Below are 56,973 nucleotides of genomic sequence, written 5' to 3'. Positions count from 1 at the left end.
CTTCAGCGCCGCGTTGATCTTGGTCTGGAGGTCGGTGTCGCCCTTCTTCAGGCCGATGCCGTACCGCTCGTCGCTCATCGACAGCCCCGCGAGCTTGAACTTGCCCTGGTGCTCCGGCTGGGCGGCGTACCCGGCGAGGATGGAATCGTCGGTGGTGAGGGCATCGACGACCTTGTTCTCGAGGCCGGTGAGACACTCGGAGTAGGTGCCGAACTCCTGGAGGTCGGCCTTGGGGGCCAGCTTGTCCTTCACGTTCTGCGCCGAGGTGGATCCGGTGACCGAACAGAGCTTCTTGCTGTTGAGGTCCTCGGGTTTGGTGATCGAGGTGTCGCCGGCGCGGACGAGCAGGTCCTGGTGGGCCAGGAAGTAGGGGCCGGCGAAGTCGACCTCCTGCTTGCGCTTGTCGTTGATGGAGTAGCTGGCGACGATGAACTTCACGTCACCGTTCTTGATCAGCTGTTCGCGCTGCGCGCTCGGCGCCTTCTTGAACTCGATCTGGTCCGGCCCGTATCCGAGCTCCTTCGCCACGTACCGGGCGACGTCGACGTCGAATCCCGCGTACGTCCCGTCGGGCTTCTTCAGGGCGAGGCCGGGCTGGTCGAACTTGATGCCGACGGCGATCTTCTTGCCGCCGTTCCCCGCGGGAGACGCGGAAGGGGACTTCTCGTCTTCGCCACCGCCACAGGCGGTTGCGGTCAGAGTGAGGACGGCGATGACTGCGGCGGCCGATCCGGCCTTCGAAAACTTCACGGCAGGGCTCTCTTCGTAAAGAAAAATGAGGATGAGAGGAAACCCCGAAGCGGGGGTGAGGGGAAAACCCGGCGGGCGCCGGAAATATATGGGCAGGCTTCAGCAGATCCGCAGAAACGGGTGTTCAGTGCTTGAGGATCTTGGAGAGGAAGTCCCTGGCGCGGTCGTTGCGCGGGGCACTGAAGAACTGCTGGGGCGTGGCCTCTTCGAGGATCCGCCCGTCGGCCATGAACACGACACGGTCGGCCGCCGAGCGGGCGAAGCCCATCTCGTGGGTGACGACCACCATCGTCATTCCTTCGCGGGCGAGCTGCTGCATGGTCTCCAGCACCTCGTTGATCATTTCCGGGTCGAGCGCCGAGGTCGGCTCGTCGAAGAGCATGACCTTGGGATCCATGGCCAGCGCGCGGGCGATCGCCACTCGCTGCTGCTGGCCACCCGACAACTGAGCTGGGTACTTGGCCGATTGCGATCCGACGCCGACCCTGTCGAGCAGGGCTCGCGCCTTGCGCTCCGCCTTCGCCTTCTTCGTGCCGCGGACCTTGATCTGGCCTAGCATCACGTTTTCCAGCACGGTCTTGTGCGCGAAGAGGTTGAAGGACTGGAAGACCATGCCCACGTCCGAGCGGAGCCGGGCGAGTTCCCTGCCTTCTGCCGGCAGGGCGTTTCCGTCGATCGCGATCGTCCCGGAATCCACCGTCTCCAGCCGGTTGATGGTCCGGCAGAGCGTCGACTTTCCCGAACCGGACGGCCCGATCACGACGACGACTTCACCCCGGGCGATGCTGAGATCGATGTCCTTGAGGACGTGCAGGGCACCGTAATGCTTGTTCACGTTCCTCAGAACAACCAGGCCTTCGGTGTCGGGAACCGCGCCCTGATCACCTCTGGTCATTGCCACTACGTTCATGGCTTGTTCGCTCCGTCCTACTTGGGAAACAGGACACTAAGAGCGGATTGCCGGTAAGTCATCAGGGCTGAGGTTAAATTGAGCTTAACGTGCCAGGTCCGTCCTTTCGGGGATCCCTGGGCGCCGAAAGGGACTAGTGCCTTCGGTGGCCGGCACGCCGAGAGCCCTGGCACTCGGCCAGGGCTCTCGTTCCATCAGGAAGGTCTCCCGCCTCTACAGCGGAAACTCCGGATCACCGTCAATGATTCTGGACGGCGGCCACCTTGGCGTGGGTCGTGTCAACCAGGCCCGCACCGTCCAAGGCGAGCCCGGTCACCCAGATGGCCCCGTTCGGGTTGCCCTCAGGCACCATGAGCAGCGTCAGGATCTGGTTGTCGAACCGTATGCAGGAGACGGCCTGATCCGCGTTGCTCTCAGGCGTCCACGCCTCCGGGGGCCAGGTGTAGTTCGTCTGCCCATCAATCCAGGAAGCCCGTACCTCAGAACCCTCCACCGGCGCCTTTATCATGGCGGCGACCTCCTGAAGCTTGTAGGCTTCTACCAATTCCTTATTCAGTTTCGTCTTGACTTCGACAACTTCCACGAACTTGCCTTCTCCAGAACATCTCCAAGTGACCTCCTCTACATGCCTCTTCCCGTACTTCCATACTCCTCCATCAGACACGGCAGCTGTAGTTCCGTGATCGTTGGGTCATCGTCGCTGGTCACGTCGTTTCGGCGGCTGTGATGTTGTTCCAGCGACGGTGGGCCTCGGCTGCCTGGAACTGATGGTGACGGCGCCAGGTGGACCAGTGCAGCAGGTGGTCGCGATCGCGGCGGGGCTGGGGCAGCGCGGTGATCCGTAGTAGGCGCAGGAGTTCGCGGGCGCTGGCCGGGACGAGTTTGGTGTCTGTGGTTCCGGCTGCGTTCACAGTGGTGCGGGCGCGGGTGATCGCGAGGACGGCGGTGGCGAGCATGCTGATCAGGGTCCAGCGCATCCAGGAGTTCCAGCAGGTGGTCTGGCCCTGGTCGAGGCCGCAGATGCCCTTGGCGAGCTGGAAGTCTTCTTCCACTCGCCATCGGCAGCACACCACGTCCACAAGATCGGCCAGGGTGACGGGGCGGGCCGAGTGGCAGCGGTAGAAGGAGAGCTCGCGGGTATAGCGGTGGCGGCGCACGAGCACAAAGGAGCGCCCCGGCTCTTGGTCGTCGGGGGTGTCGTCGGGGTGGATGTCGAGCATGGCCCAGTCGTAGTGGCGGTCGCCTTTCAGGCCTTGGCCGGTGCGTAGGCGCATCCAGTTCTTCCTCGGGACGCGGGTGGCCAGGTCGGTGACGCTCATGCGGCCGATGGCTGTGTCCACTCGGTGGTCGCAGCGGACGGCGAGGGCATAGTCGAAACCGAGGGCGCGGGCAGTAAGTCGCAGTTCGCGACTGCCGTAGACCTCGTCGCCGGCCAGCCACCGGGCCGGTATGCCCAGGCCCCGGGCGCGGGTGAGCATGTCGGCGGCGAGCTGGGGCTTGGTGGCGAAGGCGAGGTCGTCGGGGACATGGGTGAGCAGCCGGCGTTCCTCGTCCGCGGTCCACTCCCTGCTGAAGTACAAGGTCCGGTCGATGGGGGCGTGTCCGTGCCGGCTTGCGTAGGTGAGGTGGACGGCGACCTGGCACAGACCGATGCCGCCGAGGGCCCCGGAGTACTGGTGGGCTGCCCCGACGCAGTCGGTGGAGGACTTCTCATCGCCGGTCTCGTCCACGATCAACACCGCGTCCGGGGCAGCGAGTTCACCTGCTGTCCAGGCTGCGATCCGGTCCCGGGCGGTGTCATGGTCGACCATCGCGCGGGACAGGAAGTGCTGCAGCCGATGGGGACCACGGTGCCCCAGCGCCTCGGCCAGGGTCCAGCAGTTGCGGGTGTCCAGCTCCATGAGCAGCGCCTCGCACATCTCCCCGGCCAGAGCACGCGGCCCCGGGCGCTCGAAGCAGTCCGCGATCTGCCCGCACGCCGCCCCAAGCACCGTCGCCCATGCCAGCTCGGCTACCGTGGCTTCCACGGCCACCTGATCCTGTCGAGTCTTCACAAACCGCCATGATCATGGTGGCCGCACCCATGCCTACAAGCACCCCCACCACCGCTGACCAGCACCGACGCAACAGCGATCAAGAACTACAGCTGCCGTGTCAGACTCCTCGCAGAACACGTTGTAGCTGGTGAATTTGAAGTACTTTTTACCCTTGGTTCCAGAGTCCGGATCGACCGCGTCCATCAGCGCACCGAACGTACAGCCGGCAACTTTCTCCCCGCCCATCTCAAGGGAGATCGAATCGAACGATCTTGCGGAAACCATTTGCGCATTACTCAGAACACGCGCAAGCACATCCACGCTTTCCTGCATCAGCCGGGAACGGTCGTACATGGAAAGTCGCCTCTCCTTGGCCGAGGCCTTGGAACTGCGCCGAACCTTTTCTTCAACGTGCTCCGGGAACTTCTGGGCAATCCGTGAACCTGTCGCCGCATTGCTCAGGTCATACGCCATTCCAACAGTTCCGACAAGCGTACTCGTACCGAGGCCGATCCCATCCATAACTGCATTGACAGCGCTTCCGGCGACACCTCCGGTCATAGCGTCCGCTGCGGTCACCTGCGTCGTAACTTGATCCGCGACTTCTTCGATCTTAGCCAAGGCATTGCTGGCTACTTTGCTCCTCTTCACCAGCTTGTTGTCCTTCACAACCTTACCCGCAAGACCGTTTTCCCTCAGGTTTACGCTCTTCGTCACCGCCCTCTTCGTCCTCTTTTTCGACAACGTATCCGCACTGCGTGAGATGCCTGCGGCGCCAGCACCGATCAACAGTGACAGGGGCCCGATGGCAGGAGCAGCGGTCGCTGCGGCAATGCCGGTCGCTGCGGCCAGGCCGCGGAGGGCAAGCACAGCAGCCGCATAATTGGGATCAACCTCAGCCAGCGCCTTCTCAACCTGGCCAGCCGCGATCTTGATCACCAGCTTTTCGTAGTCGAGATGGATTGCAGCGGCCTTGTCAAGGAACCCAGGCATGTAGCCCTCAAGTGAGGTATACCATTCCTGGAGCTGCTGCGGAAGCTGATTCCGCTCGTCCTTCGACATGACCTCGAATACAGACCAGACAAAAGGACCCTTAGCCGTGGGATCACCCGCTCGGTACAACGGAGACAGGTCCTCCTTGGCCCTCTCCGTGAGCGATTTCAGCTCCGCAGCCGCCTTACCCAGACTTCCAAATTTCTTCCGCTCCCCCTCTTTGATCGCATAACCAGACTCGCGAGTTCCGGTGTTGATCTCCTCGGGAATGTAGAGAAGATCCGCCAGCCTGCTGTAGTGCGAGATATAGGCCTGCGCGGTCTTGTACTCGTTCATGTGCATCCGCACCTGCTTCCGCACAGGTGCACGATTGTCGACCATGCGCCCGGCTGGAGACTTCTCAAGGAACGGGCGCGCCTGCTCCACAGCTCCCATAAATTCCGGCAGATGGCGAGTGACCTGCTCAACGAGACCGGGGTAGACCTCGAGCAGAATCCGATCAGACGAATCCAGATCGGAGGCAGATGTCTTGCGTATGGTTTCGAATCGATGGTACTCATCGCGAACCTTATCCGCGGCCTCCTTGACGGCTGGCGACAGCGCTCCCGTGGATTCCTGGTGAGAGATCCATGAACTGAAGAGAGCGCTCCAGGCGCTCTGCAGTACGACATCGGCGGTCTTGCCCGGTTCCCCCGCGGGAAGCGGAATATAGCCGATCCAGGCAGGGGCAGTGGCAGTGGTTTCCATGTGAAATCCTTGTATGGGTGAGACTTGTAGACCGATGATTACCGTCGACTTCCTGACGGGCCAGTACCGAACGGGCCTCGCCTCCGGCATCACCGTGTGCCTGATCCGCTGCCCCTCCACGCAGTGGTGCGCGGTTCCGCCCCCGGGCTGCCCGGTGCGGCCCTCCCGCAGAGGCGCGCGCGGGTGGGGCGGGCGATAATGGGCTGGCCGACCCGGGAGGCTCGTATGGGGAGCGACGGTCAGTCCATCCGGTTCGCCCGGCCGTCCTTCAGGCGGGCCGGCAGCCTGCCCGGGGCGTCGGTGTCCTCCGCCATGCGGGATCACGCCTGGCTGGCCCTGCGGATCAACAGCGTGGTCCGGATCTTCATCACCACCGTGCTGTTCATCATGAACATCACGGTCTTCCCGCCCCGTGAGCACCCTCTCCTCTGCTACACGATCATGTGGTGCTACGCGGCGCTGAACGTTCTGCCTCTGGTGCTGCAATGGGACCGGGTCACCCCGTTCGCCGCCGCACTCGTGCCGGTGATCCTCGACCTGGTCGTGATCACGACGGTGCTGACGCTCTCCGGCGGATTCCCCAAGGACACGTCGAACTACATCACCCTCTTCGACGACCTCTACTTCCTCGTGCCCATCCTCGCCGCGTTCCAGCTCTATCCGTACGTCACGGCCTTCTCCGGCGTCGCCTCGGTCGCGGTCTACATCTCCGCGGCGGTGGCGGCCGCGCCCGCGCCCGACTGGGTGTACCTGATCACCCACGCCGCCTTCATCGCGATGTCGTCCCTGTGCTGCGTGATCTTCTCCTTCTTCCAACGCTCCAGGGTCAGGACCATCGCCGCACTCGTGCAGCAACGATCGGTGCTGCTGGGACAGGTGATCTCGCTGGAGGAGGACGAGCGGCGCAAGATCTCGGAGGTGCTCCACGACGGAGCCCTGCAGAGCGTTCTGGCCGCCAAGCTCGACGCCGAGGAGATCAGCCAGGCCGAACCGGACGAGGACATCTCCGGCCACGTGACGCGACTGGAATCCGCGCTCGCGGACGCGGCCAGGCAGCTCCGCTACTCGGTCACCGAGCTCCATCCCGACCAGGTCGAGCTGGCAGGACTCGAGCGGGCTCTGCGGTCCATGTTCGAGGAGGGCTCGGCTCGCGGCGGGTTCGAGCTGGACCTGGCGTGCGACATCGCGGGGCCCACCCCGATCGACGAGTTGATCTTCCGTGCCGCCGGTGAGTTCCTCTCCAACATCGTCAAGCACGCGGGGGCGAAGCGGGTCGTGGTGCGGTTGGACGTGACCGCCGCGCGGGCGCGGCTCGCGGTCACCGACGACGGCTCGGGCATCGCGCCGGGGGTGCTGGCGGCCAGGGCGTCGGAGGGACACATCGGGGTGTCGTCCCAGCGGGTGCGCGTGGAGGGCATGGGCGGGCGCTTCTCCCTCGAGAACATCGAGCCTCACGGGACGGCGGCGGTCATCGAGCTGCCCGTCCCGGCATCGTAGGCACGGGGACGGTCGCCGTCGGCTCCTCCTAGTCCTTTCGGCGGCCGTGCGTCGTGCCTTGTCCGGTCCGGAGGCAGGAGGGCGGCGGGGGGACCGGGTGAAAGGCTCGGCGCCCACCTAGTAAGGAATGAAGGAATGACCAACCCCAAGATTGTCCTCGTCCACGGAGCGTTCGCCGACGCGTCCAGCTGGAGCGGTGTGATCCGCAACCTGCAGGACGCCGGCTACGAGGTGACCGCGCCCCCGAACCCGCTGCGTGGCCTGGCCCAGGACTCGTGCTACCTGGCGGGGTACCTCAACACGATCGAGGGCCCCGTGGTACTGGTCGGGCACTCCTACGGCGGTGAGGTGATCACCAATGCGGCCGAGGGCCTCGACCACGTGAAGGGGCTCGTCTACGTCGCCGCCATCGCTCCGGACGTGTTCGAGAGCGCGAACGACGTCCTGGGCCTGTTCCCGGGGAGCGACCTGCCCGAGGCCCTGGACCCGGTCCCCTACGGGCCGGAGAGCGGTGGCGCGGGCGTCGACCTGTTCATCAAGCCGGAGGCCTTCAGGCACGTCTTCGCCGCGGACGTCGATCCCGCGACTGCCGCCGTGCTGGCAGCCGTGCAGCGGCCGGTGGAAGCCGCGAGCCTGTCCGACAGGAGCGCGGGTGCCGCCTGGAAGGACATCCCCTCCTGGTATCTGGTCGCCACGCAGGACCGGGCCATACCGGCCGAGGCGCAGCGCTACCTGGCCCGGCGGGCGGGCGCCTTCACCGTCGAAGTGGACGCCTCGCACGCGGTGGCCGTCTCCCGCCCGGACGAGGTGGCCGACCTGATCCTCACGGCGGCCAAGGCCGTCGCATAGGGAGCGGGCGTACACGGTGAGCGGTGCCCGGCGCCGCTCGCCGACCGGCCGGGACCCGCACGGGCCCCGGCCGGTACCCGTTCACCCGGCGGTCAGGGGCGCTCGCGGAACGCACAGGACGGCCAGCAGTGCGGCGAGCAGATAGGCGGCGGCTCCGATGCCGAGGCTCAGCCGCACTCCCTCGGTGAAGTCCGTGGACGACGCCAGGAGGGAACCGCCGAGGGCCACGCCCGCCGCGCTGCCGATCTGGCGGGTGGTGTTGAACAGCGCGGAGGCGGTTCCGGCGTGGGTGTCGGGTGCCGCCGACATCACGGTCGCCGTCGCCCCGGTCAGGGCGAAGGACGTACCGAACCCCGCGGCCATCATCGGCGCGATGAGCAGCACGTACGCCGGGTCCTGTCCGGCGGCGGCCCACCCGGCGAGGCCGGCGGCGCCCGTCAGCATCCCGGTGATGACCAGGGGGCGGTGCCCGGTGCGACGGGCCAGGCGCCCCGACAGGGCCGAGGCGAACATCGACATCGCCACGGCGGGGAACAGCGCGAGGCCGGTGCGCAGCGCGCTCATGCCCCTCGCGTGCTGGAAGTACAGGCTCGCGGTGAAGACCATCCCGTAGAAGGCGAAGTTGAACAGCATGCCGATGGCGGCGCCGCCGGCCACGGGGCGCCTGGTCAGCAGGGAGAGCGGCAGCACGGGACTGCGCGCCAGATGCTCGCGAAGGACGAAGAGGGCGCATGCCAGCAGGCAAAGGCCCGCCGAGGCCAGGACCAGGGGGGCGGTCCAGCCGAGCCGGCCGGCCTCGTTCAGCGCGGTGGTCAGCAGGGTGACCACCGCGACCAGCGCGATCTGGGCGGGCCAGTCCAGCGAACGGCCGATCCGACGTGCCGAGGCCGGGACGTGGCGCAGCACGAGCACGATGCAGACGACTCCGACGGGCACGTTGACGAAGAAGACCCAGCGCCATCCCAGGGTGTTGACGAGCAGGCCACCGAGGAGCGGCCCGGCCGAGGCCGCGATGCCGGCCATGGAGCCCCAGAGGCCGAAGGCACGGGAGCGGTCGGCGGGCGAACGGTAGGCCTCCTGAAGCAGGGCCAGCGAGCCGGGCACGATGAGGGCGGCGCCCGCCCCCTCCAGGATCCGGGCGCCGGTCAGGAAGACGACGCCCGGAGCGAGGCCGCAGGCCGCCGAGGCCACGCTGAACACCACGATCCCGGTGCAGAAGACGCGGCGGTGGCCGAGCCGGTCCCCGAGGGCGCCCCCGGTCAGCAGGAGGGCTGCGAAGGCGAGGGTGTAACCGTTGGTCACCCATTGGACCGCGGTGAGGGAGGCGTCGAAGTCCCGCCCGATGACGGGGACGGCGACATTGATGGCCGTCACGTCCAGGATGACCATGAAATAGCCCACGCAGACCGCGAACAGCGGGGCGAGCCGCCGCTCGGCGGCGGGGGTGCCCACGGGACGTTGGGCAGGCGTTCCCGCTCCGGACTCCATGACCGCATGCTAGGCGTGCACGACGCCGGGACGCGGCCCGCCGGACGGAGGAGTTACCCGGATGGCGGCAGCGTCTTCCGCCGGCGCCGGACCGGTGTGGGGCCGGACCGCGGCGACGCCGGGGGACGGCGCCGGCGTCAGGACGCGCGGGCGGGACCTCGCCCCGTGCGCATACGGGCGGGGGGCTCCGCGAAGAAGAGTTCGCAGAGCCGGTCGAGGACCTCCATGGGCGCGCCCGCCCACGGCCCGTTGTCAGAAGGCACCTGGAATCCCGCCAGGCCGCGCAGGACCGCGAGTTCGCCCGCCGACAGCCGTTCGTCGGTACTGGCGGCCACCGACGTGACGAGCCGGTCCCGGTCGGTGCCCAGCGGGGCCCCGCAGAGCACCGTCGCCAGGCGGTGCAGGGCCGGGTAGGGGAAGCACACGCTGAGGAAGCGGATGCGGTGCGCCTCTTCGATGGCCCGCCGGGTGCGGGTGCCCAGATTCCAGTAGTCGATCCCCCTGCCCGTGCGGCAGGCGTCGACCGCCTCTGCGGCCGGCCCGTCCCGCAGGTGCGCGAGCAGGGCGGACAGCCCTCTCCAGCGCAGGGACGGATCGCACTCGGGTGCGAAGTAGGCGTCGGGATAGCGTTCTTGCGGGGTGGGTTCGAACTGCACGTGCTCCTGCTCCGGTACTGCGTCCCATGGGCGGCCGGGCGAGGGTCACGGCGACCGCGGCGCGCGCGGGGGGCCGGTCTCCGCGGCCCCCCGCGCACACGGTTCCGGCCCGGCGGAGGAGGCCGCGTCAGGTCGGAGGGGGTGCGCACGGCGGCCGGCCCCACCCGGCCGCCGTGCTCTGCTCCGCACGCTATCCGGAGCAGGCCCCTCCGGCGAGGGGGAGGCCGGAGGTGTGGACGATCGGGCTAGTCCGCCGACGGGCGTCCGGCGCTGTGCTTGCCGGTGGTCAGGACCAGAACAGGTCCTCGGCGGCCGGTTCGCCGGAGAAGAGCCATACCTCGGCGATCCGGCCGTCCTCGATCCGGAACAGGTCGACACCGCTCATGTCGATGGGTTCCCGGTCGGGGCGTCGCGCGCTGAAGCGGACCGTGGCCGCGACGAGCGGGCCGTTGGCCATGACGTCGTCCACGGCGAGGCGGAACGTTCCCCCGCTGCGCTCCATGAACTCTCCGAAGAGGGCGAGGACCTCGGAACGGCCGCGGTACTCACCGGACAGGGTTCCGGCGCCCGGCTGGTGCCACACGACTCCGTCGGCGAACAGACCTGCCAGCCGCTCCATGTCACCCCCGGTCAGACTCTCGTAGTAGGCGTGGAAGACGGTCACCGGGTCCATCGACAGTTCCTTGTTCTCCGGCCTGGTCCGGCCGGCTCCGCTGGGCGCAGCGCGCGCGGGCGCAGCTGCGGCCTCCGCCTTCCGAGCGGACGCGGCGCCATCCTGCTGTCGGAAACCCGCTGTGCAGGACCCCCCTTCGACGCGACGACGGGAGGAGGCCGTGAGGCGGAGAGCGGTTGTCGGAGGGCCCGCCCCGCCTCCCCCGGTCCCGCCCCCCGATCGGTGGAGGGACGGCCGCTCCTTGATCCCTAGCGTGGACCCGGACCGGCCAGCCGCCTCAGCACGAGAAGGAAGCACAGCATGTGGGGAACCCAGCACCTGACCGCCTTCGCGCTCGGGGCACTGGTCTTCGTCCTGCTCCCGGGCCCGAGTTCGCTCACCACCCTGGGCTCCGCGGCCCAGGGCGGTGTGCGGGCGGGTCTGCGCTGCGCACTGGGCGTCGTATGCGGCGAGGTCACCTTGATGGTGCTGACCGTCTTCGGGGCGGCCCGTCTTCTGCGGGCCGACCCCGAGATCGTCACCTGGGTGCGCTGGCTGGGGGCCGCGTACATCGCCTGGCTGGGGATCGGCATGCTCCGCGCCGCCTTCGCGACCCTGCGTACTGCCGGGGGACGGGACGCGGCACCGGCACCTGCTCCCCACGGCACGGCGACGCCGGCCGGCACGCGGCGGGCGTTCGTCATCACGGTGCTGAACCCGAAGGCGATGCTGTTCTTCCTCTCCTTCTTCCTCCAGTTCGTCGACCCGGCGGCCCACCGGCCCCATCAGGCCTTCGCGACCCTCGGAGCGGTGTACGAGCTGTTCAGCGCCTGCTACTTGTTCTGCCTGGTGCTGGCCGCGGCACGGATCGGCCGCGCGGTCGAAGGCCGCCACCGGCTGACGGCCGTGCTGCGCGGATCGGCCGGGTTGCTGTTCCTCGGGTTCAGCACGGCCCTGGCCTTCGGCCTGTAGCGACGCGCCGTCCGGTCCCCCCTCCCTCTCCCCCGGTGGGGGGAGTTCCGGGCTCCGGCCGCGCACTACAAAGAGGGCGGGCCGCGCACGGCCCGGCTGAAACGGCTCGACACGCCGGTGAAGCGGGCCGTGCACCGTTTCGGACGGTCCGCAGGAAGCACAAGGCTTCGCCATTCCACGCCGCCACGCGTACCGCGCCCCGGCGTGGCTCCCGACCGAGGAGTACCCGTGTCACGCGTCCACACCCCACCCCGGGCCGCCGGATCCGCTCGTTCCGCCGTCCATGGTCCCCGCCGCGCCGCTGTCATAGCGGCCGCGGCGGCCATGGGCGGCTTCCTGTTCGGCTACGACAGCTCTGTCATCAACGGCGCCGTCGAGGCGATCCGCGACCGCTTCGACGTCGGCTCCGCCACCCTCGCCCAGGTGATCGCCGCCGCGCTGATCGGCTGCGCCCTCGGCGCCGCCACCGCCGGCCGCATCGCCGACCGGATCGGCCGCATCCGCTGCATGCAGATCGCCGCCGTCCTGTTCACCGCCAGCGCCATCGGCTCGGCCTTGCCCTTCGCCCTGTGGGACCTCGCGCTCTGGCGCGTGATCGGCGGCTTCGGCATCGGCATGGCCTCGGTCATCGGCCCGGCCTACATCGCCGAGGTCTCCCCGCCCGCCTACCGGGGCCGCCTCGCCTCCTTCCAGCAGGCCGCCATCGTCATCGGCATCGCCATCTCCCAGCTCGTCAACTGGGCCGTCCTTCACCTCGCCCACGGCGACCAGCGCGGAGAGATCGGCGGCCTGGAGGCCTGGCAGTGGATGCTCGGCGTGATGGTCGTCCCCGCCGTCCTCTACGGCCTGCTGTCCCTCGTCATCCCCGAGTCACCCCGCTTCCTGGTCTCCGTGGGCCGTACGGAGAAGGCCAAGGCCGTCCTGCGGGAGGTCGAGGGGTCGGGCATCGACGCCGACGCCCGGGTCCGCGAGATCGACCGCGCCATCTCCTCGCAGCAGAAGTCCACCTTCCGGGACCTGCTCGGCGGCCGCTCCGGCCTGCTGCCCATCGTCTGGATCGGCATCGGCCTCTCCGTCTTCCAGCAGCTCGTCGGCATCAACGTGATCTTCTACTACAGCTCCTCGCTGTGGCAGTCCGTCGGCATCGAGCCGACCAGCTCGTTCCTGTACTCCTTCACCACGTCGATCATCAACATCATCGGCACCGTGATCGCGATGATCTTCGTCGACCGCATCGGCCGCAAGCCGCTGGCCCTCATCGGCTCGGCGGGCATGGCCGTCTCCCTCGGCCTGTGCGCGTGGGCGTTCTCCCAGCGCACCGGGGACGCCTCGACGGTCCATCTGGCCGGCGGAGCGGCGCTGACGGCCCTGCTCGCGGCGCACGCGTTCGTGCTCTTCTTCGCCCTGTCCTGGGGCGTGGTGGTCTGGGTGCTCCTCGGTGAGATGTTCCCCGGCCGGATCAGGGTTGCCGCGCTCGGTCTCGCCGCCGCGGTCCAGTGGATCGCCAACTGGGCCATCACCGTCACGTTCCCCAGCCTGTCGCAGTGGAACCTGTCCGGCGCGTACGTGCTCTACACGGCCTTCGCCGTGCTCTCGATCCCGTTCGTCCTCAAGTTCGTACCGGAGACCAAGGGCAAGGCGCTGGAGGAGATGGGCTGATGCTCGCCCCGTCCCTCCCCTGACACGTGGCTGAGCCGAGCACGCTTCGGCATCCCACACGCCACCGCGGTGGCCCTCCACGACACGCCAGGCGGTCGTGGGGGGCCACCGCTGCCCGTCGGGTCGACGGGCTACCGTCCGATCCGTGGTGACATCCGGCCCTCACGCCGGGGCCGACGGCCCGTCACAGCACCGTCTTGCGCTGCGGCCTCGCCCGGACCGGGGCAGCCGGCCCGCCCCCGCAGGGTTGACGCGTTCCAGTAGCCCGATCTTGCGTTCTCCGCGTGCATGCGTGGCACGACGGGCCGACGCTCAGACCCCTCTCGTTTCCCCCTGTTGCGTGCGGGGGCGACCGCCTGCTCGGTAACGGTTCCGCGCAGCCGGTCCACCCCGCGCGAGCCACGGTCGGCGCCGCCTGCTCGACAGTCGTGCAAGGCCGGCCCGGCGCCTCGGCGGCGGCGACCCCGTGCGGCACGCTCCGCTTCGCACGCCGCAGCACCGCGGTCACGTGGAGCGCTCCCCGCCCCAGCGTTCCGCGGCCTCGCGCCAGGTACGCCGACCGGTGAGCACGGCCACGAACATCTCGCACTTCCCCGACGGGGCGAGCCGGTTGTCGACCATGGCGGAAGCCACTCCCCGGAAGCCGCGCAGGCGAACGGGGCTCGCTCGGTCGCCACTTCCTTCAGCTCGGGCCTGTTGCCGCGGCCCGTGGTGCCGCGAGGACCGCGTGCACGGCCATCTCCTGGACCGGACCCGCCGCAGCGGACGCGAAGGAGCCTCTCCGCCCGCCATCCTGGACGGATGCCGGGCGGAGAGGCTCCTTCGGGCAGGATCAGCCGCCGATGGTGAGCGTCAGGCTGTCGGGCGCGTCGAAGTTCGGCAGGATCATCACCGAGCTCATGTCGTGCACGTCGTCATAGGCGAAACCGTAGGCGGGGTGAATCGGGTCGCCGTCGGAGGTCTTCCGGTCCGGGTCCGGCAGGGCAATGGTGTGGAAGAAGGCCGCGTACTGGTTGTACCGGTGGTCCAGGTTGTACTGCGGGTCGTCAGGCTTGGGCTGCGGGAAGTACATGCTCGGGTTGCCCCAGTCCTTGACGGCCTCCGTGAGCATGCCGCGGTTGCCGGCGGCGCACACGTTGGCCTCGACGAGCTTGTCGTCGTCCGATCCCGTGGCGAGGCTGTCGGAGCATGCCACCATGGCCTGGGTGGTTGGCTTGGCCACCTCACCGGTGCCCACCGAGACTCCATTCTTCCACTTCGTGAAGGTCAGGGGTCCCGTGCCGTCCGCCCCGGTGTTGCCAGTGAAAACGACACCGTCGCCGACGTCCAGGGTGAAGGGCTGCGTCTGGTCCGAAGCGGGGTTACCGGACTTCCAATTGCTCCACGCGTCATTGATCTCCTGGTCGAAGTAGTCGGCACCGGCCCCTGCCGGCTCGGTGGCGGTCGCGGCCTTGAACACATCGGCCGAACGCGGGGCGATGATGTGGGGAGCGTGCGACTTGTCCGAGCCCGTCCCGACCACTTCCTTGGCGAAGATGGGGTCGACCGTCTGCAGGTACTTGGCAATGACCTGCCTGGTGGTCATGTCCTTGATGCCGACCGTCCGGTCGAAATGGGAAGAGCCCTGCTTCAGTTCGGCCGTCATGGGAATACCGAAACCGTCGACCTGGGTGGTGTTGCCACCCCAGGCGACCGGGCCGGTGGGATTGGGACTGGTGTCCTTGACCGTCGCGTTCTTGAAGGTCTGCTCGAAGAAATCGAACTTCGTCAGCTGGTTGGGGTCCTTCGAGTTGTTCAGGTCGGGCTGCTGGTAGCCGGTGTCACTGGGCTGGCCGTTGACCTCGGCGGGCGGCATGACCATCGGCTTGTTGGAGATGAAGATACGGCCGCCCTCAAGCCACGCGGGCATCTGGAACGGTCTATTGAGCTTGTTCACCTCGTAGCTCATGCCGCTCGCAACACTATCGGCGGTCGGCTGCTGCTGAGTCACCGGCGCGGACGAGCCGTCGGGCTTGATGTAGACGTAGTGCCCCTTGTCCTTTTGCTGGCCCACCACCGTCACCCAGTAGTCGCTGCCGGCGGGGGCCTTGATGTCCAGGGGGAATCCGCCTCCCGTGTTCGGCGGCGGGGTCGGGTCCACGGCGGTGCCCGTCTGGTCGAGCTCCGGAGTCGGAGCCGACTGGGGCTGACCCTGGGGCGTGTACACCCAGTGGTAGGTGAACTGGGACGCGGTGGCGCTGAAGGGCTCGGTGAAGGTGTATTCCGTGCCCGATACCTTCACCCGCGGGTCGTTGTTCTTGTGGAGGGCGACGAGGTCGAGGGACTGCGGCGGCAGGCCGCCGGCCTTCGGGGTGTACATCAGGCCGAGGTAGTCGAGATTCGCCTTGGCGTCGAAGGTCCACGTCGTGATCTGCTTCTTCGCGTCGGGCGTGACCGACTGGGTGAACGGTGCGTCCGCCGGGCTGCTCGTGGCCGCCGGCGGGGTGGCGGTGGCCGCGTGGGCGAGCGCGGCGCCGCCGAGTGAGACGACCGGCACCGTCAGCAGGAGCGCGGCGCAAGCGGCCGTGCGCATCGCGGCGCGGCTGCGGCGGGGGGAGTTGGGGGTCTGGGTCGAACGGTCGGGCATGATGTTCCTCTGCTAGGAGCTGGTGTGCTCCTCCACCCTTACCGAGCCACCCCGGTCGCGTCCTGCGCCAAAGGGCAGCCGAAGGTACCGGGGCCCCGGGCCCTACGCCCTCGTCCGCATACAGACAAAACCCCAGGTGGACGGCGGGTTCCCCCTCCTGACCCCCCGATCGGCCCCTGCTGCGGAGGGGCGTCGTGGCGTTGGCTTGTCGGCAGAGCTCCATCCTTCCCCCGGCCGGCCCGGACCGTCGTCCGCCCGGTCAAGGCAGCCGTTACCGACCCGGCGCACGGCGCCTCCCCATCACGGATGAAGGGCAACAGCTGATGGCTGACGTCCAGACCTTGACCACGGCAGTACCGGCTCCTCCGCCCGCGCACACCGACGCGGGTGACGAGGGATACAGCAAGAAGCTCAAATCCCGGCACTTGACCATGCTCGCCATCGGCGGGGCCATCGGCACCGGGCTCTTCCTCGGGGCGGGCGGACGGCTGGCCGAGGCCGGCCCGTCCCTCGCCCTCTCCTACGCCGTGTGCGGGATCTTCGCCTTCCTCGTCGTACGGGCACTGGGTGAACTCGTCGTGCACCGGCCTTCCTCCGGTGCGTTCGTGTCGTACGCGCGGGAGTTCATGGGAGAGAAGGGCGCCTACGCGGCCGGCTGGCTGTACTTCCTGAACTGGGGTACCGCGGGTATCGCGGACATCACCGCCGCGGCCACCTACGCGCACTTCTGGTCGGCGTTCAGCAGCGTCCCCCAGTGGGCGCTCGCCCTCCTCGCCCTCTCCGTGGTCCTCGCGGCGAACCTCATATCGGTCCGGTACTTCGGCGAGACGGAGTTCTGGTTCTCCGTCGTCAAGGTGGGCGCGCTCGTCGTGTTCATGGTGGTGTCCGTCGTCCTGATCGCCACCCACCACCAGCTGGACGGCCACACGCCGGGACTCTCCTCCATCACCGGCCACGGCGGGATCTTCCCGTCCGGGGCCCTGCCCATGATGCTGGTCATGCAGGGCGTCGTCTTCGCGTTCGCCGGTGTGGAGCTCTGCGGAGTCGCCGCGGGCGAAACCGAGAACGCCCGCCGGATCGTCCCCAAGGCCATCAACTCGATCATGTGGCGCATCGGGGTGTTCTACGTCGGATCCGTGCTGCTGCTGTCGCTCCTGCTGCCGCACACCGCCTACTCGGCCGGCGAGAGCCCGTTCGTGACCGTCTTCAGCAAGCTCGGCGTCCCCGGCGCCGCGGGCATCATGAACCTGGTCGTCCTCACCGCCGCCCTCTCCAGCCTGAACTCCGGCCTCTACTCAACGGGCCGCATCCTGCGCTCCATGGCGGTTGCGGGCTCTGCGCCCCGGTTCACCGCCCGGATGAACAAGGGCCAGGTTCCCTACGGCGGCATCCTGCTCACCGCGTCGTTCGGCGTCGTGGGTGTCGCCTTGAACTACGTCATGCCCAAGGAGTCCTTCGAGGTGGTGCTCAACTTCGCCTCGTTCTGCGTGCTGGCCACCTGGGGCATGATCATGATCTGCTCGCTGCTGTTCTGGCACCGCTCGCGTCGCGGGCTGGTCAGCCGGCCCGCGTACCGCCTGCCCGGCGCCCCGTACACCCAGGTCGTCACCCTTCTCTTCCTCCTCGCGGTGCTGGTGCTGGTGTGTACGGGTGACGGGCTAGGGGCGCGGACGGCCATGGCGCTCCCGGCGGTCGCGGCCGCTCTCGTCGGAGGCTGGTTCCTGGTGCGCCGACGGGTCGCGGCACTCGCCGCCGCACGCGTCGCCGGAGCCGGAGCCGGAGCCGGTGCCAATGCCGGAGCCGGTGCCGGAGCCGGTGCCGATGCCGGGCCGGTTCCTAGCGGCGATCGCGCTGGGCAGTGACCATCTGACGCATCGTCTCGTCCAGGCCCCCCATCCGCGCCTGGACCAGTTCGGCGAACCGCGGGAACTGACCGGCCACCGCACTCAGCAGCTTCAGCTCCAGCGGGGCGACGTTGACCTCGCAGAGGTCGCGCCGGACGGCCCGTACGACGCCGGCCGCGACCTCGGCCGGGGCCACGGTGCGGATCCCGGGCGGCGCGGCCGCGCCGGTTGCCGCGAACATCCCGGCGTCCCGCACGAACCCCGGCTGCACCAGGGAGACGCCGACGCCGCGGGGGGCGAGGTCCTGGCGCAGGGCGAAGGCGAAGCCGCGGAGGCCGAACTTGGTCGCGTTGTAGAGGGACGAGGAGCGGCTCGCCGCCTTGCCCGAGATGGAACCCACCAGCACGATGTGGCCCCGGCCGCGGGCCTCCATGTGCGGGGCCAGGCGGCGGACGAGCTCGATGGGGGCGCGCAGGTTCACGTCCAGGGCGCGGTCGAGCTGCTCCTCGGTGTAGTCGAAGAGGTCGCCGCTGGCCGGCAGGGCGGCGTTGGCGACGAGTACGTCGGTGTCGGCGCATTCATCGGCGAGCCGGGCCACGTCCTGCCGGTCGGCGAGGTCGGCGACCACGGTGCGGGCGCGCAGGCCGTCAGCGACGCCCTTCAGGGCCTCTTCGCGGCGACCGGTGACGGTCAGCCGGGCCTTCTCGGCGGCCAGGGCCGTGGCGAGGGCCTGACCCAACCCCCCCGTCGCACCGGTGAGCAGGACATTCATTCCGGTGATGCGCATGACGACCCCTTCGGCACCCAGACCCGCGATTAGTTCGTTCGAACGAACAATAGAGATGCGTCCCCTGCGCTGTCCACACCCCGGCCTGCCCGCCCGGATGGAGTCCCGGGCCTTTCGGCCGAGGCGGCGGTCGAACCTCTCGAGGCCGTCCCGCACGACAACGCGGCGGCGTCCTACCGCACATGGCTCCGCGGGTCCGTCGTCCCGCCCGGCCCGGACCGGGCCAGGAAGCCCTCGACGATCAGCCACTGCGCGGCGTTGTACGTGGCGAGCACGAACACCTGGGCCGCGGCCCGCGACCGTGCGCCGGTGAGCAGCGTGCGCCTCAGCAGGATCGCGGTGTCGGAAACGGCGAACAGCACCACGCCGGCCGGCAGCCACGTCCGACGGTCTCGGGTGGGACGGACCAGGCGCGCCACCGGCCCCGCCACTCCCGCCGTGCCGGGGTCCTGGGCGATGGTCAGCGTGCCGGCCAGGGTCGCCGCGTAGGAGGCGAGGACCGCCGGGACCGCGCCCCGGCCCGGCTGTCGCCGGGCGGCCAGCAGCGTGGCGGCCGCGGCCCAGGCGGCCGCCGGCAGCGCGGCCGTGCGCAGGTGGGGGCGGTTGCCGCGGCGCAGGAGCAGCGCCGAATAGAGGGTCTGCATCACCCCGAACGCCGCGGCGCCGCGCACGATCTGGCCGTCCTCGTCGGAGCGGGACATGTAGTAGTCGCCGACTCCCGCGGCCAGCAGGGCCGAGACGAGCAGCCGCCGCTCCGCCGGCTCCATCAGGCCGCGCCGCCGGGCGGTCTTGAGCCCGAGCAGGGGTACCGCCACGGGCTTGGTGAGCAGTTGCAGCGGCCGGTTGCCGCGGTGCGCGGCCCATACCTCTCCCAGGGCTGCCGCCTGGAAGAGAACCTCCACCGTGACGCGGCCGAATCGGTCCGTCCCCTTCACGTTCACGCCGTGCTCCCTCCGAGGTACCTCACACGCGTCCGCGTGTCCGCAGATTCGTACGCCGTACACCGGCCCGCGGTCCAGTCCCCGGACCCTCGTACGTGGCTGCTCCTGCGGTGAAACCCGGCGCCGTCGGACCGGCGCCGACCCCGTGCGCGGGCGTCCCCGGTCCCGGCCGGACCAGGTGGGACCTGGGGACTCCCCCAGACGGACGGGTTCCCTCTCCCCCGGTCAGAGGAGCACATCGCACCCACCGGACTGTGAGCCCGGTCACACGCCTCGTGCGATACCACCAGTGCCCCCTGAGGCAGGGCCCTGGACTCCCCAAGGGTTCTGACGCTCCGTCCGGATCCTGCCCTCCGGCGCTCGCCCGCCCGCCTGCCCGATGGTGCATCCGGAGCCGCCGGAGGGGGCTTGTTGCCGCTCTTGACCCTTGCCTACGGTCTGACCACCCCGCAAGGACCGGTACGCCGGGCTCCCCCCCGTGGAGAACGCGTACCCCATCGGCAAGCGGCGGGAGAGCCCCGCGTACGGGGCTGCGGTCGGACGTCGAATCCGCACCGCACGAACCGAGATTGCCGGCAACTGAGAGGAACAACCATGCCGTCCAACGGAAAGCACCGCCGCCCAGACAACAACCTACTCAAGCGACGCCTGGCCGCGGCCGGTACCGGCCTCGCCCTTCCCGTCATCGTGGCGGGCGCCGCCAACGCCGCCACGAAGGCACCCGCCACCGACGCCACCCTGGCCGCGACCCACCAGGCTCCCCGGCCGGACGCGTCCACCGGGACCGCTAAGTCGTCAGCCGACACCCAGGCCGCCCCCAAGCACCGCACACACGTCGTCAAGGCCGGGGAAACGCTCTCCGGCATCGCGTGCCAGGAGCACGTGAGCCTGTCGGCGCTCCACAACGCGAACAAGGCGGAGGTCCCGAACGAGAACCTGATCCACGTCGGCCTGACCCTGACCATCCCCGGCGGCGACGCCACGACGGCGCCCGCTGACGCCCCGGCACCGGCGCATCATGCCGCCCCGCACCACCACCAGGACCGGGCCAAGGCGCACCACGGTGAGCACAAGGCCGCGCCGCAGCACGCCAAGCCCCACGCCAAGCCCGAAGCCAAGCCCCACACCAAGCCGGCTACCAAGCCCCACCACCAAGTGCCGCAGACTCCACCGAGCCCTGACAACACTCCGCAGCCGCAGACGCCCTCGTACCCGAACAACCTCGACGGCTGGATCCGCCAGTCGCTTTCGATCATGAAGGCGCACGGAATCCCGGGCTCCTACGAAGGCATCATGCGCAATGTGATGCGCGAGTCGTCCGGCAATCCGAAGGCGATCAACCTCTGGGACAGCAACGCCAAGGCGGGCATACCGTCGAAGGGCCTGCTCCAGGTCATCGATCCGACGTTCCGCGCCTACCACGTGCCGGGCACGTCGTTCGACCCCTACGACCCGGTGGCCAACATCACCGCGGCGTGCAACTACGCGGCTGCCAAGTACGTTTCGATCAACAATGTGAACGGCGCGTACTGACGCGCGGAGCGGCTCGGCCCCGGTTCCCGCCCCGGGGACCGGCCGCCGCTTCCGCGCCGGGGCAGACCGCACCTCGCGGAGAACGACGCGCACGTCGCCGACGGCGGCAGCGATCCGCGCCGGCCGGGCCCGGCGGACCTGGGCCCGGGGCCGCGCGCGGGGTGGTGCGCAGTACGCCGGCACAGGTCGCACGGATGCTTCCGGGCCTTCTGCGACGCCTCACGGCCACACCACTCCCGTACATTCGCAGCAGCGAATCAGTTCCGCCAAGTGGACGGGACGCGCAGCCAGGAAGGGCACCTCATGGCTCGGCACAAGACATCCGGCGGCAAAGACGGCCGCAAGCTGCCCACGGGCGCACGGCTGGTGACCGCCGTCGCGGTGACGGCAGCGGGAGCGGGCGTTCTGGCCGCGGTCCTGATCCCGGCCGGCGGCCATCCCGGCCTGCACGAGGACTTCCGCGCCGCCCACACGGCCGCGACGCGCCCGGCCGCTGCGCAGTCCCTTCAGGCCGCCCCTGCGGCGGACCCCCGGACGGGGGCGGGGGCGGCCCGGCAGCCCGCGCCCGCCCCGGTGCCGAGTCCGGCGCAGGGCGGCGGGACCGCACCGGCTCCGGCCGCCGTGTCCCACCCGGCGGCAGCCGGAGGAACGTCCGCCGCCCAGTCCCCGGCAGCCCTGATCGCCCGGGCCGACGCACAGCAGAAGCAGTTCGACTCCACCGCCCCGAGCGAGGTGCTGAAGCTCGTCAACCAGGCCCGGGCCCAGGCACACCTCGCCCCGATGAAGCTGGACACCACCCTGGACGCCCTGGCCCGGCGTGCCACGACCGGGCTGTCGTCCGACGGCGCTGCGGGGCCGGCCGGTCCCGTACCGGGAACCCCGTGGCAGCAACCCGGGACCACGGACGCCACCGCGATCGTCAGCCGCAACGAGGTCGGCGCGCAGGCCGCGGTCGACTCCTGGCTGAACGACCCTGGCGAGCGGGCCCACGTGCTCGATCCGTCCCTGCGCACCATGGGCGTCTCCAGCGCCACCACCCCGGCCACCATCTGGTGGGCAGGCTACTTCGGCGCGTAGCCGCCGACGCGATCGCCCGTCGCTCGCCACTCACCACTCACCGATCACGCAGCGCTTCGCCCTCCGTGCCCGCGGCCCCGGCCCCGGACGGAGGGCGAAGTGCTGCGCGCGCCCGCTTCACCGGCTGTTCCTCCCCCGATCGGGGGAGGGACACCTCCCCCGGCACCCTCCCGTGACCGGCCGGTCCCGCGGCCCGGCCACCGGCCTACGGTCGCATCAGGTGGTCTCGCCGGGCGCCGCGGAATGCGGTTCCCGCGCCGACAGGCCCCCTCCGCCGCCAGTCGGCGGAAGTTGTCCGCTCCCCGCGGGCCGGCCACGGCCGCAGGGAGGTCCGAGCAAGCGGAAGTGACACAGATGCGCGAGCAGCGAAAGAGCCGGCTCCGGCTCCGCAAGGCTTCCCCGCCCCAGACCCCGAGCGGGTCCGGTCGGCAGGGACAGGACTCCTCCGAATCCCCCGGATCCGGGACATCCCGGCGGCCGCGGATACGCGGGCGGCGGCTGGGTGACCTGCGCGTTCGAACGCGTCTCCTCGCCGTCATCGCCATCCCCCTGATCGTGGCCACCGTCCTGGGCGCGCTCAGGGTGAACGGCTCGCTCGACGAGGCGTCCCGCTACGAGCAGTTCCACGAGGTGGCCCAGTTGGCCCGTACGGGCACGGCACTGGTGCAGCAGCTCCAGCACGAGCGGGACGTCACGATCGATCCCGCCGCCCGGTCCGCTGCCGGAGCCAACGCTCTGGCAAACGTGCGAGAGCAAACAGATGCTTTGCAGCAACAGCTCGAGGGCGAGAGTGGCCAGCTATCACAGGACGGCCAGATCAAAACCCGCCTGGCGGCCGTCAAGGAAGCTTTCGCCGCCTTCCCGCGCATCCGTGAGGCGGCCGACGGTGGTGCCACCGGGTCGGTCACGGACACCGGCTACCTCAGCCTGATCATGCCGCTGCTGGGCATCGACAACGCACTCGACGGTCAGCTGGCCCAGTCCCACTCCCAGGGCTGGGGGCTCTACACCCTTTCGCTCAGCACGTCGATGCTGTCCAGCGAACGGGCCCTGATGTCGCAGGCCGAGACCCAGGGCAGCCTCACGGCCGCCCAACGCGCCTCGCTGCTCGCCACCGTGAAGATCCGTGACATGGCCCAGCGCGAGTTCTCGATGGCCGCCCCGCCGGGAGACCGTGCCGCCTTCGCCCGCAGCGAGCAGTCCGCCGCGTCCCGTACCGCGGAGCAGGCGCTCCAGCAGATGCTCCAGGCCCCGCAGGACCTTTCGAAGGGCACCGCCCTGCCGCAGAACTGGTACGCGGACTTCGGTACGCGGGTGCAGCAGCTCGACAAGCTGGCCGTGCAGGTCTCGGACCAGCTCGTGTCCCGGAGCCAGGCCCAGTACGACGACGCCATGGGCCAGGCACGGCTCGACGCAGGGGTCACCGCGGCGCTGCTGGTCGCAGCCCTCGGCCTCGCCTTCGCGGTGTCGCGCAGCATCTCGCAGGGTCTGGCCGAACTGCACGCGGCAGCCATCGACGTGGCGGAGGTCCGCCTGCCCCAGCTGATGCGGGACCTCAAGGACAACCCGGCGACCTCCGTGGACCTGACGGTGACGCCGAGCGGCATTGCCACCCGGGACGACATCGGGGACGTGGCGCAAGCGTTCGACGCCGTGCACCGCGAGGCCGTACGGCTGGCGGGCGACCAGGCGCGGCTGCGCGAATCCGTCAGCACGCTGTTCCGCAACCTCTCGCACCGCAACCAAAGCCTGGTCCAGCGCCAGTTGTCGATCCTGACGGCCCTCGAACAGAACGAGGCCGACGGCGTCCAGCTCAAGCGCCTCTTCGAACTCGATCACCTGGCGGCCCGGATGCGCCGCAACAGCGAGAACCTGCTCGTCCTGGCGGGCGGACAGAACACGTCCCGCGCCTCCCGGCCGATGTCGCTTCTCGACGTGCTGCGCACCGCGATGTCCGAGGTCGAGCAGTTCGAGCGGGTGGGGCACCTCGCCCTGCCACCGGTGTACGTGGCCGGCTACGCGGTCGGCGACATCGCGCACCTGCTGTCCGAGCTGTTGGAGAACGCGCTGATGTTCTCCAGCCCTCAGACGGAGGTTCAGGTCGGCGCCCAGCAACTCCCCGACGGCCGGGTCCTGGTGGAGATCCGTGACCAGGGCATCGGCATGGATGCCGCTCGACTGGCCCTGGCCAACGAACACTTCGTCTCCGGTGAGGCCCTCGCCCCGGACGCCTCGGAGCACATGGGCCTGTACGTCGTCGGCCTGCTGGCCCGGCGGCACGGCGTCGACGTGGAGCTGCGTGCCGCCTCACCGGGAACTTCGGCGGTCGTCGTCCTTCCGCAGGAGCTCGCCGTCGCGCTCCCCGCGCGGACGCCCGCCGACGAGCAAGCCACGCAGGAAGTGCCCAGGGCATGGGGCGAGCCCGCCGCCGGGGAGGACCACCTGTTCGTCCCGGAAGCCGAGGAGGCCCGGTCGCGTACGCCGAGGAATCCCGATTTCGGCCGGGTCTCGGAGTGGTCGGCCACCGCGCTCCCCCCGCTGACCGCGTCGCCGGAGGCGCCGGCCTTCGGCGGGCACGCCGAGGAGGGGCACCAGCCCGTGCACGAGGGACCGGCCGCTCCTGCAGCCGAGCCCTCCGACGCCGGGGAGCGGGCGGACGGCCTGCCGCGCCGCGTCCCCGGCGCCCTGCTCAAGCCCGGCAGCGCCACTGCCCCGGCCCCGGCCATGGGCATGGGCATGGGCATGGGCATGGGCACGGGCACGGGCATGAGCACGTCACCGCCGCCCGCCGGGTCCGCCTCGCCGTACCCGCGGGAGGAAGTCACCACGGAAGTGCCCGAAGCGTCCGCCCGGCTGCGCAGCAGGCTCGGCGCCCTGCACCAGGGCATCGCCCGGGCCGACGACGAGGACGGAGGCCTGCCGCAGGCCCCGCAGGAGGAACAGGAATGAACCCCGTGACCCAGCCGGCGCCCGCCGGCCCCGCCCTGCCCCCGGCCGAGGGCCTCGACTGGATAGTCAACCGGTTCACCGAAAGGGTCGTCGGCATCCGGGCGGCCGCCGTGGTCTCGGCCGACGGACTGCTCCTGGCATCGTCCGCGGGCCTGGCCGGTGACGCCTCCCGGCTGGCGGCCGTCAGCAGTGGCCTGGTCGCTCTGAGCAGCGGAGGGGCCCAGCTCCTCGGCCGGGGCGGGGTTTCCCGGACGATCGTCGAAATGGCCCACGGCACCGTCGTCGTCACGGCGATCTCGGACGGGTCGCTGCTCGCCGTACTCGCCTCCCCCCAGTGCGATCTGGGGGTGGCCGGCTACCACATGGCCCGTCTGGCCCGGCAGTGCGGAGAGGTTCTGACGCCGGCCCGCCGGGGTCCGGGGCCGGACGGGCCGGACGGGCCCGCCGCGGCCACGACGCGGCCACGACCGTGGACCGCGACGTGAGCGCCGCGACGCACTTCGAACCGGGCCCCCGCGATGCCCCGGCCGACGCCTTCGGACCCCGGCCCTACACCCTGACGCGCGGCCGCACCCAGGCCAGCCGCCTGCTCCGGCTGGAGACGCTGGTGAGCGCCGTACCGCAACCGCACGCCCACCGCGGGCCGTTGCCCGAGCACGACCGGATCCGCGAGATGTGCGTCCGGCCGTGCTCGGTGGCGGAGATCTCCGCCGTCCTCGGCATCCCCGTCGGCGTGATGCGGATCCTCGTCGCGGACCTGGCGGACGGCGGCCTGGTCCGGGTGCACGAACAGGACGAACGCAGTGCCTCCACGACCATGCTCGAACGCGTGCTGCGCGGACTCGAACGCCTCTGACGCCCTCTCGTGAGGAGAGAACAGTGAATACGACGGGCAGCCGCCTGACCACCAGTGCCAAGATCGTCATCGCCGGCGGCTTCGGCGCGGGCAAGACCACCTTCGTCGGGTCGATCTCCGAGATCGAGCCGCTGCGCACGGAGGCGGTGATGACGTCCGCCTCGGAAGGCGTGGACGCGCTGGGCCACACCCCCGGGAAGCGGACGACGACGGTCGCGATGGACTTCGGACGGATCACGATCGACGAGGACCTCGTCCTGTTCCTGTTCGGGACACCCGGCCAGGACCGCTTCTGGTTCATGTGGGACGACCTGGTGCGCGGCGCGGTGGGCGGGGTGGTCATCGCCGACACGCGGCGGCTGCAAGAGAGCTTCGCCGCCGTGGACTACTTCGAGAACCACGGGCTGCCCTACGCCGTGGCCCTGAACCCCTTCGACGGACGACGGACCCACTCACCCGACGACGTTCGCGCCGCCCTCGGCGTGGGCGGGTCGGTACCGGTGCTCTACACCGACGCCAGGGAGCGGCAGGACGTCCAGCGGATGCTGATCGAGGTCGTCCGCCAGGCCCTGCGTACCCACGCCGGGGCACCCGCCTAGGATGCCCGGCCCCGTCGACCAGACGTCTCACACATACGGATTCGATCCGGAGGAACTCCAGTGAACAGCACAGTCATGCAGACGGACTCCCTTCAGACGGGGTTCGCCGCCTTCGTCTCCGGCACTCCCGGCGTCGAGGAGGGGGTGGTCGCCTCCGCCGACGGCCTCGTCGTCGCCGTGTCGCGCGGGCTGCCCCGGGACCGCGCCGACCAGCTCGCGGCGCTCGCCACCGGCTTGGCCAGCCTGGCGGCCGGCGGATCCGCCCTCCTCGGCGGCGGAGACGTCACACAGACCCTGGTCGAGATGGACGGGGGCGTGCTGTTCACGACCCCGGCCGCCGGCGGCGGGGCGGTCTCCGTGGTCGCCGCCCCCGGCTGCGACCTCGGCTCCGTCGGCTTCGCGCTGTCGCTCTTCACGCACGGGGCACCGGCGCCGTGACCGCGGGCCGGTGCCCGGTGGGCCGCCACCGTTCGGGCCGCTGGCGCCGCGTGTGCGCCGGCGTTCCCGGATGGTCCGGCCCTCCGCGTCCGGGCTGACGCGCCGCGTGCGCGTCCGGTGCGACGGTCGGCATGGGTGGCCGGGCCGCATTCGGTGCGCTGCGTCGTGACCCAGTCCTGCCTGCCTGCGAATACCGGCGGGGCGCACCGCGCACCGCCCGGCAACCACGGCTCGATCCCGGCGCCACACCCGGCAGGATCCGGAGCCGCAGCCCGGCTACCGGACTCCGTGCGCTTCCGACGCGGTTGACACCGCACGGACCGGCCGGCTCGCCCGAGCGCCGCCGAAGCCCCGTCGAACACTCGTCCGACCTGCGGCATCGCCGCACGGGCGAACCGGGTCCCGTCCAGGCGACCGTCACCGCAGACCGCCGCACGGCCCGGCACCGGCCGGAGGGGCAACCGCGGGGGCGGGTCGGACGGGGGGAGAATTTCCGGCCCATGAGTTGGCAGGCCCATGACAGCAACCACGTGCAACTGTCACGCTTCTCCCGAACGTTCACCGTTCCTTCACCCCCCTCAGGAGACGCCTTGTTACGGCGACACCCCCCTCAACTCCGCAGGCCGGCCACCTCCGTCCTCGCCCTGGCCAGCGCCGCGGCCCTGTTCGCCTTCGGGTCCCCCGCCTCGGCCGCACCCGCGGACCCCGCACCCCGCACGGAGGCCCCGCGGGCCGGCGCACTCCCGCTCGCCGTCACGCCGGCGCGCCGCGCCTCCCTCATCGGGCAGGCCCAGGACGCGCAGCAGGCCACGGCACGCCGGATCGGCCTCGGGCCGCGCGAACAGCTCCTCGTCAAGGACGTCATCCAGGATGCCGACGGCACGCTGCACACCCGCTACGAGCGCACCTTCGCCGGGCTGCCCGTCGTCGGCGGCGACCTGGTCGTCCACGATGCCAAGGGCCGCACCACGGTGTCGCGGGCGTCGGGAGCGCAGCTCACCGTGGCCTCCCTCACCCCGTCCGTCCGCGCCACCGGCGCGGCCAAGGCCGCCGTCACCCAGGCGGAGCGGGCCGAGGTGGAACGGCCCGAGGCGGACTCGCCCAGGCTCGTGATCCGCATGGTCGGCGCCGCCGAACCCGTGCTGGCCTGGGAGACCCTGGTCAAGGGCGTACAGGAGGACGGCACCCCCAGCGAGCTGCGGGTCCTCACGGACGCCGCGTCCGGCAAGGTGCTGAGCAGTGAGGAACGCGTGCACACAGGCCGTGGCACCGGCCAGTACAACGGCGAGGTGTCCATCGGCACGACCCCGTCGGAGTCCGCGTACCAGATGGTCGACGGCGAGCGCGCGGGCCACCGCACCTACGACCTCGAGCAGCGGACGTCCGGGACGGGCACCCTCTTCACGGACGCCGACGACGTCTGGGGCGACGGCACACCCGCCAACCGGCAGACCGCGGGCGTCGACGTGGCCTTCGGCGCCGGGGCCACCTGGGACTTCTACCAGCAGGTCTTCGGCCGCAACGGCATCCGCGACGACGGCGTCGCCGCGTACAGCCGGGCCCACTACGGCAACAACTACGTCAACGCCTTCTGGTCCGACAGCTGCTTCTGCATGACGTACGGGGACGGCGCCGGCAACACCCACCCGTTGACCGCCCTCGACGTCGCGGCCCACGAGATGACCCACGGCGTCACCAGCGCCACCGCGAACCTGACCTACGCGGGTGAGTCCGGCGGGCTGAACGAGGCCACGTCCGACATCTTCGCCGCCGCCGTCGAGTTCCACTCCGGCCTCGCGGCCGATCCGGGCGACTACCTCGTCGGAGAGAAGATCGACATCCGCGGCAACGGGACCCCGCTGCGCTACATGGACCGGCCGTCGCGCGACGGTCTCTCCCGCGACTACTGGGACCCTTCGCTCGGCGGCGTCGACGTCCACTACTCCTCCGGGCCCGCCAACCACTTCTTCTACCTCCTGGCAGAAGGCAGCGGCCCCAAGACCGTGAACGACGTCGCGTACGACAGCCCGACCTTCGACGGCCTGCCCGTCGCCGGGATAGGCATCGAGGACGCCTCGCGCATCTGGTACCGCGCCCTCACCACGTACATGACGTCCGGCACCGACTACGCGGGAGCCCGCACCGCCACCCTCCAGGCAACGGCCGACCTCTTCGGCGCCTACAGCCCCCGCTACCTCGCCGTGGCCGACGCCTGGGCCGGCGTGAACGTGGGCGACCGCATCGCACTCGGCGTCAACGCCGCGCCCATCCCCGACCAGACCAGCGGCATCGGGCAGGCGGTCGGTCTCCAGGTCGACGCCTTCACCACCAACACCGGCTCGGCCCTCACCTTCGAGGCCACCGGACTCCCCGACGGCCTGACCCTCTCCGCCGACGGCCTGGTCTCCGGTACGCCGACCACCATCGGGACCAGCGAGGTGAGCATCACCGTCCGGGACGACACCGGCTCCTCGGTCACCCTGTCCTTCACCTGGCAGGTGGCGTACATCTACGCCGCCACCACCCGTGTCGACATCCCCGACAACGGGGCCGCCGTCGAATCGCCGCTCACCATCACCGACCGTCCCGGCAACGCGGCGGCCACCACCCGGGTCCATGTCAAGATCACGCACACCTACCGGGGAGACCTCACGGTCGACCTGGTCGGCCCTGACGGCACCGCCTACCCCCTGCTCAACCGCAGCGGCGGACCGGCCGACAACGTCGACCAGACCTTCACCGTCGACGCGTCCGCACAGCCGATCGAGGGTACGTGGAAGCTCCGGGTCCAAGACCGCGCCGCGCTGGACGTCGGCTACGTCGAGCGCTGGGAACTCACCCCCTGACCGTCCCCGCCACCCCCTCGTGTCGCCCCGCCGACCTGCTCGGCGGGGCGACACCCCACCCCCTGGCACCCCTACCGTCCGGCCGCGCCTGTCGGCACCGGCCGGAACCGCACTCGAGAACCGGGAACCCTCATGCGCCGCGCCTTCACCCTCGTCACCGCATGTGCCGCACTGACCCTGCTACCACTGCGCCCGGCCGCGGCCGCCACCACGGGCACGGACGACCTGAACCCGCGGGAGCCCGGCAGGCACTCGGTGGTCCACCGCGAGCAGGCCGTCATCGCGGCTCCCGCGGAGCGGATCTGGAACGCACTGGTCGACCTGCCCTCCTACCAGGACTGGAACCCATGGGTGCTGCGCGCCGACGGGGAGGTCAGGCCGGGTGCCACCGTGCACGTCTCGGTCGCCCTCGGCAGTCATGTGATGCGCGCCGAGCACACCGTCCTCGTGGTCGAACCGAACCGTCGCTTCTGCTGGCGCGACGCCGGGTGGAACGCCTCCTTCGTCTACGGACAGCGCTGCCGCACCCTCGACCCCCGGGCCGACGGCACCGTGCTCGTCACCAACGAACTGCTCCTCGACGGCGTCTTCAGCTCAGCCACGGACCTGGTCATGGGCGCCGCGCTCCGGGAAGGCCTGGCCGCGGAGACCCGGGCCCTCGCACTGCGGACGGAGACCGTGCGATAGCGGTGTCGGAGTCGGTGCCGGTGCCCCACCGCGACGGCCGAGCGCCACTTCCGGCCCGGTGGGTCCGGCGGCATCCGCCCCGCGGCAGCAAGCGGCCACCGGGCCCGTTCTCCGGTCGGAGGCGGCCGACAGATATACGCCGGCGGTGGTGGACCGACCGCCGGAGACCTCGGTACGCAGGCGGATGACGGCCTGGCGCTCCGGCCGGGTGGCGGCCTGCGCACCACAGACCGGCAGGGGTGGAGTCCCGTACTCCAGCGTGACGGCGACCTGCCACCCCATCCCCTGCGGATGGCTCACCGTGGGTCCCAGCGCCACGCACCACCTGCCCGCCTCGATCGGCCCGGGCAGATACCCCGGGGTGGCGTCGGCCGCGGACAGGGTGCAGTCCCGCCCGTCGTCGCCCGACCAGCCGCGGAACCCGTCCGGCCCGAACACCCCGGTGTCCAGACCGCTGGGCCACGTGCCGGGCGGGGAAGCGGACTCGGACTGTTGGAACGAGGTGCTGACGGAGATCCGCCGCACCCCGTCCGGCACGTCGAAGTCGACGGCCGCCCACTGGTCGAAGCCGAACGGGGAACTCCCCCGGTAGGTGGTCGTGACCGTGCCGTGCGCCCGGTCACAGCGCCGCTCCCCGTCGATGCCGACGGGCACCAGCGCGGACATCCCCCATGCCGCCAGCAGGGTGCCGAGCCTGAGCGCGTCCCTCCGCCCGAGCCCCACCGCCAGGGGGCCCTGCTCGGAAGAACGCTGGTGCACCTCGGCCACTTGGACCAACCCGCTTCCCTCATGGGCGGCCCCGACCGGGTCCGCTCCGAGCCATGCCGACACGGATCGCGCGTCGGTGCGGACGGCAGCAGCACCCGTCACCCCTTGGGGACCGGCAGACCACCGCCCAATTCGTTCGAACGAACAGTAGGGGATCGCAGGGGCGGCGGGAAGGGAAACCGGGCGAGAGGCGGAGGCATCCCCTCGGGCGTTCAGCCGATGAGCACACCGTGGTTCGGAACCGGAGGCATGATGCGGCCGTTCGGTGCCGGAACCGGGTCGCTGCAGGTCTGGACGGTGTCGCCCACGCGCGCCGCCGGTTTCCCTCCGATGCGCACGGTCGCGCTGCCCTTGATGACGGTCCCGGTGTGCGTGGGCGGCACGGAGAAGGTCGCCGGCGCGGGAGCGATGTGCGGCGGGCTGATGGCGGCCGTGGTCGACAGCGTCGCCGCCGGCTTGCCGCCGATCCGTACGGTCGCGCAGCACCCTCCCGTCAAGGTCGCCTGGTACGGGAAGGGCATGGGCTGGGGTGTGGGCGGACCGGGCGGGGCGGGTACCAGCACGATGTGGATGTCGGTTCCGGTGACCTTGTCACCGAGTCGCGCGGCGGGAAGTCCGGGCATGTCGGGCTGCCTTTCGGGGATGTCGGAGGAGTGACGGCGGGAGCCGGATGCTCACGCGGTCGTGACCTTGGCGGGGAACAGGGCGACGGGTTTGCACGTGCCGCTCGATGAGGTGCACCGCACCGCGACCACGATCTCGTCGCCCGCCTTGAAGCTGATCTCCGTGCTGAAGCGGACGCGCTCGTGCGTCAGCTTGGAGAGATCGCGCTCGAGCAGTTTCGTGTCGTTCTTGCGTATCTCCAGCGTGCCGACGGAGCCCTGCGGATTGTCGAGGACGACCTCGCCGATCTTGATCGTCTGACCGGCCTGCACCGTACGCCTGCGCGTCGTGAACCCCCCACTGCCCGCGATGGACGTGCCCTCGATGCGGATGTTCTCGGCGGTCGGCTCCGCGGGGCCGGGCGCGGGAGGTTTGGGCGGGCTGGGCGCGGGAGGCTTCTCGGGGTCCGACGCCGGAGGCTTCGCAGGCGAGCCGGGCGCGGGAGGCTTCTCGGGGTCCGACGCGGGGGGCTTCGCAGGCGAGCCGGGCGCGGGAGGCTTCTCGGGGTCCGACGCGGGGGGCTTCACGGGCGAGCCGCCTCCGCCCCCCTGGGCGGCGGGCTGGTTCTGGCCGGCCGGCGCCGCGGGGTCCTGCTGCGGGGCCCCCGGCGGGGGTGTCTCGCCGGTGCCCGGCGGGGACTGGGCTCCACCCGAGGGATCGGCGACCCCGCCCGAGGTGGCCTTGGACTTGGGCGCATCGTTGAAGATCGTCGGAACCAGGACGGCCAGGAGGATCAGCCCGGCGATGGCGAAGGTAAGCGCCCTGGGCAGCCAGCGGGGCAGCATGGGCGGCTGGATCACCACACCGGCGGCGTCGAGCTTGCTGCCGTCCGAGGCGGTCAGACTGATCTCCACCGGCAGGGTCTTGGGCTGACCGGTGAGGAACCGCTTGCGCATGCGCATGCGGACCGGGATCAGCTGCGTCGTCCCGCCTTCGACGACGGTCTGGACCGGCTTGAAGACGAAATCGACGTCCCCGCTCTCGTCCTTGCCCGTGAACTGGACGGTGACCGGGCCGTTGCCGTAGTTGTCCACGGCCAGCTTGGTGCGCGCCCGGCGCGCACCACGGGCGGTACGGGGAACGATCTCGGCGGCCAGGTCGGCGTAGCCTCCGACCTCGACGCTGCCCTCTTCGATCACCGAGCCGTCGGTGTCCTCCTGCGCCATCACGCGCAGGGCGAAGGCCTTCTTTCCGCACGGCACTTCCGCCGAACGGGGAGGCGCGAAGGTCAGGACGGCGACCGCGTCGTCGCCGGGGAAGACGTTGACGCTGGACGGCTGCACGCTCGCCCAGTCGGCCGCCTCCCCCAGGACGTCCAGGGTGAAGGTGTCGACGGTGTGGCCCGTGTTGTGCAGCCGTACGGAGCAGGTGACGCTTTCACCTGCCTCGACGCTGACATCCCGTTCGTCCAGTGATGCGATGACTCCCATGCGTCCACTCTCGCGGCCAGGGCCCGGCCTGGACATCCACGTTCGGGCAGCGGGAAGGGAAGAACCGCGTCTCCTTCGCGCAGAATTCCGGCCGAACGCAGGACGGAACAGCAGGCGCCGGGACAATGGGGCCATGGACATAACGAACTCAGAGCCACCGACATGGAATCCGGCCCAATTGCTGGAATTCGACATCACGAGCAATGAGATCCGCGACGGACTCGTCTCCTTCCGCGCCGATACGCTCGCCTTCCGGTTCACGCCGAGACCACAGACCGGCCGTCTGGAGTGCACGGTGGAACTCCGGGAGTACCTGGGCGGGGGGTCCGAGGGCAGCGTCCTGATGAACGGCACCGCCAGCACCACCATCGAGCGGCACCAGAGCTCCGACGCCTGGTTGAGCTTCAGCGGGTTCGGATGGCGGGACGCGATGCGCACCAGGCCGGTGAACCGCTGCCACTACCGGGTGTCTCTGGACGGCGACTCCACGGTGCGCGTGGCGATCTGCGGCGAGGAACGCCTCTTCTAGGGTGCCCGAACGGCGGCCGGCCGACGTCCCCATCGGACAATCCTTCGCACCGGCTCCGCTATCCCCCCGTTAACCTTCGGGGGCACACCATGGATGCATCGACCCCGGACCGACCGTCCCACCGGACGTCAACCGGAGGCCTCACCCCAGTTCTACGCATCCAAGAGGAAATTCATGCCGAACAGGATCAGTGTTTTCGTCCACGCCCTGGACTCCATCTCGGAGCTGGGCGTCATCGCCGCCCTGCGCCTCCGCCCGGAAGTCCACATCGTGGAGCGCCAGGACGCCGAACCGGACACCGTCGCCGTCCTCGTGGTCGACGAGATCGACGACGCCGCCATCTCCCTGGTCAAGTCGACCCGGGGCCAGGGCACACAGCGCATCGTGCTCGTCGCCTCCTCCCTCGAGGACGACGGTGTGTTCGCCGCCGCGGAGGCCGGCATCAGCGGTCTCGCCCGCCGCAAGGACGTCACCGCCGACGGACTCGTCCACGTGATCACCTCGGTCAACCGGGGCGCCGGCGTCCTCCCGCCCGACCTCGTCGGCAGTCTCCTGAAGCAGGTTTCCAAGCTCCAGCAGCAGACGTCCGTCCCGCGGGGCGGCCAGCGCTACTCCGGCATCACCGACCGGGAGGCCGACGTGCTCCGCCTGGTGTCGCAGGGGCTGGACACGAACGAGATCGCCCAGCAGCTGTGCTATTCGGAGCGGACGGTGAAGAACACCCTCCACGCCATCAACAACCGGTTCAACCTGCGCAACCGACCCCACGCCGTCGCCTACGCCATCCGTGAGGGCCTGATCTGACCACCTCCCGGCGGACACGCCGGAGCGGGTGGGGAGACAGAACGGAAGTTCTGTCTCCCCACCCGCTCCGGCGTGTCCGGGCAGCACCTGCTCGGGACGCGCCTGCCCAGTGCTCGGGTGAGTGAGGACGCAAGGGCAGGCAGAGGTGATCACGCCGTGTGCGCTGGCGTGGGCGGCGCTCTCGCCGAGGCGGAATCCGGCCGCGATCTGGGCCGGGGTGTCGTGCTTGCGCACATACACCGGGGCAGCCATCGCCCGGCTCGGGGCGGCAGCTCGCACGGCCGGTCACGGTCACCCTCCTCCCGGTTGACGATCAGCATCGTCAGTCACTCCGCGAGGACATGCGGAAGGGCCAGCGCGACGGGATGGGTGGCCGACAAGACGCCCTGGCGAACGAGTTGACGTGTGAGACACCTCGCTCAGCCGTCCGGGAGCCTTGCCCCCTCTTTTGAGCCCCGGGACGTCAGCCGGTCAGGGACCGGCTCAATGAAGCTCAGCGGTTCCCCTTCAGCCGGTTCGGCAGGGCTCAGGACGCTCCGCCGGCCCCCTGGGGGCGGCGCGGAACCGGGGGCCCGCCGAAGGACGCGGTGACACGAGCGCCCCCGGTCGGCGAGGCACTCAGGACGAGCCGGCCACCGGAAATCGTCGCCGTGCGACGGGCGATGTCCAGGCCGAGTCCGCTCGATCCGCCGGTGCTCCGGCCGCGTTCCACCACGCGAAGGTCCGAGAACCCAGGCCCGTCGTCGTCGATGGTGAGCTCCGCGCCGCCGCCCGGGTGGGCACGTACGGTGATCAGCATGCCGGCCGAATCCGGGGTGTGGGTGAACACGTTCTCGAGCAGGACGTCAACGGCGGCCTCGAGTTCTGCCGGCGGGACGTACACCTGGCAATCGGTGTCGTGCACCGTCAGCTCGCAGGCACGCCCCTGTTCCTCGGCCAGCACCTCCCAGAACGCGACGCGGTCCGCGACGACCGCGTCGAGGCAGGCCGTCAGGCCGCCGTTCGAGGCGATCGGTTTGCGAGCATGCCGAATGACCCTCGTGACCTCACCGTTGAGGTCGTGGAGGGCTGAGAGGAGGCGTTCGCCGCCCCGGCGGTCCTTGAGGGCCTCGGCCTGGAGCATCAGCGAAGTGATCGGGGTACGCAGCCGGTGGGACAGGTCCGCCAGCGATTCGCGTTCGTTGGTGACGAGGGCGTCGAGCCTGGCAGCCAACGCGTTGAGGGTGAGGCCGAGCTGCCGGAGTTCCGGTGGGCCGGTGCCGGCGAAGCGGGAGTCGAGACGTCCTTGCCGCAAGTCGGCTGCGACGTCCGTCAGTTCTCCGGCAGTACGGACGACCGAACGGGCCAGGCGGTCGGCGAACACCACGGAGACGGCGGGCAGTACGACGGCAGCGGCGGCGAGCAGGGCGATGACGCGCAGTGTTTCCTCGCTCGCCCCCGCGGTGTCCACCGCCACGTCGACCTGGGCCTCGCCTCCGTCGGGCATGGGCACGGCAAGACTCGCGACCCTGTGCCCCCGGCACGTCCACTGCTCCAGGTCACCGACGTGGGGTTCCGGCTGTTGCAGACACGGTACGGGCGCTCCGAAGCGCGTGCCCGAGGGCATGACCACGGTGGCGCGGACGTTGCGCTGCTGGGAGTCGATCCAGGAGGTGAGCTGTCCGGTGCCCGAGTCCGCCGACTCACGGGTCAGGGTTGCCAGGGTCTGGGCCTGAAGGACGGCGTCGTGATCCGCCTGGGCCAGGTGGGCGTATGCCGCGTAGAAGGTCAGCGGGATGCCCAGGAGGAAGACGGTCAGGAGCGTGCTCAGCGCACTGACCAGTGCGAATTTCCTTCGCATGCTAGTCGGCGGGTGCGGCGATCTTGACACCGACGCCGCGCACGCTGTGCAGGTACCGCGGCTCTGCCGCGGTCTCACCGAGACGTCGGCGGAGCCAGGACAGGTGGACGTCGATCGTCTTGTCGCTCGCGCCGAACGCATCGTCCCAGATCTCGCTCAGCAGCTCGTCCTTGCTGACGACCCGACCCGCATGGCGCACGAGGTAGGCGAGGAGCCGGAACTCCTTGGGCCGCATCTCCAGCTCCCGGCCGTCCAGGACCGCGGTGTGGGCCTCCATGTCGATGCTGAGGCCACCGACGTGGTAGGCGCTTTCCGGGCGGCGGTCGCCCGAGCGCCGCAGCACGGCGCGGATGCGGGCGTCGAGGTGTTCCGCGGAGAACGGCTTGACGACGTAGTCGTCGGCGCCCAGGTCGAGGGCGCGCACGATGTGGCTGTCGTCGTCCCTGGCGCTGGAGACCAGGACCGGGGTGTTGACCGTGGCGCGGAGCATCTTGAGCACGTCCAGGCCGTCGATGTCGGGAAGCCCGAGGTCGAGCACGATCACCCCGCCCGGGGCGGAAGAGGCTGCGTGGCTGAGTCCGTCGGCGCCGCGCGCGACGGCGTGGACGTCGTACTTCATCTTGCGGAGGGAGGCGGAGAGGAACTCGCGGATCTCCGCGTCGTCCTCGATCACCGTTACGTGCGTCCAAGCCATTGCCCGCTCCGTACCTCGGTGGCGCCTCGTGCAGCGCCCTCGGTCACCAGAGTGCTGCGTACGGGGGCCCCTGGGGATCGGGGGATCGCGGGAGCCGGCCGGTGTGTCCGTGCCCACCGATCGGTGGACGGTGCGCCGTCCCTCCCGCCCCCCGTCCCCCGGTTCGAGGTGGCGTACGGGCCCGTGCGGGTCCTTCCCGCCCGTACGCCGCAAGGGCGAGGAGTGCGGGAGCCATAGGGGGTGTCCGGCGGGTGGGTCAGTCCAGCAGGCCGCGGCGCATGCCTTCGGCGACGGCGGCGGCACGGTCGCCGACGCCGAGCTTCTCGTAGAGGTGCTGGGCGTGGGTCTTGACGGTGCTGGGTGCGAGGAAGAGCTTCTGCGCAATCTGCGGAATGCTCATCCCCTCCGCGAAGTCTCGCAGCACCTCCAGCTCCCTGGTGGTGAAGACCGGGCCGCCCGACTGGGCCCGCATGCGGATCTCCTCGGCCACCCCGCCGGCGAGGTCCGCGGGGATCACCGTCTTCCCGGACGCCGCCTGCCGCACCGCCTCGACCAGCTCGGTCCGCTTGGCGTCCTTGAGCATGTAGCCGGCGGCGCCTTCCTCCAGGGCCCGGAAGACCAGCTCGCTGTTCTGGAAGGCACTGACGATCACCACCCGGGTCTCGAGCTTCCACTGGGCGACCGAGCGGGTCAGCGCGATGCCGTCCATGTCGGGCATCCGGAAGTCGACGAGCGCGACGTCGGGAGTGAGATCCTTGATCATCTTGAGGGCCTCGCGTCCGTTCGAGGCCTCGCCCACCACCTCGATGGTTCCGCTCCAGGCCAGCGCCCTGCGGACGCCCTCGCGGTAGAGCGGGTGGTCGTCCGCGATGACGACCCGGATGCGTTCCGTCATGGAAAGCTCCCTCGGAACTCCTGCGCGCCTGCGAGCGGGGCAGGTGAGCCCCGTGCATCGAGAATAGTCCGACGGCGGCGGGTCGGCCCGGCGAGCCGCGCCGGTCAGGCCCAGCCCCGCTCGGAGGCCGTGAGACCACCCCAGATGCCGAACGGTTCCTTCGCGCGCTCCGCGTGCGCACGGCAGTCCGCCTGCACGGGGCATCCGCGGCACGCCTTGAGCGCGCTGACCATCCGCGCCATGCTCTGCGCGTAGAAGACCTCGACGTCCATACCGATGCACGCGGCGGAGTCCGTCCAGTCCCCCATGCGCCGCCCAGCGTCCTTCACGGCCGATCTCCTCCCGCGTGAGCGAACCGGGTATGCGGGAGGACGGCGTCGAGCCGGCACTGAGCCCCGCGGCCACCTGTCGTCGCCCGGTCACGGTCCGACGTTAGGACCCGCCGCCGGGAACCGTCATCGGCCACCGGACGATGCGCGAGTCTCCCGTCTGGTGGACCGAGGGCGTAGTACGTCCGGACTCACCAGCCTCTTTCGCGGCGTCCGTCCAGCAGCGGAGGCAGCAGGTGGATGCGGGGTGCCTCCAGTGCCGGCTCGGCGGTTTCCGGTTCGGGGACCAGGCCCAGCATCTCGAGCAGAAGCTCGCAGTCAGCGGCATCGCGGGACCGGGAGGCGACCACGACGCGAGCGGCCTGCAGCTCGTCCTCGTCCGGCGGCGCCATCCTGAGCATGTCCTGCTGGAATATGTCATGTCGGATCATGGCTGATGTTCCCTGTCCCTCAGTCCAGCCGGACGGCGTGCCCCGCCGCCGCCGTCGTCGTCACGTCCGCAGCGGGTACACGGATCACCTGGCCCACGCGGATCACGTTCGGGTCGGGTACGGCGGCCAGGTTCGCCTCGTGCAGGACGTGCCAGTCCGGGAGACCGTGCGACCGCGCGATGCCCACGAGCGTGTCGCCGGGCCGGACGGTGTACGTGCCTTCGGCGGCTCCCGAGGGCGTCTGCGGAGCGGGTTGCGCCTTGGGCTCCTGCGCTGCGGGCTCCTGCGCCTTGGGCTCCTGCGCTGCGGGCTCCTGCGCCTTGGGCTCCTGCGCTGCGGGCTCCTGCGCCTTGGGCTCCTGCGCTGCGGGCTCCTGCGCCTTGGGCTCCTGCGCTGCGGGCTTCGCGTGCCTCAGCGGGGCCGAGCACGGCCCCCAAGCGCCCGCGCCCTGACCTGCGAGTACCTTCTCGGCAATGGCTATCTGCTGTTCCTTCGTGGCCAGATGGGCGTTCGGGGCATACGCCCGCCCGCCGTACGCCCGCCACGTCGAGGTCGAGAACTGCAGACCGCCGTAGTAGCCGTTGCGCGTGTTGATGGCGTAGTTGCCGCTGCTCTCGCACTGGGCCACCTGGTCCCAGACCGCCGTCGTGGCGGCCTGGGCGCTGCCTCCGAGCAGCAGGGGGATGGCGACCCCCACACCGGCGACTCCCGCCGCCGCGGCTGCTCGCCGCGTGATCGCGGGCTTCGTGTGACGACGTCGGCCTCTGCCTTTTCCGAGCACGACTGCTTCTCCTTCTCCACCGCCTAAGGTGCGGCATGTTGTTGGCCCGTCACCCGAAATATGACGTTGACTCCACGCTAGGCGGCAGCCCCCTAACGGCCGCCTAACGGCGTACCGTCCCCTCCCCATCACCGGGCCGTCAGAACAGGTATCCGCGGACCATGGTGTTGAACTCCATCTCGGAGACCGCCACTTGGCTGCTCTTGTGGCTGCCGTAGGCGTCCAGGACACGCACCTTGACCCACGTCACCTCGCCGTGGGACCCGAGGTTCACGGACTGTTCCTCGTTCTTGTCCTGCAACGTGACCGTCTGCTTCTGGCCGTTGGAGTAATCGAGTTCCAGCGACTTCGCCCGGTCGTAGGCCTTGAAGTCGGGGTGCGCGCCGTTGCGGACGACGAGGTGGCTGAGGTCCACCGGTGCGTCGAACTCCAGCGTGACGCCCTGGGTGTCGTCGACCGATGTCAGCCAGTAGGTGTCGGAATTCAAGTCGAAGGCGTCCAGGGCCGAGTGCGCGGGATCGCTGGCACCGGGATCGCGCACGTCCTTCGGGTTCACCGGGGAGAACTCCGGTTTGACCGTCGCCTTCAGCCTGGTCTGGATCTCCTGGGCCTCGATCGTGACGAACTCCTTGAAGGGGGGATGGATCATGTACAGGGTGGTCAGCGTCAGCAGCGCGACACTGGCCACCAAGCGGACCGGCCCGACCAACACGGACGGGGCGAAGCGTCGCTTGTCCCGCACACCGGCCTGACCAGGACGCTGCCCGGCGTCCAGGACCGCCGGTCCGGGGCGCAGGCGCGCGCAGAACCGCGGCCACCACGGCATGGTCGCCTCAACCGCCTGGTCGAGGGAGGAGCCGCATCGGCTGCAGAACTTGCGCTCGTCGTCGTTGTTCTCGCCGCAGGCGGGACAGACGAGGTCGCCGGGCATGGCCGGGCGCGTGGCCCGTCGGCGCTGCGGGGCAGGCGTGCGCCGTTCCTCGGGTTCGGCGGGAGCGACCAGGCCGGGTTCCGCGGCTTCGTGATCGTCCTCGTCCTCGTCCTCCTCGTCGCCCTCGTCGTCCTCGTCGTGCTCGTCGTCCTCGCCGGCTTCAGCCTGCTTCAGGAGGGAGGCGAGCCATTCATCCTCATCGTCCTCATCGTCATCCTCGTCGTCGTCATCGTCCGCAGCGTCGTCCGCGGCGTCGTCCTCATCGTCCTCATCGTCCTCATCGTCCTCATCGTCCTCGCCGGCTTCAGCCTGCTTCAGGAGGGAGGCGAGCCATTCATCCTCATCGTCCTCGTCGTCATCCTCGTCGTCATCCTCGTCGTCGTCCGCAGCGTCGTCATCGTCATCGTCATCGTCATCGTCATCGTCATCACCACCGGCATCCTTCAAGAGGGCCGCGAGCCAGTCGTCCTCGTCATCCTCTTCGTCCTCGTCATCGTCATCGTTCGCGCCGCCCGCGCCCGCGCCGGTGCCCCCCTTGAGGAGCGATGCGAGGAACTTGTCGTCCTCGTCCTCGTCGTCGTCATCCTTGCTGGAGAATCCGCCCATGCCGGGCGGCCCTCCCATCGAGGGGGGCCCGGGCATGCCGGTGGGACGGCCCATCCCAGGAGGACCGCCCATCCCAGGAGGACCGGGCATGCCGGTGGGACGGCCCATCCCAGGAGGACCGCCCATGCCGGGAGGGCCGCCCATGCCGGGCATGCCCATGCCGCCGCCCATGCCGCCGCCCATGCCCATGCCCATGCCGGGAACACCCGCCGGACCGGTTCGGCCGGGGAGGGCGGGGCGGCTGCCGACGTCGGTGTACAGGCCCCGCTGGAGCCGTTCGAGTGCCGACGGGCCGGGGCCCGCCGCCTGCTGCTCGGCCTCCTGCCGCAGGTCCTCCGGAAGGTCGATCTTCTGCTTCTTGCCGGTCCACTCCAAGAACGATCCGCACGAGCCGCAGAACTTGTCGCCGACACCGTTGTTGAAGCCGCACTTACGACAGGTGGTCATGATCCAGCAACTCCACGGCGCGATGTACGTGTGCGGGCACCGCACCGGCGACCAGCGCCTCAACGGCCTCCCGCTGGTGCACGAGCGACTGCGGCAGCCGTACGATGACCGCCGGCTCGGCATCGGTCACCGTGCACCCCCCCGACCGGTCCGAGCAGCGAACGCCGCCGCTGTCCAAGACCTCCAGCCAGGCCCCCGTCAGGGTGTGCAGCGCCGCGCGCAGGCCCGCGTGGGTGCCGCGGACCACGAACGACTCCGCCGCGTGCTTGACCCTGGCCCGGCGGGCATCCGCGGGCAGGGTCTCCTCCACGGCGATGCCCAGCCACCCGGCGAGCCAGGGCAGGAAGTCCTCCGGTGTCGTGTCCGGGTCCGCGTAGGCCTCGAGCGAGTCGAGCACGGCGATCGCGGGTGCGAGTACGTCGTCGAGACCACTGGTGAAGCGCTGGGCGAAGGAGTCCTCCTGGTACACGGCCGGCAGGTACGCGCCGATCGGGTACGGGGTGACCAGGTCTGGGACGGTGCCTCTCATGCCCCGCCGCCTTCCACGAGGACCTGGTGCTCGAAGGAGAAGATCAGGCTGTCCCGGTCGAGCGTGACGCGGTCGGTCTCCTCGCCCCGCACACCGGTCACCGGGTTCGCGTTGAACAGGCGCACCTCCTCGACGATGCCCACGCCGTCGACCTGCTGGAGCACCGCGTACAGGTCACCCGCCTGCACGGGCCGCCCGAAGGGCCAGCCCGTCCCGTCGGGTCCGCCGCTGACGGGATTGAGGTAGCGGTAGAGGGCTCCCAGGGCGTCGTCGGTGACGCGGTCGGTCTTGGCCCCCGGAACGGCCCGCAGCCGCACCACGGCCGTCACACCGCGGTAGAGCGGCGGTTCGACCAGGACGGTCGTGCCGACCAGCCTGCACTGGTCCAGCCGCTCGGCGACGGCGTCGAGCGTGCTCTGCCGGGGCTTGAGTGCGGCGAACCGAGCGGGTCCCGGCTCGTCGGGGAGACCTGGGACGACGAGTACCTTGACGGCGCCGGGCCGAAGCCCGGCCTCCTGGGCGGTGAGGCAGCGGACGCGTGCGAGCTCCGGCGCGGCCTCCCGGGTGATGACCTCGAAGTCCTCGGCGGTGACCGCGCGGCCTCGGGTGTGCATGAGCAGCGGTGCCCGTGATTTCACCTCTTCCACGGTCTCTCCGTCGACTCCCCCCGTCGCCGGTTCGGGGTTCTCCACGCGTGCGATGAAGGGGATGGAGGACTTCAGGGTCTGGATGGCTCCCTGTCCGACGTTCCCGACCGCACCGCCACCGGTCGCGTAGCGGGTGAGCCGCACCATCGAGTCCTTGGGCGGTACCGCGCCGTAGCGGCGCATGGTGCCGTCCGGCTCCCTGACCATCGGGCCGAAGGAAACCGTTCCGTGCGTGCTGTCGATGACGTAGTGCCGGTCATCGGGACCGCTGTGGGCGAAGTGCTCGACTTCCGTCCAGCGCGTCCAGCCCTCGTCGCCGCTGACCTCGAGGACCGCGGGTACGGCGGTGGCGAGGATCGGGGCGTGGGAGGCCTGGAACCGCTGGTTGCTGGTGCCGTCGGAGACATCGAGCTCGTCGTCGACGACGATCTCGGCGTGCACGGCGTCGACCGTGCCGCCGATCACCGACGCGTCCATCGAATCGATGACGGGCGACGTGCTGTATCCCGGGCGGTCCGGGCGGGGGGCGGTCACCCGTGCGCGCAGCCAGCCGGCCCGCCTCCCGTCGAGGATGCTCGCGTGGTGCCCTTCCGGTACCTGGAGGACGATCGCTCCCGGGCGGTTGAGGCCGCCCGTGGCATCGGAGTGCACCCGGCACGGCTCCCAGTCGTCCCCGTTCCAGGCCTCCCACACCAGTGGCGGGTAGTCGGGGTCCACGCCCACACCCTGGATGCTGCAGGTGAAGTCCAGGCTCACCAGCGCCCGCGGCACCGCGTCCGACAGTCCGACCAGGAGACAGTCGTCCACGACCGGTGCCTGGGAGCCGAACGCGGGGAATCCCACGCGCAGGCGGTGCTGTTCGTCCCGGGCGAGCAGCGTGTTGGACTGCGACTCCAGGGTCATCAGGTGCTGCAGGCCTGCGGGCGGCAGCCGCAGCTCGTGGCGGGTGGCGAACACCACGGAGGCGTCGGTCTCGGTCCGTAGGGTCGCGACGTTCGTCCCGGCCGGAACAGACACGTGGGTGGCGGCAGGTGCGGACAGCCAGAACGTGACCGGCGCCTGCGCCGGTACGGGCGGCAGCAGTCTGGCGCCGAGCAGTTCCAGGAACTTCACGTACATGCGGTCCGGCACCCGGTTGAGGCGGAACAGCAACTGGTCGGTCATGAAGGCGAACGTCTCGATGAGCGTCACGCCGGGGTCGGAGACGTTGTGGTCCGTCCACTCCGGGCAGCGTCGCATGACCATGCGCTTGGCGTCGTCCACCAAGTCCTGGAACCGGCGGTCGTCGAGGTCTGGCGAAGGGAGCGCCATCAGTAGTCCTCTTCCTCTTCGGGGATCGTGTAGAACGGGAACACCAGGTTGCGGCGGTCGTTGGTGGCCTTGATCGCGTACACGATGTCGACGTGGACGAGGCTCGGCTGGTCCGCGGCGGCCATGGCCCGGACGCTGTGGATGTCGACCCGCGGCTCCCAGGTGATCAGGGCGGTGCGGACCTCTTCCGACAGCATGGCCATGGTCTGGGGGCCGGTGTCGCGGAAGACGTAGTCGCGCAGGCGGCAGCCGAACCCGGGCCGCATCGGGCGCTCGCCCGGATACGTCGACAAAATGATCTTCATGGCCTGTTCCAGCTCGGTCTCCCGCCGGACCAGGGCGATGCCTCCGGTGGGGCTCACCCTCATGGGGAACGCCCATCCCGCGCCGATGAAGTCGTCTGCTCTGTTCATGGCCTTGCTGTCCTTGCCTCGCGGTGTCAGTTGAGCTCGATCAGGCGGCCGGATACCTTGACGTTCTGGCCCTTGAGGGTCAGCTGGCCGTCGCTCTCCAGGTTGAGGGCACGAGCGGCACGGACGCTGATGTCGCCGCCCGTCACATTCACCGAGCCCTTGGGGCCGCTGTCGATCGTCACGGTGCCGCTGCCGTCGGTGGAGATGGTCACGGTTCCCTGGCCCTTGCCCCTGCCGCTCTGGGGCTTGCAGGTGAGCAGGACTTGGCCGGTCGTCTTGTCGATGGTCAGTCCCAGGTCGTTCAGCTCGGTGGCCAGGACGATCGCCGACTTCTCCGTGAGCGGGGTCCGGTTGGGCGGGATCTCGACGAAGGCGAGCCTGCTGCCGCTGCTGCTGACCAGGCCGCGGCGCATGACCGAGGCGGTCTCGCCTTTGCGCTCGACCGCGGGGCCGCCCAGCGCCAGGTTGCTGGCGCCGTTGCGCATCCCGCCCATGACGATCGGCCTGTTGATGTCGTCCCATTCGAACGCAACGAGGACCTCGTCGCCGACTTCGGGTACGAACATCACGGCGCCGTGGTTCCCTCCCGGCTGCACCACGCGCACCCAGTCGGTCTCGAAGTCAGGAGCGAGCAGCGGCAGGCGCACCTTCACGCGGTTGCGGCCGGTGGGGTCGGCCACGTTCGTGACGATGCCGCACATCATGCCGCGCGCCCGCCGGTCCGAGCCGGGATCCCCCTCCCCTGCGGTCAGGCCGGGCAGGGAGCGGTCGCTGCGGCCGGTGGCCGAGAACTCGGTGAAGTAGCCGCCCTCGTCCTCGCAGAAGGTGTGCCGGGCGTTGGTGACCTGCCAGCTGCCGCCGAAGGGCGCCGGCACACCCTCGACCTGGACCTCGCAGCCGGCCTGGATGCCACTGTGCCCGAAGGCCCGCCCCTCGGCCTCGGAGGCCGTGCCCGCCACACGCTCGGCGATGCCCTTCGCGAGCGACTCCGCGGCGACCGCGATGTCGGCACCGGAACCCACGGGCAGGTCGATGAGGAGGCGGGCGTCCGTGGCCGGGGTCGAACCTCCCGCCTTGCCCACGCCGGGGAGGCTGCTGGCTGCGCCCGCTCCGGCGATGGCCCCGGCAAGACCGCCACCGGCGCCCGGGTCGGGCATGACGGGCTTCACGGGTGCGGTGGCGACCACGACGTCGGTGCGCTCCTCGTCCCAGGTACGCACCTCGACGCGGGCCGGGAGCTTGTCGACGGCCGTGACCCTGGGGCGGAAGGAGAGCAGGTTGTCGCCGAAGGCGAGGGGCGGCGGCGTGGTGGCGCCCTCGGGAGGAGATGCGCCGGGCGTGCCGGATGCCTGGCGGAAGTGGAACTTGTTCCCCGTCACCCCCACCTCGAAGCCGTTGGCCCGAGCTCTGGCCTGGAGGAAGTCCCAGTCGGTCTGCGCGATCTGCGCCAGGTGCCGGTGCACGTACTTGGTCTGGTCGACCTTTCCGATCTCGAGCTTCGCCTCGCGCGCGATCCGGAGGGCGACGTCGGCGTCCTTGGTGTTGACGAAGGTGCGCGTGCGCTGGGCTCGCTGGAGGATGTGGGAGCGGTCGTATCCCCGAGCCATGATGTAGATCGCGTTGTCCTCGCACACGGCCTCCACCGAGGCGATCTCGCCCCTGATGAGAGGTGTTGCGGACAGAGCGTCGTTGCCGCTCCTGATCTCCACCTGGTGACCGACCTTCATCTCCTGCATCACCTGGTCGCCGGCGTCGGCGGTGTACAGACAGGTGATCTCGAACATGTCCGGCAGGTACAGGTGGGTGTCCACGACGACACGGATGATCGTGGACTCGACCTGCGCGGACACTTCGCCGACCGGAGCCATCGAGCCGATCTTGATGTGGGCTCGGACCGTGTCGGCGCTGTCGTCCATGGGTACCCCCCCGGGGGGCTGCGCCTGGGGCTTGCGGATCACGAGGGGGTCCTTTCCGGCCGGTCAGTCGAATTCGTGCGGGTTGGGCAGGTAGACGGTGGTTCCCGGGCGCATGCGCAGGGGGTCGTCGATGGCGTTGGCGTCGGCCAGGCGACGCCAGTGCGAGGTGGATCCGTACTGGGTACGGGCGAGGTTCACCAGGTCCTCGCCCTCGGTGACCGTGTAGCTGCGCCGCCCCGGGAGGCCTCCCGAGGTCGGGTTGGTCGGCAGGGTGCCCAGCAGGCTCGGCTGCTCCTTCATGTCGATGGACACCTTCGCGCGCACGGGGGCACCGGCGGCGGTGAAGCGCGTGTAACTGATGTGCACGTGCGTCAAGACCACCTGGTAAAAGAACCCGAGGGCCGGAGGGCCGCCGTAGACGAAACTGAGCACGGGCTGCCGGTTGACCATCCCCTCGCTGAAGCCCTTCTTCGCCAGTACGCCCGCGACGGCCTGTCCCGCCGCACCCGAGCCGGGGCTCAGCCAGTTCAGCAGTTGATCGCAGAGGGCCTTCGTCTCGCCTCCCGTGAACGTCACGTCATTCAGCTTGATCAGAAGTGGCTCGGCGCGCTCGAAAACGCGCTTCGATCCCTTGTTGCCACCGTTCGGCGAGCTACTGCCGTGGGAGCGGTAACTGGCGCTGCGGTCCATCGAGAGCTTGTCCGGGGTGAAGAGCAGCGGAACGGCGCCCGGCATGGGGGCGGAGGTGCACGTCAGCACGGCGGTCGTGTGGGTCATGGCGTCTCCTACAGGAATCCCTCATGGGCCAGCTCCAGGGTTTCCAGGGCGACCTTGCTGGTGTCGGCGTCGAGGTCGGGACCCTTCCAGCTCTTCGGGAACACGCTGCGCAACTGCCAGTCGAAAACGGGCTGGTTGTGCGCGTCCATCAGCTCGATCTTGACTCCGGTGCCTGCGTACTCGGTCCCGCCGATCTCGTAGCTGTACCAGTCACGCATCACCTGCCGCAGCCACGTCTGGAGCCGCGCCGTGTCTTCCCTCTTGATCGCCCTCTGCAACGTGATGCTGCCGTACTTCAGGCGCTTGGGAAGCAGGACCGAGTGCTCGTAGTTGCCGCCGCACTCGATCTCCTCGTGGTCGAAGGTCACGTTCAGGCCGCGGCAGGAGGACCAGTAGCCCAGGTCCCCGAAGGCGTCCACAGAGACCTTGAACCGCATCGCCATGCCGAACAGGGCCTTGTCGACGTGCCAGTCGCCGTGTGCCCAGCGGCTGCCGGAGCCGGTGGACGACGGGGCCGTACCCGCCGCGCGTATGTTCGCCATCGCTAGGCCTGGTCGTCGTCGAGGAATCCGAGGTGCTGGAGTTCGAGGGTCTCCAGGGCCACCTTGCTCTGGCCCGCCTCGAAGCCGGCGATGGACCACTTCACCGGGATGAGACGGCGCAGGTTCCATGTGACGACGGGCTGGTTGCTGGGGTCCATCAGGACGATGTTGCCCGTCTGCGCCTTCATCTTGAAGGAATTGCTCGACAGCCAATTGCGGACCACGGCGGACTCACTGCAGGCAGCCCGGGTCAGCTTGATCGGGGTGTACTCCGTGAAACCGGGAAAGAACCAGCGGTCGTTGCCGGCGTCGCCGGCGCGGTACTCGGCCATCTTCCATTGCACGTCGAGTCCCTGGACCTGGGTCCAACTTCCCAGGTCGTACGATTCGATGTGGACGGCGAAGCGGTTCGCCAGTGCGAGGGTGCTGTCAACATTCAGTGGCATGGGGCCAACTCCTAGTTCTTTCCGGTTCGGTGGCGGTGCACGAGCAAGTCGCTCCGCAGGTCGCTCATGAGGCGGGACCGCACCCGGCCGTAGAGCCGGTGGCACAGGGCGTCGAGCTGGTCGTCCTTGATGGTCTCGATGTCGAACACCGCGCCTCGGACTTGCTCCTCGGCCGCTTGCTTCTCGGCGGCCGCCTCTTCTCTCTTCTTCTTCTCGGCCTCGGCCACTTCCCGGTCATCGGGGGTGCCGAGGAAGGCGCTGGTAGCCGCCGCCCACAGAGAGCTCTTGACCTCGGCCGCGACGTCAAAGCCCTGGTCGGCAGCGGCGGGCTCGGGTGCTTCCGCGTCCGCCTCACTGGAGGGCAAGGAGAACACCGAGGCCCAGGGGGGCAGGGCGCGGTCGCTCCGCTCCATCTGGTCGGCTCCGGAAGCCTGTGTCCCCATACTGGCAGCGAGCGGGTTAACGGAGCCTTTCCCCTGCGCTACGGCCGGCTTGTCCGCAACCCGTCGAGACGGGGTCGGCGCCGGGGAGGCAGCGGGCGGGGAGACGAGGGTGGCATCCGCCGGAGCCTGCTGCCCCTGGTCGCCGCCCAGGTCGAACACGTACCCCTGATCGTCCTCGTCTTCCTGCGGCTTCCGACGACCTCCGAAGAACTGCCGGACCTCGGCCCGCCGCTTGCGGTCCATGGTGATGCCGAACGGGGAGGCCAGGGCTTCCGCGAAGGCCAGTCCCACCTGGCCCTTGAGCCAGTGGCCGTCGAGCGGCTCGTCGCTGGCGTCGTCGTCGCTTTGGTCGTCCGCGAGTTTGCCGCGCCGCGACGCCTCCTTGATACGGAATTCGACCGCGTCCTGGAGCTCTTGGTTCGTGGCCAGGTCGCCGGAGGTGAGGCGCTTCTTGTCGCTGCCCTCCTTCTCCAGCTCATAGTTCTTCTCGGCGAGCACCTCCGCGATGATCTGGTCGCGGGTCCCTCCCGCGAACTGGCGCTTGAGGCGCCAATCGATCACCTGGCGCCACTTCTCGTTCCTCATCAGGCTGTCGGGCGTCAGTGCGGCCTGGTCCTGGTTCCTGATGCGGCGCAAGTGGTTGAGCTCGCCCAGGTACTCCTCGATGATCTCCTCACGTGAGGCCCTCTGCACTCCCTCCAGCAGGCTCGCGTCCGCCGTCCACGACACACCGACGGGGCCGGTGTAGGCGGGCTCCGGGAGCGGCTCCGGGGCGGCCTGTGGTCCATGCTGCTCCGGTTCGGGCATCGGTTCCGGCTCGGGCGGCGGGGGCGGTGCGGCGGGGGTCATCTCGGCGATCAGCCGGCGGATCTCCTCGGGGTCGGGGCCCGCCGTGACCGGCCTGCGGTGCACGAGGGGCGCCGGGGCGCCGGGGTCGCCGCGGAAGAAGCGCTCGGCCGAGATCGCCTCGGCCTCCAGGGCGCGCCCGGCCGGCGAGTTCTCGGGCGGCAGGCTGCCGCCGTACCGCTTCTGCTGGGCGACGTGCGTCAGCTCGTGGGCGATCAGACCACGGGTACGGGGGGAATCAGGTGCGGACGCGGTGTCCGGCAGGTAGACCTGGCCGTTCTTCGTGAACGCCTGGGCGGCCATGCCGGCGGCGCGCCGGGTGACCTCGGCTCCCGTGTGCAGCGCGGTGCCGGTGACGTCGACACCGTGCAGTTCGGAAACGGCGCGGGCCAGGTCGGCGGGGGCCCGGGTGACCGGTGGGGCCGCGCGATGGCGCAGCGGTGCGCCGGCGGCCCGGCGCGGGGCGTCCCGGGTCGGGATGACCGGCAGGGGGGCCGGGGCGGGAGCGGTCTGCGAGTGCCTCGTGTCCGGTGCGGCCTGCGTCTGCGGCGGGGCGGACGGGGCCGGCTGACCCAAGGGTGTTCCGGCCGCCTCGGGGGCGGTGGGGAGGGGACCGGCCACAGGCGGGGGCCTGCCTCCCGCTTCCTCTCCGGAGGACGCCGGGTCGGGGTGGGGGGTGTGGGACAGCGTCGGCCCCAGGCCGAGCCGCCGGCTCTGGCCGAGGTTGCGCCGCCGGGACAGGTGGGTCGGGGCCGCCTGGGTACGCGGCTCCGGGGCCGGGGCTGGCGGGCCCTCCGGGAACGGCTGGGGTGCGTCGCCCGGCATCGGGAACAGCAGCGAGGCCAGGTCGGTGCCGGGGCCGATCGCACCGGCGCTCATCCAGGTGGGCGGATGGGTCGAGACGGTCGCCGGGCGGGGTTCCCCGACACTGTCCTCGGTGACCCTGGTCAGGTGCGCGGGGGTCTCGGCCGACGGCACGGGCACGGCACGCCGGATGGCCGGCGTGGGGGCGGGTGCGGGTGGCTGCGGTGCCGGTTCGGGCACCGCGGGCGCCGGGGCGGGCCCGGCGCCGGCAGGAGCGGGGGCCGGATGGAGCGGGACGGCGGCCGGACGTCCCTCCGTGACACCGGGGGCGTCGGCCCCGGCGGACGGACCGCCGTCCTCCGCGGGGAGGCGCAGCTGCACGTGGCGCAGCGGAGCGAGCTTGGCCAGACCCTCGACCCGTCCCGCGGGCACCTCGGACGGCTTGTCGGTTGCGGCGCCCGCCCCGGTGGCGAGCATCGAGGCCGCGTCGCGCACGGTGCCGTCGGTGACCGACGCGGCGGTGAGCCGCCTGGCGGCGCCCCCCGCGTGGGTCAGCGGGCCCGTGAGCGCGGGCAGTCGCCGCCAGGCCGCGGGCTCGGCGGCAGGCGCTGGGCCGGGCGCGGCGGCCGGGACGGCGTCGGGCCCGTCGGACTGTGGTACGCCGGGCTGCTGCCCGGCCTGTGCGGTCTTGCCGGCACGCCGGCGGAAGGGCCAGTTCATCGTGTTCCTTGTCCGCGGGTGCGGGAGGTCGTGGGTGCAAGGGTCCGGGCGCCCGGTGCACACGTACCGGGCGGCGTCTCGCCGGTCACTCTTCGGAGACCTGGCGGTTGATCTTGCCGATCTCCTCGATCATGCGGGCCCGGACCGGGTGCTCCAGGGCGAGGATCGAGTCCAGCGGCCAGTGGAGGTAGTACGCCACGTACGCAGCCTCCTCCCAGAGGCGGTCGGCTGCGTACGTCAGCATTCCCCCGGCGCATCACCGGAGACGTCCACCGCGAACTCGTGGCTGCACTCGGGGCAGGCCACGGCCGCCTCGGTGGTCCCCTGCTGGTTGATGCGCTGGTAGAGGTCCTGGAGGAAGGCCAGGTCGGAGGCGAAGAGGTTCTCGATGACGTAGCCGGTGACCTCGGGGAGCTCGCCCAGCTCGATGACCGTGCGTTCCAGCAGCAGGACGGTGAGGTACGCGGGGTTGCCGCGGACGCGGGAGTCCGACTGCGGGGTGATCTCGTCACGGGCCGTGGCCAGGCGCATGACGCCCTGCCGGTGCACCGTGCCGTTCTGGTCCACGTAGCCGCGGGGCAGGGTGAAGGGGTATTCGGTACGCAGCGTGTCCGTCATGCCGACACCCGCTGGATGCTCTCGCACACGAGCGTGGTGGTCTCCATGAGGACCTCGGTCGCACCCGCCTTGAGCGCGCCGATCTCCAGCTTGGAGGGCCAGGCGTTGAACAGGTAGTAGCGGGCGACCGGCTTGCCGTCGAAGCTGTACATGACCAGCGAGCAGCTGCGGCGGGCCGTGGCGATCTGGCCGGCGAGCACCGACTGGTGCCAGGCCCACAGCTCCATGCCGCCGGTCTTGCCGCGGCGGAGCACGACCGTGGGCGGCTTGGCCTTGCCCGGAAGCTTCTTGAAGATGACTTCCTTGTCGTTGGACGACAGGTAGTCGACCGGCTCCACCTCGGTGGTGATGCCGGAGAGTTCGGAGAACGAGGCGATCTCGTGTCCGTCGATGGTGATGGAGAAGCGCGCCGCTGTGAGCGCGTCGTGGTCTCCGAGTCCTGCCGACATGGCAGTCTCCCTTCGTGCGGTTACGGCTGGGGGAACGGATGGCGGGGCGGGTGCCCGCCGGTATCACGCGGCGGGTCCTGCGGGGTGCTGCTACTCGTCGAGCGAGGCGCCTTCGGAGTACTGCGAGATGCGGAAGACCACGAACTCGGCGGGCTTGACGGCCGCGATGCCGACCTCGACGGTCATGACGCCGCGGTCCCGGCTGTCCTCGGGGTTGTTCTCCTCGTCGCACTTGACGTAGAAGGCGTCGGCCGGCGTGCGGCCGTAGAGCGCGCCGTCCCGCCAGACCCCCCGCAGGAAGCTGGTGATGGTGCGCTTGACCGAGTCCCACAGCTTGGGGTCGTTCGGTTCGAAGACCACCCAGTTCGTGCCCTGGAGGATGGAGGTCTCGACGAAGTTGAACAGGCGCCGGACGTTGAGGTAGCGCCACTCGGGGTCGCTGCTCAGCGTACGGGCGCCCCAGATGCGGATGCCCTGGCCCGGGAAGACCCGGATGCAGTTGATGCCGAGCGGGTTGAGGAGGTCGTGCTCCCGACGCGTGATCGCCAGTTCGAGGGCGAGCGGGCCGCGCACCGCCTCGTTGGCCGGAGCCTTGTGGACACCGCGCGTGTCGTCGCTGCGTGCCCAGATGCCCGCGACGTGACCGCTGGGCGGCACGAAGCAGGGCTTGCCGGACGCCGGGTCCAGGACCTTGACCCACGGCCAGTACAGGGCGGCGTACTTGGAGTCGTAACCTGCCTCGTCGACCCGCCAGTCCCGCACCTGCTTGGCGTTCAGGCCGGCCGGGGTGTCGAGCACCGCGACACGGTCCGCCATCAGCTCGCAGTGCGCGATGACCGCCAGTTGAACGGCCTTGGCCTGGTCGCGGTCCAGCGCTCCCGATGCGAGGGAGGCCATGGCGTCCGGTACGGCGACCATGGTGACCTCGTCCACGGCCTCGAGGGCAGCGATACCGGTGCGGTCGAGGGCGTCGCCGATGAAGTCGGCGGGGCTCAGGGCGGCCGGTCCGGTGCCGCCGTCCGCGCCGCCCTCGCAGGGCACACCCTGCTGGGCGGGCGTACGGGCGTCGTCGGTGAGGGCCTCCAGGCGGACCAGCTTGGAGCGCTGGTTGACCGCGGCGGCCGCCTTGGCCGGGGAGAGCTTCTCGAAGGTCTCCGCCGGTCGCCCGTCCTTGAGGACGGTGAGCTTGAACAGGCTCTCGTCCTTGTCGTGTGCGGGTTCGGTCACGACCCGCAGGCCGTTGCCGGCCACGCCGGCCTCCGCGGCCCGGACCGAGAAGGCCGGGTCGCCCTGCGCGTCGCACAGGGTCGCCCCGGCGGCTGCGGGGGCGGTCTCCTGACCGGACGGCTCGATGCGCACGATGTAGGCGCTGCCACCGCCGTTCAGGAAGTAGCCGTACGCGCTGTGCGCCAGGGCGCCGCCGCCGGTGAAGTCACCGAAGGTCTGCGCGAACTGGGTCCAGTTCGTCACGAGGGTCGGCTCGTTGACCGGGCCCTTCTCCGTGAGGCCGACGAAGGCGCACACGGCCGTGCCGACGCCGTCGATGGGCTTGGAGCCCGACGGGACTTCCTCTACGTAAACACCTGGGGATAGGTAGCTGGGCACTGTGTGTCCTCCACGCTCGCTTGTCGTGACTACACAATCGCCCGCCGAACGCCGCGGCAGCAGAGGCGAAAGGGAGGCCGGAAGGACCCGGCCGCCGCCCCTTCGGGCAGCCCGGACGGGGTGTCCGAAGGGGCACCCGAAGGGGCGGTGGAGCGGCCCGGCCACGTGCCCTTGCGCCCGGCGCGGACACCGGTCGGCCGTCCGACAATTCCGTACATGATCCTCAGTGACGCAACCGATTCCCTGTGCCGGCTGCTGCGACCCGTGCTCCCGGACGGCGGTCCGGTGTTCGCCGGCTCCCTCGCCCATTGGCAGCCCTTCGCCGCCGCACAACAGCACGGTGTCGGCCTGTTCCTGCACCGGGTGGAAGAGGTCCCGACCGGCATGGGCGGCGACTGGTACGACCTGCGCGACGACGCCGGCCGGGTCGTGGCCCGCGGCGGGCCGGTGCGGCGCTTCCGCCTCGGCTATGTGCTCTGGACCTGGTCCGAGCACGGTCCGGAGGAGGAGACCCGGCTGCTCAGCGCCACGCTGGAGGTGCTGGCCGCGCACCAGCAGCTGCCGGGTTCCTGCCTGACGGGCGCGCTCGCCCAGGCTGCGGGACCGGCACGGCTGACGCTGGCGCCCGAAGGGCTGACACCGCCGGACGGGCTGTGGGCCGCGGCGGGTCTGGCCCACCGCAGCACCCTGCAAGTGGCGCTGTCCGTGGATCTCGTACCCGACACCGTGGCTCCGGCCCCGCTGGTCGAAGAGCGGCGCCTGCGCACCTCGCCCACCACCGCCCGGCGCGTCGCCGGGCGGGGCGGCCCCGTCCGTACCGATCCGAGGAGCTGAGCGGCATGCAGGGGTTGATCGACGCGTATCTGAAGATCAGCGACATCTATGACCACAAGTTGCTGGACGCATGCAATGAGCTGGACCGTCTATCGAAAATACCTTTCGGGCAGAGTGGCCCCCTGTGGCTCCCCCTTCTGGGAGAGGTTCGCGCGGACCACAAGGCCACGCTGGCGAATCCGCTGAGCGCAGGAGCCGTCTGGGCTTTCCAGGAGGCTCCCACCCCCGACCTCGCGCAGAACCTCTGCGAGCAACTTACGCTCTCCATGATCGACTTCAGTAAGTGGTTCACGCAGGAGCACCTCGCTGAGCCTGAGGCGCCATGGGAGGCCGTCAGGGACTACTACGGGAACCCGGCCAACGGGGACACAACCAGCCGCTACAACAGTCTGAAGGCCGTTTACGACGCCGTGGACAAACTCCTGACCGCCATGAAGGAGATCGTCGTCCTCATGCTGGACTGGAGGGACTTCGCCCGTTGTGAGCTGCTGACCTCTCTGGAAGTGCACGTCGCATTCGGCGCCCAGTCCGTGGGCCGGCAGTTCAATGCCGCCTGCAGCAAGATCACACAGGGCGCACCTGCCGTACGCACCGCACCGTCGACCGGGATCACCACCCCGGTGCAGGGGCAGGCGCAACACGGCGCGAGCGGGACCGGTACGGCCGCGCAGCAGGACGCTTCCGCCGCCCTTGCCCCTGCTCCCCACAGGCCCCCGATGGTTCCGGTCATCAGGAAGGCACGGAGCCTGACCAGGAGGTCCGCCCTGGAGCGCCTCCTCGGAGGAGCGCCGAAGATCCTTGAGAAGGATCACGCCGAAGAGATCGCGAACGCGATCGAATACAACACGATGACCGTCAGACTGCTATTGATGCGGATCCACATGGACCTCGTCGATCCGCGAGGCTCCGTAGTGCAACTCCTCGACGAATCCACGAAGACCTCCGTCCTCAAACCCTCCTACGCGCCTCGGGTGACCGATCTGCAGACGCGGCTGAGAGAGGACCTCAAGGCCGCCCACGACCTCCTGGACGCGTTCAGGGCCTTCGGCAACGTCATCGGGAACGGACGAAACTTTGCCACGCTTCGGGCCGTCGGCGAAGCGGCCGAGGATGTGAACCGCCGACTGCGCGCGATGGGCGAGCTGATCGACACGGACTTCGCCGGTGCCACCTCTCTGAGCCCCGTGCAGGATGCGCTGAGGTTGCAGGCCACCCCGGCAGGCTTGCCGCAATGGCGCGACCTGAGCAAGGAGTTCGACCAGTTCTACTCCCGCAGCCAGGTCACGGGCAAGAAGTGCCGCAACATCGTGAACCGCATCAACCAGGTCATCGCGGACAAGGGTTTCAGCCGCAAGGGGCTGGCGTTCCAGAGCATCAAACGCATCACACTGTACGAAGTGGAACAGCCCCTGCTGAGGGTTCAGTGCATGACCACCGTCGACACCGCCCTCATCGAGGGGCGGAAGCAGCTCAACAAGCTGAAGCCGAAGCAGCCGTAGTCCCCGCCAGCAGGGCCTCCCCGCCCCTCAGAGCACGTAGTACGCGGGCCCGTACGGGCCCGCGGCGTCCTTCCGCAGCGCCCCGTCGTTCAGCAGGTGCCCGCAGGCCCGGTCCACGTGCTCGGGGCGCAGGGCGAACTCCTCCCCCAGCAGCCCGGTCGGCAGCGCCTGCCCCCGTGCGTAGCGGCCCGTCCTGATGCGTGCGCGCACCGCGTCGATCAGGGGCGCGTCCCGCGGATGCACCTGCCCGGGGCCGAGCACGATGCGGATGCGGGGGCGGCAGATCGCCAGCTCGCCAAGCCCGTCGAGCGTGCGGATCGCCTGGCGTACCGCGTTGTGCGGCAGCCCCAGGTGCCGGGCTATGTCGGCCACCGGCTCCAGCAGCTGACCGGGGACGTACGACGCGTGTACGTGCTCGCGCACCAGCCGCAAGACCTCGGCCTCCCGGCGCCCCGGCCCGTGCAGTTCCACCATGCGCTCCGTGTCCGCCATGCCCCCACCGGCTTCCGTCCGGGCGCGGGACCCCGATGTCCCGCGCGACTGCACGCCCATGCCGTGGCGCGCCCGGTCCGGGCGCGTCACGGCATGGTGAAGATCGCTGGAATTGTCCTCGTCACAGGGGCGGGCGGGGGTCGGCTTCAGGTTCTCCTCATGTACCGCTGAGGTTTCCCGAGGGTGGGACCGCCGCGGCGTGGGCCTCAGTACCACTGGTGCGTCTGCCAGAAGCTCCAGGCCGCCTCGGGGCTGCCGTAGCGGGCGTTCATGTAGTTCAGGGCCCACTTGATCTGGGTCCTCGGGTTGGACTTCCAGTTCGGTCCGAACGACGCCATCTTGCTGGCGGGGAGCGCCTGCCCGAGGCCGTAGGCGCCGGAGGAGGCGTTCACGGCGCCCGTGTTCCAGTCGCTCTCGTGACTGATGATCGCGTTGAAGGCCGCGTACTGGCCGGCGTCCGGAATCAGCTGGTGGGCGATCTGCTTCGCGCCGAGGGTGGCCGCCTGGGCCGGCGCCGCACCCATCAGCGCTCCCCCTGCCAG

53 protein-coding genes (2 of these 53 running past the window's edge) are annotated in these 56,973 nt (G+C 70.2%); 18 read left to right on the top strand and 35 right to left on the bottom strand.

The features are described from left to right. The 5 genes from ACTVZO_RS38865 to ACTVZO_RS38845 form a co-directional block, all read right to left on the bottom strand. Window positions 1-750, bottom strand: the 5' portion of a protein-coding gene (locus ACTVZO_RS38865; RefSeq protein ID WP_443302871.1) for a glutamate ABC transporter substrate-binding protein. The gene continues 102 nt to the left of window position 1, outside the view; the window shows 750 of its 852 coding nt (coding positions 1-750); it begins with the start codon at window positions 748-750; its stop codon lies off the left edge, out of view. 124 nt (window positions 751-874) lie between these two features. Beyond that, window positions 875-1,645 carry an amino acid ABC transporter ATP-binding protein gene (locus tag ACTVZO_RS38860; protein WP_443303408.1) on the bottom strand — a complete coding sequence of 257 codons (771 nt, stop codon included), beginning with the start codon at window positions 1,643-1,645 and terminating at the stop codon, window positions 875-877. 253 nt (window positions 1,646-1,898) lie between these two features. After that, entirely contained in the window at window positions 1,899-2,324 is a 426-nt protein-coding gene (locus ACTVZO_RS38855) for a hypothetical protein (RefSeq protein ID WP_443302870.1), read from the bottom strand. Between the two features lie 40 nt (window positions 2,325-2,364). Further along, window positions 2,365-3,714, bottom strand: coding sequence for an IS701 family transposase (locus ACTVZO_RS38850; RefSeq protein WP_443296326.1), 1,350 nt, complete (start codon window positions 3,712-3,714; stop codon window positions 2,365-2,367). Between the two features lie 33 nt (window positions 3,715-3,747). Next, window positions 3,748-5,436 carry a hypothetical protein gene (locus tag ACTVZO_RS38845; RefSeq protein WP_443302869.1) on the bottom strand — a complete coding sequence of 563 codons (1,689 nt, stop codon included), beginning with the start codon at window positions 5,434-5,436 and terminating at the stop codon, window positions 3,748-3,750. Between the two features lie 225 nt (window positions 5,437-5,661). Here ACTVZO_RS38845 and ACTVZO_RS38840 point away from each other — a divergent pair, with 225 nt between their 5' ends. Together ACTVZO_RS38840 and ACTVZO_RS38835 are read left to right on the top strand one after the other, a co-directional pair. Beyond that, complete coding sequence (locus tag ACTVZO_RS38840) at window positions 5,662-6,933, top strand: sensor histidine kinase (protein WP_443302868.1); 1,272 nt, start codon at window positions 5,662-5,664, stop codon at window positions 6,931-6,933. Window positions 6,934-7,068: 135 nt separating this feature from the next. Further along, complete coding sequence (locus ACTVZO_RS38835; RefSeq protein ID WP_443302867.1) at window positions 7,069-7,782, top strand: alpha/beta fold hydrolase; 714 nt, start codon at window positions 7,069-7,071, stop codon at window positions 7,780-7,782. An 81-nt stretch (window positions 7,783-7,863) separates the two neighbouring features. Here the strand turns inward: ACTVZO_RS38835 and ACTVZO_RS38830 are convergent, their stop codons facing one another. The 3 genes from ACTVZO_RS38830 to ACTVZO_RS38820 all read right to left on the bottom strand — a co-directional run bounded on the left by ACTVZO_RS38830 (window position 7,864) and on the right by ACTVZO_RS38820 (window position 10,599). Beyond that, the gene (locus ACTVZO_RS38830; RefSeq protein ID WP_443302866.1) at window positions 7,864-9,270 is read right to left on the bottom strand and encodes an MFS transporter; all 1,407 of its coding nucleotides are present in this window, start codon (window positions 9,268-9,270) and stop codon (window positions 7,864-7,866) included. A 137-nt stretch (window positions 9,271-9,407) separates the two neighbouring features. Beyond that, entirely contained in the window at window positions 9,408-9,926 is a 519-nt protein-coding gene (locus ACTVZO_RS38825) for a hypothetical protein (protein WP_443302865.1), read from the bottom strand. 286 nt (window positions 9,927-10,212) lie between these two features. Next, the gene (locus ACTVZO_RS38820; RefSeq protein ID WP_443302864.1) at window positions 10,213-10,599 is read right to left on the bottom strand and encodes a nuclear transport factor 2 family protein; all 387 of its coding nucleotides are present in this window, start codon (window positions 10,597-10,599) and stop codon (window positions 10,213-10,215) included. A 300-nt stretch (window positions 10,600-10,899) separates the two neighbouring features. On the opposite strand from ACTVZO_RS38820, the gene leuE reads away from it, so the two are divergent. Both leuE and ACTVZO_RS38810 read left to right on the top strand, forming a co-directional pair. Further along, the gene (gene leuE, locus ACTVZO_RS38815; RefSeq protein WP_443302863.1) at window positions 10,900-11,550 is read left to right on the top strand and encodes a leucine efflux protein LeuE; all 651 of its coding nucleotides are present in this window, start codon (window positions 10,900-10,902) and stop codon (window positions 11,548-11,550) included. Between the two features lie 306 nt (window positions 11,551-11,856). Continuing rightward, window positions 11,857-13,209, top strand: a complete 1,353-nt coding sequence (locus tag ACTVZO_RS38810; RefSeq protein WP_443303407.1) for a sugar porter family MFS transporter — start codon at window positions 11,857-11,859, stop codon at window positions 13,207-13,209. A gap of 832 nt (window positions 13,210-14,041) precedes the next feature. On the opposite strand, the gene ACTVZO_RS38805 is transcribed toward ACTVZO_RS38810, so the two are convergent. Then, window positions 14,042-15,835: a beta-1,3-glucanase family protein gene (locus ACTVZO_RS38805; RefSeq protein ID WP_443302862.1), complete on the bottom strand. Its 1,794-nt coding sequence runs from the start codon at window positions 15,833-15,835 to the stop codon at window positions 14,042-14,044. A 323-nt stretch (window positions 15,836-16,158) separates the two neighbouring features. On the opposite strand from ACTVZO_RS38805, the gene ACTVZO_RS38800 reads away from it, so the two are divergent. After that, window positions 16,159-17,697: an amino acid permease gene (locus ACTVZO_RS38800; RefSeq protein WP_443302861.1), complete on the top strand. Its 1,539-nt coding sequence runs from the start codon at window positions 16,159-16,161 to the stop codon at window positions 17,695-17,697. On the opposite strand, the gene ACTVZO_RS38795 is transcribed toward ACTVZO_RS38800, so the two are convergent. After that, a complete protein-coding gene (locus ACTVZO_RS38795) occupies window positions 17,672-18,466 on the bottom strand; it encodes an SDR family NAD(P)-dependent oxidoreductase (protein ID WP_443302860.1) in 795 nt (264 codons plus the stop codon). The genes ACTVZO_RS38800 and ACTVZO_RS38795 overlap by 26 nt on opposite strands. A gap of 173 nt (window positions 18,467-18,639) precedes the next feature. Continuing rightward, the gene (locus tag ACTVZO_RS38790) at window positions 18,640-19,407 is read right to left on the bottom strand and encodes a lysoplasmalogenase family protein (RefSeq protein WP_443302859.1); all 768 of its coding nucleotides are present in this window, start codon (window positions 19,405-19,407) and stop codon (window positions 18,640-18,642) included. A gap of 594 nt (window positions 19,408-20,001) precedes the next feature. Here ACTVZO_RS38790 and ACTVZO_RS38785 point away from each other — a divergent pair. The 9 genes from ACTVZO_RS38785 (at window position 20,002) to ACTVZO_RS38745 (ending at window position 30,392) form a co-directional block, all read left to right on the top strand. Further along, complete coding sequence (locus ACTVZO_RS38785) at window positions 20,002-20,940, top strand: LysM peptidoglycan-binding domain-containing protein (protein WP_443302858.1); 939 nt, start codon at window positions 20,002-20,004, stop codon at window positions 20,938-20,940. A 303-nt stretch (window positions 20,941-21,243) separates the two neighbouring features. After that, window positions 21,244-22,017, top strand: a complete 774-nt coding sequence (locus tag ACTVZO_RS38780) for a CAP domain-containing protein (RefSeq protein WP_443302857.1) — start codon at window positions 21,244-21,246, stop codon at window positions 22,015-22,017. Between the two features lie 555 nt (window positions 22,018-22,572). Beyond that, complete coding sequence (locus ACTVZO_RS38775; protein ID WP_443302856.1) at window positions 22,573-24,966, top strand: sensor histidine kinase; 2,394 nt, start codon at window positions 22,573-22,575, stop codon at window positions 24,964-24,966. Next, a complete protein-coding gene (locus tag ACTVZO_RS38770; protein ID WP_443302855.1) occupies window positions 24,963-25,451 on the top strand; it encodes a roadblock/LC7 domain-containing protein in 489 nt (162 codons plus the stop codon). The genes ACTVZO_RS38775 and ACTVZO_RS38770 overlap by 4 nt, the downstream gene beginning before the upstream one ends. After that, entirely contained in the window at window positions 25,448-25,822 is a 375-nt protein-coding gene (locus ACTVZO_RS38765; RefSeq protein ID WP_443302854.1) for a DUF742 domain-containing protein, read from the top strand. Before ACTVZO_RS38770 ends, ACTVZO_RS38765 begins: the two co-directional genes overlap by 4 nt. Before the next feature lie 23 nt (window positions 25,823-25,845). Next, window positions 25,846-26,421 (top strand): GTP-binding protein, encoded by a 576-nt coding sequence (locus ACTVZO_RS38760; RefSeq protein ID WP_443302853.1) that lies wholly within the window; start codon window positions 25,846-25,848, stop codon window positions 26,419-26,421. Between the two features lie 75 nt (window positions 26,422-26,496). After that, window positions 26,497-26,859 (top strand): roadblock/LC7 domain-containing protein, encoded by a 363-nt coding sequence (locus ACTVZO_RS38755; RefSeq protein ID WP_443303406.1) that lies wholly within the window; start codon window positions 26,497-26,499, stop codon window positions 26,857-26,859. A gap of 590 nt (window positions 26,860-27,449) precedes the next feature. Continuing rightward, window positions 27,450-29,705: a M4 family metallopeptidase gene (locus ACTVZO_RS38750; RefSeq protein ID WP_443302852.1), complete on the top strand. Its 2,256-nt coding sequence runs from the start codon at window positions 27,450-27,452 to the stop codon at window positions 29,703-29,705. A gap of 132 nt (window positions 29,706-29,837) precedes the next feature. Further along, a complete protein-coding gene (locus tag ACTVZO_RS38745; protein WP_443302851.1) occupies window positions 29,838-30,392 on the top strand; it encodes an SRPBCC family protein in 555 nt (184 codons plus the stop codon). Here ACTVZO_RS38745 and ACTVZO_RS38740 read toward each other — a convergent pair. The 3 genes from ACTVZO_RS38740 to ACTVZO_RS38730 form a co-directional block, all read right to left on the bottom strand. Continuing rightward, the gene (locus ACTVZO_RS38740; RefSeq protein WP_443302850.1) at window positions 30,300-31,151 is read right to left on the bottom strand and encodes a hypothetical protein; all 852 of its coding nucleotides are present in this window, start codon (window positions 31,149-31,151) and stop codon (window positions 30,300-30,302) included. The genes ACTVZO_RS38745 and ACTVZO_RS38740 overlap by 93 nt on opposite strands. 221 nt (window positions 31,152-31,372) lie before the next feature. After that, a complete protein-coding gene (locus ACTVZO_RS38735; protein ID WP_443302849.1) occupies window positions 31,373-31,783 on the bottom strand; it encodes a PAAR domain-containing protein in 411 nt (136 codons plus the stop codon). Window positions 31,784-31,834: 51 nt separating this feature from the next. Next, entirely contained in the window at window positions 31,835-33,253 is a 1,419-nt protein-coding gene (locus ACTVZO_RS38730) for a hypothetical protein (protein WP_443302848.1), read from the bottom strand. 178 nt (window positions 33,254-33,431) lie between these two features. Here ACTVZO_RS38730 and ACTVZO_RS38725 point away from each other — a divergent pair, with 178 nt between their 5' ends. Continuing rightward, on the top strand, window positions 33,432-33,782 hold the full coding sequence (locus tag ACTVZO_RS38725) for a hypothetical protein (protein ID WP_443302847.1): 351 nt from the start codon (window positions 33,432-33,434) through the stop codon (window positions 33,780-33,782). Window positions 33,783-33,956: 174 nt separating this feature from the next. After that, entirely contained in the window at window positions 33,957-34,586 is a 630-nt protein-coding gene (locus tag ACTVZO_RS38720; protein WP_443302846.1) for a response regulator transcription factor, read from the top strand. Between the two features lie 526 nt (window positions 34,587-35,112). Here the strand turns inward: ACTVZO_RS38720 and ACTVZO_RS38715 are convergent. From ACTVZO_RS38715 to ACTVZO_RS38625, 19 genes are all read right to left on the bottom strand, one after another. Next, on the bottom strand, window positions 35,113-36,426 hold the full coding sequence (locus ACTVZO_RS38715) for a sensor histidine kinase (protein ID WP_443302845.1): 1,314 nt from the start codon (window positions 36,424-36,426) through the stop codon (window positions 35,113-35,115). Between the two features lies 1 nt (window position 36,427). Continuing rightward, entirely contained in the window at window positions 36,428-37,120 is a 693-nt protein-coding gene (locus tag ACTVZO_RS38710; protein ID WP_443302844.1) for a response regulator transcription factor, read from the bottom strand. A gap of 256 nt (window positions 37,121-37,376) precedes the next feature. Beyond that, window positions 37,377-38,015 carry a response regulator gene (locus ACTVZO_RS38705; protein WP_443302843.1) on the bottom strand — a complete coding sequence of 213 codons (639 nt, stop codon included), beginning with the start codon at window positions 38,013-38,015 and terminating at the stop codon, window positions 37,377-37,379. Window positions 38,016-38,119: 104 nt separating this feature from the next. After that, window positions 38,120-38,344, bottom strand: coding sequence for a WhiB family transcriptional regulator (locus ACTVZO_RS38700; RefSeq protein WP_443302841.1), 225 nt, complete (start codon window positions 38,342-38,344; stop codon window positions 38,120-38,122). Between the two features lie 191 nt (window positions 38,345-38,535). Then, window positions 38,536-38,775: a hypothetical protein gene (locus tag ACTVZO_RS38695; RefSeq protein WP_443302840.1), complete on the bottom strand. Its 240-nt coding sequence runs from the start codon at window positions 38,773-38,775 to the stop codon at window positions 38,536-38,538. A 19-nt stretch (window positions 38,776-38,794) separates the two neighbouring features. Beyond that, window positions 38,795-39,472 (bottom strand): transglycosylase family protein, encoded by a 678-nt coding sequence (locus ACTVZO_RS38690; RefSeq protein WP_443302839.1) that lies wholly within the window; start codon window positions 39,470-39,472, stop codon window positions 38,795-38,797. A 223-nt stretch (window positions 39,473-39,695) separates the two neighbouring features. Then, window positions 39,696-41,288, bottom strand: coding sequence for a zinc ribbon domain-containing protein (locus tag ACTVZO_RS38685; protein ID WP_443302838.1), 1,593 nt, complete (start codon window positions 41,286-41,288; stop codon window positions 39,696-39,698). A gap of 235 nt (window positions 41,289-41,523) precedes the next feature. Then, window positions 41,524-42,069 carry a phage tail protein gene (locus ACTVZO_RS38680; RefSeq protein WP_443302837.1) on the bottom strand — a complete coding sequence of 182 codons (546 nt, stop codon included), beginning with the start codon at window positions 42,067-42,069 and terminating at the stop codon, window positions 41,524-41,526. After that, entirely contained in the window at window positions 42,066-44,027 is a 1,962-nt protein-coding gene (locus tag ACTVZO_RS38675; RefSeq protein WP_443302836.1) for a putative baseplate assembly protein, read from the bottom strand. Before ACTVZO_RS38675 ends, ACTVZO_RS38680 begins: the two co-directional genes overlap by 4 nt. Further along, window positions 44,027-44,440, bottom strand: coding sequence for a GPW/gp25 family protein (locus ACTVZO_RS38670; RefSeq protein ID WP_443302835.1), 414 nt, complete (start codon window positions 44,438-44,440; stop codon window positions 44,027-44,029). The genes ACTVZO_RS38675 and ACTVZO_RS38670 overlap by 1 nt, the downstream gene beginning before the upstream one ends. A gap of 26 nt (window positions 44,441-44,466) precedes the next feature. Beyond that, entirely contained in the window at window positions 44,467-46,356 is a 1,890-nt protein-coding gene (locus ACTVZO_RS38665) for a VgrG-related protein (RefSeq protein ID WP_443302834.1), read from the bottom strand. 63 nt (window positions 46,357-46,419) lie between these two features. Next, window positions 46,420-47,133: a LysM peptidoglycan-binding domain-containing protein gene (locus ACTVZO_RS38660; RefSeq protein WP_443302833.1), complete on the bottom strand. Its 714-nt coding sequence runs from the start codon at window positions 47,131-47,133 to the stop codon at window positions 46,420-46,422. Between the two features lie 8 nt (window positions 47,134-47,141). After that, window positions 47,142-47,675 carry a phage tail protein gene (locus ACTVZO_RS38655; protein ID WP_443302832.1) on the bottom strand — a complete coding sequence of 178 codons (534 nt, stop codon included), beginning with the start codon at window positions 47,673-47,675 and terminating at the stop codon, window positions 47,142-47,144. A 2-nt stretch (window positions 47,676-47,677) separates the two neighbouring features. Next, window positions 47,678-48,121, bottom strand: a complete 444-nt coding sequence (locus ACTVZO_RS38650; RefSeq protein WP_443302831.1) for a phage tail protein — start codon at window positions 48,119-48,121, stop codon at window positions 47,678-47,680. Between the two features lie 11 nt (window positions 48,122-48,132). Continuing rightward, complete coding sequence (locus ACTVZO_RS38645) at window positions 48,133-50,934, bottom strand: eCIS core domain-containing protein (protein WP_443302830.1); 2,802 nt, start codon at window positions 50,932-50,934, stop codon at window positions 48,133-48,135. A gap of 85 nt (window positions 50,935-51,019) precedes the next feature. Continuing rightward, window positions 51,020-51,178 carry a DUF6760 family protein gene (locus tag ACTVZO_RS38640; RefSeq protein WP_443302829.1) on the bottom strand — a complete coding sequence of 53 codons (159 nt, stop codon included), beginning with the start codon at window positions 51,176-51,178 and terminating at the stop codon, window positions 51,020-51,022. Beyond that, window positions 51,172-51,552, bottom strand: a complete 381-nt coding sequence (locus ACTVZO_RS38635; RefSeq protein WP_443302828.1) for a hypothetical protein — start codon at window positions 51,550-51,552, stop codon at window positions 51,172-51,174. Before ACTVZO_RS38635 ends, ACTVZO_RS38640 begins: the two co-directional genes overlap by 7 nt. Further along, on the bottom strand, window positions 51,549-52,001 hold the full coding sequence (locus tag ACTVZO_RS38630) for a phage tail protein (protein WP_443302827.1): 453 nt from the start codon (window positions 51,999-52,001) through the stop codon (window positions 51,549-51,551). Before ACTVZO_RS38630 ends, ACTVZO_RS38635 begins: the two co-directional genes overlap by 4 nt. Before the next feature lie 90 nt (window positions 52,002-52,091). Next, window positions 52,092-53,606: a phage tail sheath family protein gene (locus ACTVZO_RS38625; protein ID WP_443302826.1), complete on the bottom strand. Its 1,515-nt coding sequence runs from the start codon at window positions 53,604-53,606 to the stop codon at window positions 52,092-52,094. A 216-nt stretch (window positions 53,607-53,822) separates the two neighbouring features. Between ACTVZO_RS38625 and ACTVZO_RS38620 the strand changes: the two genes are divergently transcribed. Together ACTVZO_RS38620 and ACTVZO_RS38615 are read left to right on the top strand one after the other, a co-directional pair. Beyond that, window positions 53,823-54,440: a Pvc16 family protein gene (locus ACTVZO_RS38620; RefSeq protein WP_443302825.1), complete on the top strand. Its 618-nt coding sequence runs from the start codon at window positions 53,823-53,825 to the stop codon at window positions 54,438-54,440. A 5-nt stretch (window positions 54,441-54,445) separates the two neighbouring features. Then, window positions 54,446-55,939, top strand: coding sequence for a hypothetical protein (locus tag ACTVZO_RS38615; protein WP_443302824.1), 1,494 nt, complete (start codon window positions 54,446-54,448; stop codon window positions 55,937-55,939). A gap of 27 nt (window positions 55,940-55,966) precedes the next feature. Here ACTVZO_RS38615 and ACTVZO_RS38610 read toward each other — a convergent pair whose 3' ends face one another. Continuing rightward, the gene (locus ACTVZO_RS38610; protein ID WP_443302823.1) at window positions 55,967-56,431 is read right to left on the bottom strand and encodes a hypothetical protein; all 465 of its coding nucleotides are present in this window, start codon (window positions 56,429-56,431) and stop codon (window positions 55,967-55,969) included. A 206-nt stretch (window positions 56,432-56,637) separates the two neighbouring features. Continuing rightward, a protein-coding gene (locus ACTVZO_RS38605; RefSeq protein ID WP_443302822.1) for a transglycosylase SLT domain-containing protein crosses the window boundary here: on the bottom strand, window positions 56,638-56,973 show its 3' portion. The gene runs 78 nt beyond the window's last position; only the last 336 of its 414 coding nucleotides appear in the window; the start codon falls outside the window, past its right edge; the stop codon is at window positions 56,638-56,640.

Origin of the sequence: Streptomyces sp. IBSNAI002 (assembly GCF_052244475.1) — a bacterium.
GTDB lineage: Bacteria > Actinomycetota > Actinomycetes > Streptomycetales > Streptomycetaceae > Streptomyces.
Note: the sequence above shows the minus strand (reverse complement) of the source record. Positions and strands in the feature narration are given on the sequence as shown.

Coding starts and splice junctions, on each gene's coding strand:
- ACTVZO_RS38860 (WP_443303408.1), bottom strand. CDS start 1,645: ATGACCAGAGGTGATCAGGGCGCGGTTCCCGACACCGAAGGCCTGGTT.
- ACTVZO_RS38845 (WP_443302869.1), bottom strand. CDS start 5,436: ATGGAAACCACTGCCACTGCCCCTGCCTGGATCGGCTATATTCCGCTT.
- ACTVZO_RS38840 (WP_443302868.1), top strand. CDS start 5,662: ATGGGGAGCGACGGTCAGTCCATCCGGTTCGCCCGGCCGTCCTTCAGG.
- ACTVZO_RS38835 (WP_443302867.1), top strand. CDS start 7,069: ATGACCAACCCCAAGATTGTCCTCGTCCACGGAGCGTTCGCCGACGCG.
- ACTVZO_RS38830 (WP_443302866.1), bottom strand. CDS start 9,270: ATGGAGTCCGGAGCGGGAACGCCTGCCCAACGTCCCGTGGGCACCCCC.
- ACTVZO_RS38820 (WP_443302864.1), bottom strand. CDS start 10,599: ATGGACCCGGTGACCGTCTTCCACGCCTACTACGAGAGTCTGACCGGG.
- leuE (WP_443302863.1), top strand. CDS start 10,900: ATGTGGGGAACCCAGCACCTGACCGCCTTCGCGCTCGGGGCACTGGTC.
- ACTVZO_RS38805 (WP_443302862.1), bottom strand. CDS start 15,835: ATGCCCGACCGTTCGACCCAGACCCCCAACTCCCCCCGCCGCAGCCGC.
- ACTVZO_RS38800 (WP_443302861.1), top strand. CDS start 16,159: ATGGCTGACGTCCAGACCTTGACCACGGCAGTACCGGCTCCTCCGCCC.
- ACTVZO_RS38795 (WP_443302860.1), bottom strand. CDS start 18,466: ATGCGCATCACCGGAATGAATGTCCTGCTCACCGGTGCGACGGGGGGG.
- ACTVZO_RS38785 (WP_443302858.1), top strand. CDS start 20,002: ATGCCGTCCAACGGAAAGCACCGCCGCCCAGACAACAACCTACTCAAG.
- ACTVZO_RS38780 (WP_443302857.1), top strand. CDS start 21,244: ATGGCTCGGCACAAGACATCCGGCGGCAAAGACGGCCGCAAGCTGCCC.
- ACTVZO_RS38770 (WP_443302855.1), top strand. CDS start 24,963: ATGAACCCCGTGACCCAGCCGGCGCCCGCCGGCCCCGCCCTGCCCCCG.
- ACTVZO_RS38755 (WP_443303406.1), top strand. CDS start 26,497: ATGCAGACGGACTCCCTTCAGACGGGGTTCGCCGCCTTCGTCTCCGGC.
- ACTVZO_RS38745 (WP_443302851.1), top strand. CDS start 29,838: ATGCGCCGCGCCTTCACCCTCGTCACCGCATGTGCCGCACTGACCCTG.
- ACTVZO_RS38735 (WP_443302849.1), bottom strand. CDS start 31,783: ATGCCCGGACTTCCCGCCGCGCGACTCGGTGACAAGGTCACCGGAACC.
- ACTVZO_RS38730 (WP_443302848.1), bottom strand. CDS start 33,253: ATGGGAGTCATCGCATCACTGGACGAACGGGATGTCAGCGTCGAGGCA.
- ACTVZO_RS38720 (WP_443302846.1), top strand. CDS start 33,957: ATGCCGAACAGGATCAGTGTTTTCGTCCACGCCCTGGACTCCATCTCG.
- ACTVZO_RS38715 (WP_443302845.1), bottom strand. CDS start 36,426: ATGCGAAGGAAATTCGCACTGGTCAGTGCGCTGAGCACGCTCCTGACC.
- ACTVZO_RS38710 (WP_443302844.1), bottom strand. CDS start 37,120: ATGGCTTGGACGCACGTAACGGTGATCGAGGACGACGCGGAGATCCGC.
- ACTVZO_RS38705 (WP_443302843.1), bottom strand. CDS start 38,015: ATGACGGAACGCATCCGGGTCGTCATCGCGGACGACCACCCGCTCTAC.
- ACTVZO_RS38695 (WP_443302840.1), bottom strand. CDS start 38,775: ATGATCCGACATGACATATTCCAGCAGGACATGCTCAGGATGGCGCCG.
- ACTVZO_RS38685 (WP_443302838.1), bottom strand. CDS start 41,288: ATGGGCATGGGCATGGGCGGCGGCATGGGCGGCGGCATGGGCATGCCC.
- ACTVZO_RS38680 (WP_443302837.1), bottom strand. CDS start 42,069: ATGAGAGGCACCGTCCCAGACCTGGTCACCCCGTACCCGATCGGCGCG.
- ACTVZO_RS38675 (WP_443302836.1), bottom strand. CDS start 44,027: ATGGCGCTCCCTTCGCCAGACCTCGACGACCGCCGGTTCCAGGACTTG.
- ACTVZO_RS38670 (WP_443302835.1), bottom strand. CDS start 44,440: ATGAACAGAGCAGACGACTTCATCGGCGCGGGATGGGCGTTCCCCATG.
- ACTVZO_RS38665 (WP_443302834.1), bottom strand. CDS start 46,356: ATGGACGACAGCGCCGACACGGTCCGAGCCCACATCAAGATCGGCTCG.
- ACTVZO_RS38660 (WP_443302833.1), bottom strand. CDS start 47,133: ATGACCCACACGACCGCCGTGCTGACGTGCACCTCCGCCCCCATGCCG.
- ACTVZO_RS38655 (WP_443302832.1), bottom strand. CDS start 47,675: ATGGCGAACATACGCGCGGCGGGTACGGCCCCGTCGTCCACCGGCTCC.
- ACTVZO_RS38650 (WP_443302831.1), bottom strand. CDS start 48,121: ATGCCACTGAATGTTGACAGCACCCTCGCACTGGCGAACCGCTTCGCC.
- ACTVZO_RS38645 (WP_443302830.1), bottom strand. CDS start 50,934: ATGAACTGGCCCTTCCGCCGGCGTGCCGGCAAGACCGCACAGGCCGGG.
- ACTVZO_RS38640 (WP_443302829.1), bottom strand. CDS start 51,178: ATGCTGACGTACGCAGCCGACCGCCTCTGGGAGGAGGCTGCGTACGTG.
- ACTVZO_RS38635 (WP_443302828.1), bottom strand. CDS start 51,552: ATGACGGACACGCTGCGTACCGAATACCCCTTCACCCTGCCCCGCGGC.
- ACTVZO_RS38630 (WP_443302827.1), bottom strand. CDS start 52,001: ATGTCGGCAGGACTCGGAGACCACGACGCGCTCACAGCGGCGCGCTTC.
- ACTVZO_RS38620 (WP_443302825.1), top strand. CDS start 53,823: ATGATCCTCAGTGACGCAACCGATTCCCTGTGCCGGCTGCTGCGACCC.
- ACTVZO_RS38615 (WP_443302824.1), top strand. CDS start 54,446: ATGCAGGGGTTGATCGACGCGTATCTGAAGATCAGCGACATCTATGAC.
- ACTVZO_RS38610 (WP_443302823.1), bottom strand. CDS start 56,431: ATGGCGGACACGGAGCGCATGGTGGAACTGCACGGGCCGGGGCGCCGG.